Raw genomic sequence first — 57471 nt, 5'->3', positions numbered from 1 at the left:
GGCGCGCTCGAGAATCATCGGATCGAGAAAGTCCGGGCCGCATTTGAACACCCGCACCTTGCGCCCCTGATTGCGATGCAAACGGGCCAGCGCGGCAGTGACGGTGGTCTTGCCCTGACCGGAAGCCGGCGCGGCAATCAATACCGCCGGGCAATAACGACTGCTATTCATATAAAGAGGCTCACAGCTCAACGCCTTTTTGCGCTTTGATCCCGGCCTGGAAGGCATGCTTGATCATGCCCATTTCGGTGACCGTGTCGGCCAGCTCGATCATCTCCGGCTTGGCCCCGCGACCGGTAACTACCACGTGCTGCATCGGCGGACGGGCCTGCAAGTCGCTGAGCACCTGGTCGAGGTCCAGATAGCCATGTTTGAGCGCGATGTTCAGCTCATCGAGCACTACCAGACCAACGCCTGAGTCACGCAGCAATTCACGGGAGACTTCCCACGCGGCCTCGGCGGCGGCGATATCGCGCTGGCGATCCTGGGTTTCCCAGGTGAAACCTTCGCCCATCACATGGAAGCGCACTTGCTCCGGAAAGCGACGGAAGAACAGTTCCTCGCCGGTACTGCTGCGCCCTTTGATGAACTGCACCACGCCGCACTGCATGCCATGGCCCATTGCCCGGGCGAGCATGCCGAACGCAGAACTGCTTTTGCCCTTGCCGTTGCCGGACAGAACCAGCAGCAAGCCGCATTCGTTCGGCGAGTTGGCGATACGCTCATCAATCACGGCTTTCTTGCGCAGCATGCGCGCCAGATGGCGTTCGTCACGATCGGGGGAATCAGTCATGGGGGAGCTCTCCGTTGAGGCTGGATAACGGCGGGCAGGCATAGAAATAGACGGCAAGAAGCCTGGCATCGCCCACCGTGATGCCGCTGGATGAATCAGGCCGGTCTCCGGGCTCATGAGCGGCTTGCGCCTGACTGCGCGCCTTCCCATATCGATCTACGACACAGTGGCTCAAAGCACAGTTTTTACTCATTTACCGTTGCGGGGGCAGCGCCGGGATCGTCGCCCGTTCTGTCAAAGAACGCGCCCTCACCGGCTTCCCTGTTTCACTCGGTCGACCACTGGGTCACAGAGCACCTGAAACAAGTCGCGAAGGTTAGAGGGTTGGGGGTGGAGCGTCAATTAAAGCCGGGGGCTCATCAAAAGCAGATCGACCGCCGGAGCTGCGATCGTTGCCATCAGCCCATTATTTTTTGCGGCACAGCGTCAAACCATCACCCAAAGGCAACAACGACAGATCGACACGCGAGTCATCCTTCAAGGCACGATTAAGTGCCTGGATGGCTCGGGTGTCTTCGCTCGCGGGATTTTCTTCCAGTACTCGTCCACTCCAGAGCGTGTTGTCGAACACCGCCAGACCACCGCTTCGCAACAGGCGCAAGGCGCTTTCCAGATAGGCCGGATAGTTGGCCTTGTCGGCATCGATGAACATCAGATCGAAGCAACCACCCAGCCCTTGCTGCTCAAGTTGGGCCAGCGTTTGCAGCGCAGGGGCCAAACGCAAATCGATGCGCCCAGCGAGGCCTGCCTCCTGCCAGTAACGGCGCGCCGTGGCGTTGTACTCTCCGGGAATGTCGCAGCAGATCAACGCGCCGTCATCCGGCAAGGCGGCCGCCATGCACAAGGCGCTGTAGCCGGTAAAGGTGCCGACTTCAAGCAAGCGTCTGGCACCCGTAAGCTTGACCAGCAACGCGAGAAACTGCCCCTGCTCGGGCGCCACCTGCCAGCGCGCCATGGGCAGCGCCTGGGTTTCGTCACGCAAGCGGCGCAACAGCGGTGTTTCGCGCAGGGATACGTCGAGCAGGTAGTTGTAGAGGGATTCGTCGAGATTGAGTGTGCGAGCGGTCATGACAACCTCTGCGAACTAGAAATTGTGCGCCAGATGTTCGGGCTCAATAACACGCTTGGCGCTCAGGTAGGCTCTCTGCCAATAGGCCTTGGACAAACTGTCCAGCTTCACCGTACCCCCCGTGGCGGGTGCATGCACGAAGCGACCTTCACCAACGTAGATCCCGGCATGGCTGACTTGCGAGCCGCCATTGGTGGCGAAGAAGATCAGATCACCGGTCTGCAGTGCCTCTTGGCCGACACTCGGCGCTTGCATGCCGATCATCTCGCGAGTTGAACGCGGCAGGGAAATACCCGCCGCATCGCGGTAGACGTAGCCGATCAGGCCGCTGCAATCGAAACCCGAATCCGGCGTATTGCCGCCCCAACGATAAGGCGTACCGACCAGACCCAGTGCCCGAATCAGCACGTCTTCAGCGGCAGGCGAGAAAGATTGAACGGGAGCAAAAACCGGGGCGCGAACGACTTTAACAGGCGGCGGAGTACGACTGGCACAGGCGCTGAGCAGCGCTGCGAAGAAGATAAGTACAAGGCGGGCCGACATCGTCATATACAGAACATCCTGATCTGGCTGCGGCTTTCTCTGCCGAGAGACTGAAAACAAAACCGCGTAAGCAGGGCTTACGCGGTTAGTTAGTCAACAATAGATCAGGATTCTAGCGGCTACGCGCCAAACTTCAAGTAAGACTTTAAGTTAGCCTTACAAAAAGTCCGCTTACTTGCTTGCCGTGACCGTCGTTGGTGCCATGGCGAGCGCTCGCTTGGCCTCAATGAAAGTCTTGCTCCAGTAGCTGTCGCCCAGGTTATCGACCCGGACACCACCGCTGCGGCGGCTGCTGGAATGGATGAACTGGTCATCACCCAGGTAAATCCCGGCGTGACTGACGCGACCGCGACGACCATTGGTGGCGAAGAACAACAAGTCGCCAGGCTTCAGGTTGTTGCGGGAGACCAATGGGGCATTCACGTTGATCATTTCGCGAGTGGAGCGCGGCAGGTTCATGCCAGCCTCTTCACGAAACAGATAACCGATGAAACCGCTGCAATCGAAACCGGCTTCAGAGGTACCGCCCATACGGTAACGGGTACCGACCAGGGACAAACCACGTTCGAGAATGCTGTCGGCCAGAACCGGAAGCTGGTAAGGCTTGCTGCTGGCAAAATCGGCCAGCTCTTTTTCGGTCGCCAACTCTTCCTGATAAATAACGGAAGACTGGGCAGTCGCTGAATTTTTAATCTGCTGATCGTTTTGTTGCGAGACCGGGGAATGAACCGCGCAACCAAAAAGCAGGGTGACAAGTGCGAGAGGCACGAGGGGTGCGAAGCGATTTAGCATGGGCACGACCGTGGCTGAAGTTGTAAAGAAGGCGAGACTATGCCTTCTATCGTCCTCATTTGCAAATTCAATCGACCCAAATGTGACTTATCAGTTTCTCGCCAACATCTAAGCGCTTAAGCCCATTTTAAATCTGCACGCGCCGCGAAAGCCCTTCCGGAAGCGGTTTTTTTGACGCCTGGAAGAAGCCGAAACGCGCTACAGGCCGCAGTTTTACCAGCCCAGGGTTTCTTTGAGAAAGGGGATTGTCAGCTTGCGCTGAGCCTGCAGGGAAGCCTGATCGAGGCGTTCGAGGAGCTCGAACAACGCGCTCATGCTACGAGTACCGCGAGTCAAAATAAAATGCCCGACTTCGTCGGTCAGGTGCAGACCGCGACGCGACGCACGCAATTGCAGCGCACGCAACTTGTCTTCATCGGACAGCGGCCGCATCTGAAAAATCAATGCCAGGGTCAAGCGGGATTTGAGGTCAGCCAGTTTTACCGGCAACTCGCGTGGCGAGGTTGAGGCGGCGATCAGCAGGCGCCGACCGCTGTCACGCAGGCGATTGAACAGATGGAATAACGCCTCTTCCCAATCAGCCCGCCCTGCGACTGCCTGCAAGTCATCCAGGCAGACCAGTTCGTACTGCTCAAGGTTGTCGAGGATTTCGATACCGCGATCCAGCAACTCGGCCAACGGCAAGTACACCGCCGGCTCCCCCAACTGCTCGAAGCGCAAGCACGCGGCTTGCAGCAAGTGCGTACGCCCTACGCCGTCCTTGCCCCAGAGATAGATCAGGCTTTCGGTCCAACCGGCGTCGGCTTCGCACAGCCGCTCGACATAGCCGAGTGCAGCGGCATTGGCGCCGGGGTAGTAGTTGATAAAGGTAGCGTCATCACGCAGACGCACACCTAGGGGCAGCTGAATCGGTTTCATGCTGACTGAACAGTTCCAAACGAACCGTTAGTGGCCTCTGTGTAAAGTTTGCAAAGTTTATACCCGTGACGCCAGCCGCACAATGCAGCAGACCATAAGCAAAATCAAAGGTTTGCGTTAACTTGCAGGTATCGCCTGGGTTTGTTTGACGGCGTATGTAACAGCCGGGAGAGTTTTACAGGCCTGCCCGGCAATGCGCCGGGCGACCTTGAGCGCTTAATCGACAGCCCCGATCAATCCGAATCCTCCACGCCACTGTACATACCAGAATCCTTATATAAATCATGCACATGGCGCACCAGCACCATGATGACCGCCGCCACTGGCAACGCCAGCAGGATCCCGGTGAAACCGAACAGCTCTCCACCCGCAAGAATCGCAAAGATCACCGCCACCGGGTGCAGACCAATCCGGTCCCCCACCAACAACGGCGTCAGCACCATGCCCTCGAGCGCCTGACCGACCATGAACACCGCGACAATCCCGATCATCGGATACAGGTCGCCACCAAACTGAAACAACCCGGCAATCAACGCCGCGCCGATCCCGATCACAAAGCCCATGTACGGCACGATCGCTGCCAGACCGGCAATCAGACCGATCAACAGCCCCAGTTCCAGTCCGACCAGCATCAGACCCGCCGCGTAGATCACACCCAACGCCAGCATCACCAGCAACTGCCCACGAACAAATGCGCCAAGCACCTCGTGACACTCGTTCGCCAGCGATACCACACGCTCTTCACGATCACGCGGCAACAGACTGCGGATCTTCGCCATCATCAGATCCCAGTCGCGCAACAGGTAAAAACTCACCACCGGGATCAACACCAGATTAGCCAGCCAACCGATCAACGCCAAACCCGATGCTGTGGCCTGGCTCAGCACGATACCGACGATGTCAGTGGTCTGCCCCATGTGCTCGCTGATCGCGGCCTTGACCTTGTCGAACTTCCAGAACCCATCCGCCAACCCGAGTTTTGACTGCGCCCAGGGCATCGCCGTGTGCTGCAACCAATCGAGCATCTGGGGTGCCAGCTCATACAAGCGGAACAGCTGTTTGGCCAGCATGGGCACCAATACCAGCAGCAGCGTCATGACGACCAAGGTGAACAGCGCGAACACCGCGACCACACCCCAGGTCCGCGACAGACCGAATGTCTCCAGGCGATCCACCAACGGGTCGAACAGATAGGCCAGCAACAGCGCCACCAGGAACGGCGTGAGGATCGGATGCAATAAGTACACAAATGCGCACAGCAGGGCTACCCCACCCAGCCATACCCAACGCCGCGTATCGGCCATGAATCACTCCAGCTTCTATATAAGGAAAGAAAAATCTACCAACGGAAACTCAACTGCGCTTTGGGCGCGGGTGCCGGGGCAACTGCAGGTGCCCCACCGCCAACCGAAGGCAGAACCGATGCAGGCGCAACACCCGCCGACACCTCTTGCAACTTCGCCAGACTCAACTGCGCTCGCAGTTGATCGGCACTGCCATTGACTCGATACACGATCCGGTCGCCCTCGACACTTTGCAGGTGTGCACCAAATGGTTCCAGCAAGCGCCCCAGCACCGCGTAGCGCTCCAGATTCATGCCTTGCACCTCAAGCAACTGCTCGGCGGACGTTCCCGGCCTGGCGACAAAACGAGACGCCAGGCGCTGACTCACCGCCAGCAACACCGCATCGGCAATCGCCGCACTATCGGCCCCCTGCACACTGCCTTGCTCGCGCTGATCACCCAGCCATAAATGCCACTTGGCCTGCCACTGACCGCCCTCTTCCCGCGCATGCACGGCCAACAGAGCGTCCGCGCCGTAACGTTCAGAGATGCCATGCAGCGGCGCCGGATCGTTGCCTTCAAGATGCGGCGCGGTGGCGACGATCTGCTCATTCAGGTCACCCATCGGCAGGCGCAACGGCAGCCCCCGATGCTGGGCGGCACGCCGCAACGGCGCAGCACTGGCCTGACCGTCGCCCACCAGGCTTGAGCCTTCGGTCGAATCGTTCAGCCACCAACCGAGAATCGACGGCCGATTGGCGCTCCACAAGGCCAGGCCCGCCTGACGCAGCGCCCGATCGGTACTGGCCGGATCGAAATCGACTTGCAGGCTTTCCGGCGGCCCGGCATCGTAGCCATATCGGCTGATGATCTGCTGCGGGTCCTTGCGAATCGCCGCCAGCCCCGGGTTCTGTGCAGCCTTGGCGTCACCGGTCAGACGCAGCACCAGGGTTTCCAGCGCACGCTGGGTGGCCTGATCGCGCTCCTCCGGGGTCTGGCTGCTGACCGGCTCGCGCACTTGATAGAGACCGTTAACGGTTTGGGCATGACTCGCCAGGCTGACCAGTGACAAACAGCCCACAAAAAGTAATTTACACAAACGCATGGAGGATTCCCGACGACAAAAAGCGGCTGGAACAGACCGCATGAACAGACATGAGCAAGGCTGTGACCACGCGCCCAAGCAAAACATTCACGCAATCGATGGAAGTTTTCACTCTGTCATAACGATAGCCGGTTAACGGCTATACCTTATACAGCCACGAGCGACGTCACCAGCACCGGCATTTTCGGTTTTTTTAACGCGATATGCCTCTGCCCGTCGGCCCGAGGATGGCCGCTGCCCCTCAAGCCTGATAAAATCGCGCGCCTTCGTAGACCGGCAACGGCTGGGTACTCTGAAATGCTTGCGCGGCAATCGCGCCACACGTATTTCAGCGCACTCGCCGAACTCGGTCGTTACCCCTGAATCCCCCCTAAAGGCCTGGATCATGAGCAAGCAACCCTCCCTGAGCTACAAGGACGCCGGTGTAGACATCGACGCCGGTGAAGCATTGGTCGAACGCATCAAGAGCGTCGCCAAGCGCACTGCGCGCCCGGAAGTCATGGGCGGCCTGGGCGGTTTCGGCGCCCTCTGCGAAATCCCGGCTGGCTACAAGCAGCCCGTGCTGGTATCCGGCACCGACGGCGTCGGCACCAAGCTGCGTCTGGCGCTGAACCTGAACAAGCACGACAGCATCGGCATCGACCTGGTTGCCATGTGCGTCAACGATCTGGTGGTCTGCGGTGCCGAGCCGCTGTTCTTCCTCGACTACTACGCCACCGGCAAACTGAACGTCGACACCGCTGCTCAAGTCGTCACCGGCATCGGTGCTGGCTGCGAACTGTCCGGCTGCTCGCTGGTTGGCGGCGAAACCGCTGAAATGCCAGGCATGTACGAAGGCGAAGACTACGACCTGGCCGGCTTCTGCGTGGGCGTGGTCGAGAAGTCGGAAATCATCGACGGTTCGAAAGTCGCGGCTGGCGATGCCCTGCTCGCCCTGCCGTCTTCCGGTCCTCACTCCAACGGCTACTCGCTGATCCGCAAGATCATCGAAGTGTCCGGTGCAGACATCGAAAACATCCAGCTCGACGGCAAGCCGCTGACCGACCTGCTGATGGCGCCAACCCGTATCTACGTCAAGCCGCTGCTCAAGCTGATCAAAGACACTGGCGCTGTCAAAGCCATGGCCCACATCACCGGTGGCGGCCTGCTCGACAACATCCCTCGCGTTCTGCCAAAAGGCGCTCAGGCCGTGGTTGACGTAGCGAGCTGGACCCGTCCGGCGGTGTTCGACTGGCTGCAAGAGAAAGGCAACGTTGACGAAACCGAAATGCACCGCGTGCTGAACTGCGGCGTTGGCATGGTGATCTGCGTTGCCCAGGAACACGTTGAAACCGCGCTGAACGTGCTGCGTGAAGCCGGTGAGCAGCCTTGGGTCATCGGCCAGATCGCTACCGCTGCCGAAGGCGCGGCCTCGGTCGAGCTGAAGAACCTCAAGGCACACTGATGTACGAGCGGATGCAAGAGCAGATGCCCGTCACCTGTGATGTGGTGGTGCTGTTGTCCGGCACCGGCAGTAACTTGCAGGCCTTGATCGACGACGCGCAGAACGCGGACAACCCTGTGCGCATTCGCGCGGTGATCTCGAACCGCGCTGATGCCTACGGCCTTCAGCGCGCCAGAGACGCGGGTATCGACACCCGCACCCTGGATCATAAGGCTTTCGAAGGTCGCGAGGCCTTCGATGCCGCCTTGATCGAACTGATCGACGCCTTCCAACCCAAGCTTGTGGTACTGGCCGGCTTCATGCGCATTCTCAGCGCTGATTTCGTCCGTCACTATCAGGGTCGCCTGCTTAATATCCATCCTTCGCTGCTACCCAAATACAAAGGGTTACACACTCATCAGCGAGCGCTGGAAGCCGGCGACACCGAACATGGCTGCAGCGTGCACTTCGTCACCGAGGAACTCGATGGCGGACCACTGGTCGTACAGGCAGTAATACCGGTAGAGTTGCACGATTCGCCGCAAAGTCTGGCGCAACGGGTTCATACCTGCGAACACCAGATTTACCCGATGGCCGTACGCTGGTTTGCCGAGGGCCGACTGAGCCTTGGCGAACAGGGTGCTTTACTGGATGGTCAGTTACTCGCGACCAGCGGTCACTTGATTCGAAACTAGGAGATTTTATGCGTCGCGCCCTGCTCTTCGCTTGTGCTCTGTTCGCTCTGCCCCTTGCGCAGGCGGCAGACCTTCAACCGTTCTCCGCCAGCTACACCGCCGACTGGAAGCAGCTTCCGATGAGCGGCTCGGCCGAACGCAGCCTGTCGAAAAATGACAACGGCTCCTGGACCTTGAATTTCAAGGCTTCCATGCTGGTCGCCAGTCTGACCGAGGAAAGCACCCTGAAGCTGGACAAGGACGCCTTGCTGCCTCAGTCATATCGCTTCGAACGCGGCGGTCTGGGCAAAGCCAAGAAGGTCAATCTGGACTTCGACTGGACCACCAAGATGGTCACCGGTACTGATCGCGGCGATCCGGTCAAGGTACCGCTCAACACCGGCATGCTGGACAAGTCCACTTACCAACTGGCCCTGCAGCGCGATGTAGCAGCCGGCAAAAAAAGCATGAGCTACCAAGTGGTCGAAGGTGAAGACACAGACACCTACGACTTCCGCGTGATTGGCCAGGAGAAAGTCCAGACCAAGGCCGGTTCGGTTGATGCGATCAAGGTTGAACGTGTTCGCGACCCGACACAGAACAAGCGCATCACCGAAATGTGGTTCGCCAAGGACTGGGGCTACATTCTGGTAGCCCTGCGTCAGGTCGAGACCGACGGCAAGGAGTACAACATCATGCTCCTGGACGGTACGGTCGACGGCAAGGCTGTCAAAGGCAGCTGAGTTGGATCGAAGTGAAGAAGCCTCGCAATTGCGAGGCTTTTTTTCGCCTTCAAATTGAAAAGATCGCAGCCTTCGGCAGCTCCTACAGCAAACATCGATCCGCGTAGGAGCTGCCGCAGGCTGCGATCTTTTGATCTCAATACATGAAACCTTTGTCATGAAACTCAACGCCCTGCGACCGAATGTCACGGCCTGTAAGGGCTGCGGGATTTTTCCAATTCCTGCAAAAGACCATTACCGAACGAAGGCATTTACTTAGCAAGCTAACAAAACATATAACAAAGGCCTGCACACGCCTTGCTGCAGATCAATTGAGATTGGAGCCAGCAGATGACTGTAAAAGTAACTGAACGCGACGATTCACATAAATCCCACGAAGGCGTAGCCGCCGGTATCCGGATTTGGGACGTACATCAACAAGACATGCTGGTGGGAATGTTCCACTCCGAGAGTGATGCCCACAGCTATAAGGCCGAACTGGAAAATCTAGAGCAGAAGCGCGAAGCCTGAACGCTGAAATTACAGACTTGGAAAACCACAAACCCCGCTCATGCGGGGTTTGTCGTTGTGGCAGCCTTTAAAGGCTTACCACATCAGATCGTCAGGGATCTGATAGGCCGCGTACGGATCGTCTGCATCGACTTCTTCGGTCTGGGTGTTCAGTTGCACGATGCGCTGTGGATCGCGCTCCTGGATCTTCAGGGCCGCTTCACGGGGGATCACTTCGTAGCCGCCCGCGTGATGCACGATCGCCAGGGAGCCGCTGCTGAGCTTGTTGCGCATCAGGGTGTTGACAGAGATGCGCTTGACCTTCTTGTCGTCAACGAAATTGTAGTAGTCCTCGGTGGTCAGCTTCGGCAGGCGCGAGACTTCGATCAATTGCTTGACCTGAGCGGCGCGGGCCTTCTGTTCGGCCTTCTCCTGCTGCTGGCGATTGAGTTCCTGATCGCGCTTGACCTTCTCGGCCATGGCCTCCTGGGCCGCACGCTGCTGGGAGTCATCGAGTTCGATCTGACCTTTATGGGCCAGACGTTGCTGCTTCTGCTTGTCTTTGCCGACCTGTTTGGCCTGCTTTTGGTTGACCAGCCCTGCTTTGAGCAACTGGTCGCGAAGGGAAAGGCTCATGGTGCTTACTCACTTAGGCAACAGCTCAGCCGCAGCTGGGCAAATTCTTTTCCTGACGTTTGGCTTCGCCCCACAAGGCGTCCAACTCTTCGAGGGTGCAATCTTCCATGGGACGGCGGGTGTCGCGCAATGCCTGTTCGATAAATCGGAAGCGTCTTTCAAACTTGCTGTTGGCACCGCGCAATGCGGTTTCTGGATCAACCTTGAGGTGACGCGCCAGGTTGACCACGGAAAACAGCAGATCGCCGACCTCGTCACTGATGGCCGCCGAGTCGTTATCCGCCATGGCTTCGAGCACTTCATCAAGCTCTTCGCGGACTTTATCGAGCACCGGCAACGCGTCCGGCCAGTCGAAACCCACCTGCCCCGCACGCTTTTGCAGCTTGGCAGAACGGGACAGCGCCGGCAGCGCCGCTGGAACATCGTCAAGCAAGGACAACTGCTCAGGGGCCTGGGACTTCTCGGCCCGCTCCTCGGCCTTGATCTCTTCCCAACGCTGTTTGACCTGCTCTTCACTGAGCCGCGGGATATCCTGCGGCGCGTAAAGATCGCTGGTCGGGAATACGTGAGGATGACGACGAATCAACTTGCGGGTAATGCTGTCGACCACGCCATCGAACTCGAAACGCCCCTCTTCCCGCGCCAGTTGGCTGTAATACACCACCTGGAACAGCAGATCACCCAACTCACCCTGCAAATGATCGAAGTCGCCGCGCTCGATGGCATCGGCCACCTCGTACGCTTCTTCCAGGGTATGCGGGACGATGGTCTGCCAGGTTTGCTTGATATCCCACGGGCAGCCGAACTGCGGATCCCGCAGCCGGTTCATCAAATGAAGCAAGTCTTGAAGGCTGTACATCAATAAATCTCGCTCAAACGCGGCTCTGCGCAGGCGCTGCCGAAGGCTGCGATCTTTTGATTTTCAAGAGCAAGATCAAAGGATCGCAGCCTGCGGCAGCTCCTACGAGGGTTCGGGTCACGGGGTACGGTTACGCCGGGTTTCAATGATGTTCGGCAATTGGGAAATACGCCCCAACAACCGCCCCAATGCGTCCAGCCCCGGAATCTCGATGGTCAGGGACATCAACGCGGTGTTGTCCTCTTTGTTCGAACGGGTATTGACCGCCAGCACGTTGATCCGCTCATTGAGCAGCACTTGCGACACGTCACGCAGCAGACCGGAACGGTCGTAGGCACGAATGATGATGTCCACCGGATAGGTCAACACCGGCACCGGGCCCCAGCTGACCTGAATGATCCGCTCTGGCTCGCGCCCGGCCAGTTGCAGCACCGACGCGCAGTCCTGACGGTGAATGCTGACGCCACGGCCCTGGGTGATGTAACCGACGATCGCATCGCCCGGCAATGGCTGGCAGCAGCCGGCCATCTGGGTCATCAGGTTACCGACGCCCTGGATCTGAATGTCGCCGCGCTTGCCGGGCTTGTAGCCGGTGGCTTTGCGCGGGATCAGTTCCAGCTGTTCGTTGCCGCGTTCCGGCTCGACCAGTTGCTGCGCCAGGTTGACCAGTTGCGCCAGACGCAAATCGCCGGCACCCAACGCGGCAAACATGTCCTCGGCGGTTTTCATGTTGGCCTTGTCGGCCAGCTTTTCGAAATCCACCTGCGGCAGACCGAGGCGATTGAGTTCGCGTTCGAGCAGGGTTTTACCCGCCGCGACGTTCTGGTCGCGCGCCTGCAATTTGAACCAGTGAACGATTTTCGCCCGTGCCCGCGAGGTGGTGATGTAGCCCAGGTTCGGGTTCAGCCAGTCGCGGCTCGGCGTGCCGTGTTTGCTGGTGATGATCTCGACCTGCTCACCGGTCTGCAGGCTGTAGTTGAGCGGGACGATTCGTCCGTTGATCTTCGCACCACGGCAGTTGTGACCGATTTCGGTGTGCACGCGGTAAGCGAAATCCAGCGGTGTGGCGCCTTTTGGCAAGTCGATCGCGTGACCGTCGGGGGTGAAGATGTATACCCGGTCCGGTTCGATGTCGACCCGCAACTGTTCCGCCAGACCACCGATATCGCCCAGCTCTTCGTGCCACTCGAGCACCTGACGCAGCCAGGAGATTTTCTCTTCATAGTGATTGGAACCGGATTTGACGTCGGTGCCTTTGTAGCGCCAGTGCGCGCAGACGCCCAGCTCGGCCTCTTCGTGCATCGCGTGGGTGCGGATCTGCACTTCCAGCACCTTGCCTTCAGGGCCGATAACCGCAGTGTGCAACGAACGGTAGCCGTTCTCTTTCGGGTTGGCGATGTAGTCGTCGAACTCTTTCGGGATGTGCCGCCACAAGGTGTGGACGATGCCCAGCGCGGTGTAGCAGTCGCGCATTTCCGGCACCAGCACGCGCACCGCACGCACGTCGTAGATCTGGCTGAACTCCAGCCCCTTGCGCTGCATTTTGCGCCAGATCGAATAGATGTGTTTGGCCCGGCCGCTGATGTCGGCATCGACGCCGGTGGCCTGCAATTCGCTCTGCAACTGGTTCATCACATCACTGATGAACCGCTCGCGATCAAGACGTCGCTCGTGCAGCAACTTGGCGATCTGCTTGTATTGGTCAGGCTCAAGGTAACGGAAAGACAAGTCCTCCAGTTCCCATTTGATATGACCGATGCCAAGTCGGTGAGCCAGCGGTGCATAAATGTCGAAGACTTCCCGGGCGACCCGGTTGCGCTTTTCGTCATCGGCGGTTTTCACCGCACGGATCGCGCAGGTGCGCTCGGCCAGTTTGATCAGCGCGACGCGGACGTCGTCGACCATGGCCACAAGCATCTTGCGCAGGTTTTCCACCTGGCCCTGAGAGCCCAGCACCAACGACTGGCGCGGGCTCAGACTGGCACTGATCGCCGCCATGCGCTGCACGCCATCGATCAGTTTGGAGACCACCGGACCAAAGCGCTGGCTGACGGCTGGCAGTTGGATCTGACCTTCGCGTACGCCACGGTAAAGGATCGCCGCGACCAGCGAATCCTGATCGAGTTTGAGGTCGGCGAGAATCTCTGCGATCTCAAGGCCCGTACGAAAACTCGACGTACCTTCGGACCAGAGATTCTTCGCTGCGTTGTCCTGCTGTTCGGCCTGACGAGCGAACTCGCAGGCTTCTTTCAAGGCTTCACGATCCAGTGCCGGATCGACACTGACCGCATGATCGAGCCAAGCCTCGAGATTGATACTGCCGTCGGTATTGATCGGCTGGTGTGCTCTCACCTGTACCATCTTGCTTACCTTCCCTACGACGCAGATTCAATGCGTCAAATCGCTGACCTTCGTTGCTCATGCGCCCTCGCTGGGCTGACGCGGCTGATGCATGAGCGGTCTGGTCGGACCCGACGAGCCATCCTAGCTCGCTTCAAATAACGCCATGGCCTCGACATGTGCCGTCTGAGGAAACATATCGAGGATCCCGGCACGTTTTAACCGGTAGCCCTGCTTGATCAATTCGACCGTGTCGCGGGCCAGAGTTGCCGGGTTGCACGACACATAAACCAAGCGCTTGGCACCCAGCGATGCGAGCGTGCGCACCACCTCGAAAGCACCGTCGCGCGGTGGGTCCAAGAGTACCGCAGAAAAGCCCTCGCTGGCCCATTTGGCATCAGCCAAAGGCTGGGATAAATCGGCCTGAAAAAACTTCGCGTTATGCAGATTGTTGCTAGCGGCATTCGCGCAAGCACGCTCGACCATGGTCTGCACGCCTTCCACCGCCACCACTTCACGGACTTTCTGCGCCAGCGGCAAGGCAAAGTTACCCAGGCCGCAGAACAGATCGAGCACGCGCTCGTCAGCGGCAGGCTTCAGCCATTCCAGCGCCTGGGCGATCATCGCTTCGTTGACCCCGGCGTTCACCTGAATGAAGTCACCCGGGCGATACGCCAGCTCAAGATTCCATTGTTCAAGTCGGTAACCCAGCGCCTGATCGGCATCGACCGGTTGCGGCTCGCCTTCGCCATGCAGCCACAATTGAGCATCATGGAATGCGCAGAATTCCTTGAGGATGGCCAGGTCGTTTTCAGACAGTGGCGCCATGTGGCGCAACAGCAAGGCCAGGGATGAACCGGCGAACAATTCCACATGACCCAACGCCTGAGGCTTGCTCAAACGCCGGAGCATTTCCGGCAAGCAGCTCATGATCGGCTGCAAGGGCTGTACCAGCACCGGGCAATCATTGATGCCGACGATGTCCTGACTGCCGGCGGCGCGAAAACCGACTTCGAGTTTTTTCGCCTTCACGTCCCAGCGAACCGCCACCCGGGCGCGACGTCGATAGGCGAATTCAGGACCGCTCAAGGGCGCTGCCCACTGCTCGGGTTCGACACCCGCCACCCGCGACAACTGCTCGGCGAGCATGCGCTGTTTCAGGGCGAGCTGTTCGTTGTGGGGCAAATGCTGCACGCTGCAACCACCGCAGCGCCCGGCATGGGCACACGGCGCCGGGCGACGCAATTCACTGGCGACGAAGACGCGCTCGGTGCGCGCCTCGACAACTTTGCCATGGGCACCCAGGACTCGCGCCTCGACTTCTTCACCCGCCAAAGCGCCAATGACGAACCAGGTACGACCTTCGAAAAACGCGATACCGCGACCGTCATTGGCCAGGCGCTCAATGGTCAGTCGCTGCTTTTTGCCGGTCGGGACTTGCGGGGCCTTGCTGCCGCCAGTGGGTTGGAAGCGCAGGCCTCTCTCTTGCTTGGCCATCAGTTGGGCGCGTCGAAAATGCCGGTCGACAAGTAACGGTCGCCACGGTCACAAATGATCGCGACCATCACCGCATTTTCAACTTCTTTGGACAAGCGCAGCATCGCTGCCACGGCCCCGCCCGAGGACACACCACAGAAGATGCCTTCTTCGCGCGCCAGACGACGGGTCACGTCTTCGGCTTCGCTTTGGGCCATGTCGACGATCCGGTCAACCCGATCGGCTTGATAGATCTTCGGCAGGTACTCCTGCGGCCAGCGACGGATACCCGGAATCGCCGAGCCTTCCATCGGTTGCAGACCGATGATCTGCACCGCGGTGTTCTGCTCCTTGAGGTAACGCGAAACCCCCATGATGGTGCCCGTGGTCCCCATGGAACTGATGAAATGAGTGATGGTGCCCTCGGTCTGGCGCCAGATTTCCGGGCCGGTGGTGGTGTAATGCGCCTGCGGGTTGTCGCCGTTGGCGAACTGGTCGAGCACCTTGCCACGGCCGTCAGCCTGCATCCGCTCGGCGAGGTCGCGAGCACCTTCCATGCCCTCTTCCTGGCTGACCAGAATCAGCTCGGCGCCATAAGCGGTCATCGCAGCCTTGCGTTCGGCGCTGGAGTTGTCAGGCATGATCAGGATCATCTTGTAACCCTTGATCGCCGCGGCCATGGCCAGGGCAATCCCGGTGTTACCGGAGGTCGCCTCGATCAATGTATCGCCGGCATGGATCTGCCCACGCAGCTCGGCACGGGTAATCATCGACAGCGCCGGACGGTCCTTGACCGAACCCGCCGGGTTATTACCCTCGAGCTTGAGCAGCAGGGTATTGCTGGTGGCGCCGGGCAGGCGCTGCAAACGAACCAGCGGAGTGTTGCCGACGCAATCGGCGATGGTTGGGTACTGCAAGGTCATGGCGTATTCGCAATCCAGACTGCGGGGGCGCCCATCATACCGGCAAACGTGCGCAGGCCATATCACGCAAAGTATGGGGCTTATGCATTAAGGGAATAAGCAGACTCAGATCGCTCCCACGCTCTGCGTGGGAACGATCAACCCTAAAGATCTGCCAGCAACCGCATATTCAGCCGTAACCCGTGCCCTGCATTCTCCGCCCACAAGCATCCGCCCTGACGCTGCACCGCGTTGCGCGCGATGCTCAGGCCCAGACCAAAGCCGCCATTGCCCTGCCGCGCGCCGTCGAGTCGGGTGAACGGATCGAAAATACGCTCCAGGTCGTGTTTGGCGACACCGCCGCCCTGGTCTTCGAGCCACAGCTGCCAATAATCGCCGTCGCGCTGTCCGTCGAGACGCACGCTGCCACCGCTCGGAGAATGGCGGATAGCGTTGCGCAGAATGTTTTCCAGCGCCTGGGCCAGGGTGTTCAGATTGCCGCGAACCCAGCACGAAGCATCCACCGCGCAGTGCAGTTGCTCAGCAGGCCAACCGCTTTCGTAGCAGGCGTTTTCCGTGAGCATTTCCCAGAGGGCCTGAATCTGGATCGCCTCATCCGGTAATGGCGAGCATTCGGTGTCGAACCAGGCCAGTTGCAGGGTGTCTTCTACCAGCCGCTGCATGCCATCGACTTCGCGACCGATGCGCTCGCGCAGTTGCAGCAGGTCCTCTTCGCTTTCGCTGGCCACCCGCAGACGGCTCAACGGTGTGCGCAGTTCGTGAGACAAGTTGCGTAGCAGTTGCTGCTGCACAGCCAAGTTGCTTTGCAGGCGTTCGGACATTTGATCGAAAGCGCGGGCCTGTTCATCCAGGTTGTTCAAAGGCACCACCCGATCAAACCACTTCATCAAGAGCACTCAATACATAGCCCTTGCCCCAGACCGTGCGCACTTCGCACTCGATGTAGCCGATGGCCTTGAGTTTGCGGCGGATCTGGCTGATGTGCATGTCCAGGCTGCGGTCGTGGGGTGCGTAGCCGCGCTGCAACACCTGCTGATAAAGGAAGGCCTTGCTGAGCACTTCATCGCCATTGCGGTTCAGGGTTTCCAGCAGCCGGTATTCGCTGCGGGTCAGCCCGGCCCACTGCTCAGCATAATGAACATCACACCGTTCATCGTCGAAACGCAGGCGGTGAACGTCGCCGTTGAACGAGGGCGGCACAGGCCGACGCTCCAGGTCCACCCGTCGCAGGATGGCTTCGATACGCACCCGCAATTCGGCCATGCTGAAAGGCTTGGGCAGGTAGTCGTCGGCGCCCAGACGAAAACCGCTGATGCGATCCGCTTCGGCGCCCAGTGCCGACATCAGCAGCACCGGGGTGGAATCGCGGGTCCGCAGATCGGTCAATACCGCCAAGCCATCCATACCTGGCAGCACAATATCCATCAGCACGACATCGAAGGTGTGCTCACGAGCAATCGCCAACCCTTCCTCGCCGTTCTGGCACCAGGTCACCTGAAAGCCACAGCGCCCCAGATGTTCATGAACATAAGCCCCCAATACAAGGTCGTCTTCAATCGCCAGGATACGAGGGGAGCCAACAGATACGGGATTCATTAGCTTCTGCAAGTCATTCTCAATCACTGATTATTCAAGATTGCCCGGCAGTGAGCAACCCACGAGTTTCGTCGCAGCCCCCGAGACCTTTAAACCGTCACAAATCGCTGGGTAATTTGCCGAGATTGCCCGCATGCAAATCGCTACACTGCGCAGGTGCTGCGTGCCGGATGCACGCATAGGCCATCTATAAACAGCGTGATAGCAGGAGAGTGACGTGCTGAAAAAACTGGGGATCAAAGGTCGCGTCATGTTGTTGACCTTGTTGCCGACCAGCCTGATGGCCTTGGTTCTGGGCGGCTATTTCACCTGGATGCAGCAGTCCGACCTGCAAACCCAACTTCTGCAACGCGGCGAAATGATCGCCGAACAACTGGCACCCCTGGTCGCCCCGGCCATGGGCCATCAGAATGACGACCTGCTGGAACGCATCGCGACCCAGTCACTGGAGCAACCGGACGTGCGTGCTGTGTCGTTCCTGGCGCCGGACCGCACGCAACTGGCGCACGCCGGGCCGCTGATGCTCAACCAGCCGCCCACCGGCGACAGCACGCATATGCTGCAACGCACTGGCAACGACGCCACCCGTTACCTGCTGCCGGTGTTTGGCAGGCATCGCAACCTGGCCGGCGATCTGATCCCCGATGAGTCCGATCGCTTGCTGGGCTGGGTCGAGCTGGAACTCTCCCACAACGGCATGTTGCTGCGCGGTTACCGCAGCCTGTTCGCCAGCGTGCTGTTGATCGCCGCAGGTCTGGTCGGCACCGCGCTGCTGGCATTGCGTATGGGGCGCACCATCAATACACCGCTCAACCTGATCAAGCAGGCCGTGGCGCAACTCAAGGACGGTCATCTCGAAACCCGCCTGCCACCGCTCGGCAGCCAGGAGCTGGACGAGTTGGCCTCGGGCATCAACCGCATGGCCAGCACCCTGCAAAATGCTCAGGAAGAATTGCAGCACAGCATCGATCAGGCCACCGAAGACGTCCGGCAGAACCTGGAAACCATCGAGATCCAGAACATCGAGCTGGACCTGGCGCGCAAGGAAGCCCTGGAAGCGAGCCGGATCAAGTCCGAGTTCCTCGCCAACATGAGCCACGAGATTCGCACGCCGCTCAACGGCATCCTCGGTTTCACCCACTTGCTGCAAAAAAGCGAACTGACGCCGCGTCAGCTCGACTACCTGGGCACCATCGAAAAATCCGCCGACAGCCTGCTGGGGATCATCAACGAGATTCTCGACTTCTCGAAAATCGAGGCCGGCAAACTGGTGCTCGACAGCATTCCGTTCAACCTGCGCGATCTGCTCCAGGACACGCTGACCATCCTCGCCCCGGCCGCCCACGCCAAACAGCTCGAACTGGTCAGCCTGGTTTACCGCGACACCCCGCTGTCGCTGGTCGGTGACCCGCTGCGACTCAAACAGATCCTGACCAACCTTGTGAGTAACGCGATCAAGTTCACCCGCGAAGGCACCATCGTCGCCCGCGCCATGCTTGAAGAAGAACACGAAGACAGCGTGCAACTGCGCATCAGCATTCAGGACACCGGCATCGGCCTGTCGAATCAGGACGTACGCGCATTGTTTCAGGCCTTCAGTCAGGCCGACAACTCGTTGTCCCGACAACCCGGTGGCACGGGCCTGGGACTGGTGATTTCCAAGCGGTTGATCGAGCAGATGGGTGGCGAGATTGGCGTCGACAGCACGCCGGGGGAAGGCTCGGAGTTCTGGATCAGCCTGAGCTTGCCGAAAACCCGCGACGATGCCGAAGACTTGCCAGCACCACCGTTGCTCGGACGGCGCGTTGCGGTGCTGGAGAACCACGAACTGGCACGCCAGGCCTTACAGCATCAACTGGAAGACTGTGGTCTTGAAGTGACACCGTTCAACACCTTGGAAAGCCTGACCAACGGCGTCACCGGCGCCCATCAGACCGAGCAGGCGATTGACCTCGCGGTGCTGGGCATCACTTCCAACGACATGCCACCGGAGCGGCTCAATCAGCATATCTGGGACCTCGAACACCTGGGCTGCAAAGTGCTGGTGCTGTGCCCGACCACCGAACAGACGCTGTTCCATCTCTCGGTGCCCAACCCCCACAGCCAATTGCAGGCCAAGCCGGCCTGCACCCGCAAGTTGCGTCGGGCGCTGTCGGATCTGGTCAACCCGCGCCAGTTGCGCAACGAACCGGGCGAACCGGTTTCCAGCCGCGCGCCCAAAGTACTCTGCGTCGATGACAACCCGGCCAACCTGCTGCTGGTGCAGACGCTGCTTGAAGACATGGGCGCCAAGGTGCTGGCAGTCGAAAGCGGTTATGCGGCGATCAAGGCCGTGCAGACCGAAGCCTTCGACCTGGTGCTGATGGACGTGCAGATGCCGGGCATGGACGGGCGTCAGAGCACCGAAGCGATTCGCCAATGGGAAAGCGAACGGCATTGCACGCCGCTGCCGATTGTCGCCCTCACCGCACACGCCATGGCCAACGAAAAACGCGCCTTGCTGCAAAGTGGCATGGACGATTACCTGACCAAACCGATCAGCGAACGCCAACTGGCGCAGGTGGTGTTGAAGTGGACCGGGCTGGCCCTGCGCAATCACGGTCCGGAGCGAGCCGACGCCTATGGCAACACCAGCGACCTGCTGGTGCTCGACCCCGATGAAGGCCTACGCCTCGCGGCTGGCAAAGCCGATCTGGCGGCCGACATGCTGGCGATGTTGCTGGCTTCGCTGGAAGCCGACCGCGAGGCGATTCGCGTCGCCCGCGAAAGCAATGACCAGAATGCCCTGATCGAACGGGTCCACCGCCTGCACGGCGCGACGCGCTATTGCGGCGTTCCGCAGTTGCGCGCGGCCTGTCAGCGCAGTGAAACCCTGCTCAAGCAACAAGACCCCAAAGCCCTGGTGGCGCTGGAGGAACTTGAACGGGCAATCAACCGACTGGCCTCGCAAGCGCGTATTGGCGCTTGAGCCCGCTCAATGGCGCGGCGGTCGTTGAGGGTTAAACTCCGTAGCAGCAACTGTCTTCATCGTTCCCACGCTCTGCGTGGGAACGATGAATGACGTGAGATTTCCAGGAGGACACGATGCGCACGATTCTCTTCAGCAGTCAGACGTACGACCGCGACAGCTTTCTTGCAGCCAGGTTGCCCGCCGGTATCGAGTTGCACTTCCAGTCTGCGCGCCTGAGCCTGGACACGGCGGCGCTGATCGACGCACTGAAAAACGGTCAACTACCAGACCCTCCTGACCCACGAAGCGTTGGCCGCAATCGCCACGACCACCTTGCAGAACATCACCGACTGGGCCGCTGGCACACCACACAATCAGGTCGAAGGCTGACTGGGTCTGATCGAAGGTTGCATCCATGGGCCATGCCTGATTCTTTCGCGTGCTAGCATATCGCGCATATTTGGAGGACCCATGGTCGAACACGATTTCCGCTACAGCCTGATGAACCCGCAACACACACTGACCGAATGCCGCGCGCTGACGCCGGGGCGTTATCAAGTCACCGGCAACGGCGGCTCGATCCGCGCCGATGACGTGTTATTGGTAACCCTCAAGGGCAGCAAGGACTTGTCCATGCGCCTGACCGTTGAAAACGTTCGCCACCTGCTCAAGCCCATGGGCCAGTGGGTTGCCGTGGCCAGTGGTCCGGTGTTCGGCGAATTGGCGATTCACAACTGGCAAGTGAACTGCGATAGCTGCACCAAAGAGCTGAGATTCGAGTTCGCGGTCGACGCCAAGCTGGGCAACAAGGCAGAAAAACCGGCCGCCACCGCACGGATTGCCGAGCTGGGCTGGACCACATCCGGCGAGAAGCACCTGTGCCCGAAATGCCAGGAGCCTGCGTAATGAAACACCTCGTTCTGGCCGCGATGGTGGGTGTCAGCCTGCTGGGCTGCGCCGCTGAGCCGGTGCAATTGCAGCAGGATCGCAGCTATGTCCTGGAGTGGATCGGCGAACGCCCACTGATTGACTCCAGTCACCTGACCATCACCCTGGGTGAAGACGGTCGAGCTTATGGCAATGGTGGCTGCAACCACTGGTTCGCGCCCTACACGCTGGACGGCGACAAGCTGAGCTTCGGCAAAGTCGGCAGCACCCGTAAAATGTGTGCACCGGCGTTGATGGAACAGGAAAAACGCTTCCTGCAAGCGCTGGAAACCGTGCAGCGCTGGGACATTTCACCGATCGAGCAAATGCGCTTCTGGCCCGCTGAAGGCAAGCCGCTGCGCTGGTGGCTTGAAGAGGGTTAACCCTCCCTCTTCCAGCCAAAAAAGATCGTCCGAACGCGGCCCGAACCTTCGGCAGCTCCTACAGACATCGATCCATGTAGGAGCTGCCGAAGGTTCGGGCCGCGTTCGGACGATCTTTTCAGTAGCGCCTCAATTCATTGCCTGCAACGCCTTGAGCTTCGCCATCACCCCCGCGGCCGTCTGCTCACCCATCAACTGCTCGCGCACCTTGCCCTTGTCATCGACGATGTAGGTCACCGGCAGCGCCTCGCTGCGCGGCAATTCGAAGCGGTCGGCCGGGTCCTGGGCCAGCACGGTGAACTTGATCCCGAGCTTTTCACTGGCGCTCTTGAGCTCTTCGCCCTGCACATTGTCGAAATTGACCCCTAACACACCAATCTTCTGACCTTTGAGCTGTTCAGCCAACGCGTTCAATTCTGGAATCTCGGTACGGCACGGGCCACACCACTCGGCCCAGTAATTAAGTACAAACCATTGGCCATCCAACCGCTCGGACGCCACTTTCTGTCCCAACTGATCGGTGCCGTAGTCATAGCCACAGCCGCCAAGCAGCAAGGTTGTGAAGAGGGCCAATGCTGCTGTCAGTCGCCTTGTCATGGGATCATCCTTACTCAAAAAAATAAGTTCTGCTGCGACCCATCGCCTCTCAAGGTTCAGGACTGCTCGCCGCACAGGTAGAATAGCCGCCACCTTACGCAAGATGCGAACCGCACATGACCGATCTGACGCTTTATCACAACCCGCGCTGCTCGAAATCCCGCGGTGCGCTGGAACTGCTGGAAGCCCGTGGCCTGACGCCAACCGTGGTCCGCTACCTGGAAACCCCGCTGAACGCCGCGCAGCTGCAAGGCCTGCTGGGCAAACTCGGTATCAGCGCCCGCCAATTGCTGCGCACCGGCGAAGACGAATACAAAACCCTGAACCTGGCCGACAGCAGCCTGAGCGAAGCACAATTGATCGCCGCCATCGCCGAACATCCGAAACTCATGGAGCGACCGATTCTCGAAGTCGGTGACACAGCCATCATCGGCCGTCCGCCAGAGAGCGTGCTGGAGATTCTGCCGTGAGTGCGCCGTACATTCTGGTTTTGTATTACAGCCGCAGCGGCTCGACCAATGAAATGGCCCGGCAAATTGCCCGTGGCGTTGAGCAGGCCGGGATGGAAGCACGCCTGCGCACGGTGCCGGCGATCTCCACCGAATGCGAGGCGGTGTCGTCGGACATTCCTGACGAAGGCGCGCTGTATGCCAGCCTCGACGACCTGAAAAATTGCGCGGGCCTGGCCCTCGGTAGCCCGACCCGTTTCGGCAACATGGCGGCGCCGCTGAAGTACTTCCTCGACGGCACCAGCAACCTGTGGCTGACCGGCGCACTGGTGGGCAAGCCCGCCGGAGTCTTCACCTCAACGGCCAGCCTGCACGGCGGCCAGGAAACCACCTTGCTGTCGATGATGCTGCCATTGCTGCACCACGGCATGCTGATCACCGGCCTGCCCTACAGTGAATCGGCATTGCTCGAAACCCGCGGTGGCGGCACGCCTTACGGCGCCAGCCATCATGCCGGTGCTGACGGCAAAAGCGGCTTGAACGAGCATGAAGTCGCACTGTGCCGGGCCTTGGGTCTGCGTTTGGCGAAAACCGCCCAGAAACTGGAGCGCTAACGTGGCCAGGAAACCGAAGATTCTGCCCTCCATCGAGTGGCTCGAACCGCGAGTTCGGGCGATGCGCATCATCAGCCTGCTGTGCTACTTCGGTCTGGCGGGCTTGCTCTGCGCCTATTACCTGATGATCGCCGACCTGCATGGTGCGCGACCGTGGGTCATCCTGCTGATTGAACTGGTGCCCTTGTTGTTACTGGCACCGGGCATGATCAGCGGCAGCGCACGCGGGCATTCATGGATGTGCTTTGTGGTGAACCTGTACTTCATCAAGGGCGCGACTGCCGCGTTCGACCCGAATCGACAGGTCTTTGGTCTGCTGGAAATGGCCGCGAGCCTGGCGGTGTTCTGTTCAGCGCTGCTGTATGTGCGCTGGCGGTTTCAGCTCAATCGCAAGTTGGCGGGTGAAGGCGAGATATCAGTCGCCTAAGTGAAAAAGATCGCAGCCTGCGGCAGCTCCTACGCACGCTATCTCTGTAGGAGCTGCCGCAGGCTGCGATCTTTTGGGATCACCTCGGTTTCAATGATTCACGGTGTAAGCCAGCATCATCGAAATCTGACACATCGGCCGGCCACTCTCGGCGTGCCATTGGTTGAAGGCGTTCTGCACCGTCGCCAGATCGCGCAGGCTGGTCGGTACCTTGTCGATAATCTCTTGCGCATTCAATGCCGCCACCACGTCATAACTGGGCACGAAGGTGTCCTTGCCGATCATCCGCAGAAACCGCGGTGCCGACAACCCGCCCAACTGATGCCCGTGTTTGGCCAGGTACTTCCACAGGCCAACGATATCGGTCACCGGCCACTCGGCGATCAACTCGCCGAAGCTGCCCTGCTCTTTCGCTACGTCCAGTATGAACTGCGCATTGCGCGGCACGCTCTTGAGCTTGCCCAGGTGGCGGATGATCCGCGCGTCCTGCATCAGTCGCTCAAGGTGTTCGGCGCCCATCAGCACGACCTTTTCCGGATCGAACTTGAAGAACACTTCTTCGAATGCCGGCCATTTGGCGTCCACCAGACTGTGCTTGAGGCCTGCGCGAAACACCCGCAACGCCAAGGTCGACAGGTAGCGGTCATCGCTGATCTTGCGCAGTTGTGCCGGGGTCTTGGGCACGGGCAGATGGGCTTCCAGTTCGGCTGCCGAACCAAAACGGTTCAAACAGTATTCGTGCAGCCACTTGTAATCGCGCATGCCCTCTCCTGAGCCATGAAATAAAAACGGCGCCCGCAAGCGCCGTCGATCAGAACGGTTTAAGCACTCAGAGGTTCACCACATTCACGAAACGCGACGCAGCCGTTTCGTCGATACGCAGGGTGGTGAAATCGAACAGGTTACGGTCCGCCAGCTGCGACGGAATGACATTCTGCAAACCACGGAAAATGCTTTCGGTGCGGCCCGGCGTCTTGCGTTCCCATTCCTGAAGCATTTCCTTGACCACCTGACGTTGCAGGTTTTCCTGGGAACCGCAGAGGTTGCACGGAATGATCGGAAATTGCTTGAAGTCCGAGTAAGCCTGAATGTCTTTCTCGTTGCAGTAGGCCAGCGGGCGAATCACTACGTTACGGCCGTCGTCGGCGCGCAACTTCGGCGGCATGGCCTTGAGCGAACCGTTGTAGAACATATTCAGAAAGAACGTCTCGACGATGTCGTCGCGGTGATGACCGAGGGCCATTTTGGTCGCACCGATTTCGTCGGCGAAGGTGTAGAGCGTACCGCGACGCAGGCGTGAGCACAGCGAGCAGGCGGTCTTGCCTTCCGGCACCAGCTCCTTGACCACCGAGTAAGTGTCCTTTTCGACGATGTGGTATTCCACGCCCAGCTCTTTCAAATAGGCCGGCAGCACATGCTCAGGGAAACCTGGCTGTTTCTGGTCCATGTTCACCGCGACGATCTCAAACTTGATTGGCGCCACCTTCTGCAGGTGCATCAGCACGTCGAGCAGGGTGTAGCTGTCCTTGCCACCGGACAGGCAGACCATGACCTTGTCGCCGTCTTCGATCATGTTGTAATCGGCAACGGCTTCACCGGCCTGCCGGCGTAGACGTTTCTGCAGCTTGTTCTGGTTGACCGTAAGAGTGCCCATGGCGCTTGAAATCCGCGAGGTGTGACGAAAGGCCGACATTTTACGCAAAAACGCTGGCCGGGCGAAGAGCCGAACAGATCGCAGCCTGCGGCAGCTCCTACAGAACCGGTGTAGGAGCTGCCGCAGGCTGCGATCTTTTGATTTTGCTATCCAACTGCGATTAACCGCAGGGTTTACAGCGCGATTTGCTCTAAAGCCCCCCACCTGTGACAGCAAGTCCTTTCTATACTGCGACATAAGGTCGCATGCATTTCAGACCTCTACTTACTTGGCCGCTGGCCTGTAGGCGCTCCGCTGGGGGGCGATAGCAATCACGAAGGAGTGACTGACTATGATCCATCACGTCGTGGGGCTTTTCACCCACCCTGATCAAGAATGGAAAGAAATCCGTGGCGACCAAGAAGAAAGTATCAGCCACATGTACCTCACCCACACGCTGATTCTGGCGGCAATACCGGCTATTTCGGCGTTTATCGGCACCACCAAGGTCGGTTGGGTCATCGGTAGCCGCGCGCCGGTCATGCTGACCCAGGAAAGCGCACTCTGGATGACCATCATGTCGTACCTGGCGATGCTCGGCGGGGTCGCAGTGATGGGGGCGTTCATTCACTGGATGGCTCGCACTTATGACGCCAGCCCGAGCCTGGCGCGCTGTGTCGCGTTTGCCACCTACACCGCCACGCCACTGTTCATCGGCGGTCTGGCGGCGCTGTATCCGCACATGTGGCTGGGCATGGTCATCGGCACCGCGGCCATCTGCTACACCGTGTACCTGCTGTATGTAGGGCTACCGACTTTCATGAACATTCCGTCTGACGAGGGGTTTCTGTTCTCAAGTTCAGTGCTCGCCGTAGGGCTGGTGGTGCTGGTTGCGATCATGGCATTCACCGTCATTGTCTGGGGCCTGGGCGTGGGCCCGGTCTATACCAATTAGAACGGGCAAATGAAGCGAGCAAAGGACGCCGCCAACAAAACAAACAAGGATCTGCCAACACAGGCCGCCGCAAGGCGGCCTTCTAAATTGTGCAACGACCATTCGGCGCCTGAGCGATTCGCAATGTTCACGGTTTGCAGCATACTCGACGCCTCTGGAGATCCGCCAAGCATGCCCGAGCAACTCAATACCCGCGTCGAAGACTGTTTCCAACAAGCCGAATCCTTTTTCAAACGACCTTTCAAACGCCCGGTCGTCAGTCTCAAGTTGCGCGGCCAGAAAGCCGGCGTGGCGCACTTGCATGAAAACCTGCTGCGCTTCAATCCGCAGCTGTACCGGGAAAACGCCGAAGACTTTCTCAAACAGACCGTCGCTCACGAAGTCGCGCACCTGATCGCCCATCAGCTGTTCGGCGATCGCATTGCACCGCATGGCGAAGAATGGCAATTGATCATGCGCGGGGTGTACGAGCTGCCGCCCAACCGTTGCCACACCTACGCAATCAAACGCCGCAGCGTGACCCGCTACATCTACCGCTGCCCCTGCGCCAACAGCGATTTCCCGTTCTCGGCCCAGCGCCATAGCCTGGTGCGTCAAGGGCGACGGTATTTGTGTCGGCGTTGCCGCAACACCCTGGTGTTTACCGGCGAGTCACGGGTCGAGTGACCCAAAGATCGCAGCCTTCGGCAGCTCCTACGATGGTATGGCGTACACTTGTAGGAGCTGCCGAAGGCTGCGATCTTTTACATTCACCCCACCACCTTTGCCGTGCGTAATGCTTCTATTCGCTCAGCGCTATACCCCAACTCAGCCAACACCTGATCGGTATGTTCGCCCAGTGCCGCGCCAATATGTCGGGGCTCGGGCAGGCCCTCCGAAAACTTCAACGGACAGGCCATCTGCGCCTGAATGGTGCCGTCGCTGCGTGGCACCTGAGTAACCAGTTCCCGAGCCTTCAACTGTGGATGCTCGACCGCCTCGGCCAGGCTCAGCACCGGCTCAACACAGGCATCGAGCCCGGCAAACAGCTGGCAGAGCTCAGCAAAGTCATGCTTTTCGAACTCGATCTGAAGCGCCAGCTTGAGTGCCTTTTGCTGCTCGGGGATGGGCGACAAACCCAGTACCGCCAGCTCAGGCAGACCCAGCGCCGTGCACAGCGGCTGCATGAAGTCCGGCTCCAGGCTGCCGACTGACATCCAGCGACCATCGCGAGTGCGGTAATAGTCGTAAAAGCTACCGCCATTGAGCATTTGATCTTCGCGCCCCGACGTCACACCACAGGCCAGATAACCCGCGCCGGCCATGGCGTTCAGGCTGAATGCGCAATCGGTCATGCTCACGTCCAGGTGTTGGCCCTGACCACTGTGCTGACGGGCAATCACCGCCGCCAACAGGCCGATCACCCCATGCAGCGAACCGCCGGCAATGTCCGCGACCTGAATGCCCAACGGCAACGGCCCGCTGTCCTCGCGCCCGGTGTAGCTGGCCACGCCTGCCAACGCCAGGTAATTGATGTCGTGACCGGCGCGGTCCTTGTAGGGGCCCGTCTGACCGTAACCGGTGATCGAGACGTAAATCAGCCGTGGATTGATCGCCTTCAACACCTCGTAACCCAGCCCCAGACGCTCCATCACCCCCGGGCGAAACTGCTCGAGGAGGATGTCGTGGTCTTGCAGCAGTTGCTTGACCACCTCCAGCGCTGCGGGCTGCTTGAGGTCCAGCACCAGGCTGCGCTTGTTGCGATTGAGGTAGGCGTGGCTGGCAGAAGTGCCCTGATCAAAGGGCGGCAAAATTCGCAGCAGGTCCATGCGGGCTGGCGATTCGATGCACAGCACCTCGGCGCCCATGTCCGCCAGCAACAGAGAGGCGAACGGCCCCGGTAACAGCGTCGAAAAATCCAGAACCTTGAGTGATGCCAATGGGCCGAGCATAAGCGTTCTCCTTCAGCGATGCCTCAAGCCTAGGTAGCCGATGGCCTGGCGGCAATCACCTTAACCATCAGCCGGACTGACCTTTGCGCTCAAACCACAGGCAATAAAAAACCCGCCGAAGCGGGTTTTTCATCAACTCGATGAATTACTTCACCGATGTCGGGGCTGGGCTTTCAGCCTCATGCACATCGTCTTCTCCATGCGTGGTGGTGATTGCACGACCGCCGGAAGCCAGTTCCGCGTGCATCTGGTCGACGTCCAGCTCCTTGACCCACTTGGCCACGACCAGGGTGGCAACCGCGTTACCCACCAGGTTGGTGAGGGCGCGGGCTTCGGACATGAAGCGGTCGATACCCAGAATCAGCGCCAGACCGGCAACCGGCAAATGACCGACCGCCGACAGGGTGGCGGCCAGCACGATGAAGCCGCTACCGGTCACACCGGCGGCGCCTTTGGAAGACAGCAGCAGCACGACCAGCAAGGTGATCTGGTGGGTGATGTCCATGTGGGTGTCAGTCGCCTGAGCAATGAACACCGCAGCCATGGTCAGGTAGATGGCAGTACCGTCCAGGTTGAACGAGTAACCGGTCGGGATCACCAGACCTACAACGGATTTCTTCGCGCCCAGACGCTCCATTTTGATCAGCATGCGTGGCAGTACCGATTCCGAAGAGGAAGTACCCAACACGATCAGCAACTCTTCACGGATGTAGCGAATCACCTTCAGCACGCTGAAACCGTGAGCGCGCGCGATGCTGCCCAGCACAATCAGAATGAACAGGATGCAAGTGATGTAGAAGCACGCCATCAACTGACCCAGTTGCACCAGCGAGCCAACGCCGTAGGCACCGATGGTGAAGGCCATGGCGCCCAGGGCACCGATTGGCGCGAGCTTCATGATCATGTTGATGATGTTGAACATCACGTGGGCGAAGCGATCGATGAAGTCCAGGATCGGCTTGCCATAGGAGCCCAGGCGATGCAGGGCGAAACCGAAGATCACCGAGAACATCAGCACTTGCAGGATATCGCCGTTGGCAAACGCACCGACGATGGTGGTCGGGATGATGTTCAGAATGAAGCCAACGACGCTTTGATCAGCACCGGCCGCTACATAGGCAGCAACCTTGGAGGCATCCAGGGTGCTGGCATCGATGTGCATGCCGTTACCGGGTTGCACGATGTTGACCACCACCAGCCCCACCAGCAATGCGATGGTCGAAACGATTTCGAAGTACAGCAGCGCGTAACCGCCGGTCTTGCCGACCGATTTCATGTTCTGCATGCCAGCAATACCGCTGACGACGGTGCAGAAGATGATCGGTGCGATGACCATTTTGATCAGTTTGATGAACCCGTCACCCAGCGGCTTGAGCGCCACACCGGTCTGCGGGTAGAAGTGACCGAGCAGGATGCCGATAGCGATGGCAACGATCACCTGAAAATACAGGGATTTGTACAGTGGCTGACGAGTCGTCATTGCAAAGTTCCTCAAGAGCACCGCGCTGCAATCATCCATCTGACGCAGGCGACACCTAAAGTGCGAACCCTCCTGCACCGGAGGGATTTGTTTTGTCGAGCTGCGCGCTGGCAGACCTATCGCCCTTATCGCAAAGCCCGTGCCACCTTTGCCAAATCGCCCAAAAGCCTTTTGCCATAAGGGCTTGCGGGGTCCCTTCATGCCTTGATCACCCGACCGAGATGGCGGATTCCCGCCCACCGACCGGCTCTCGTCCTGCAATTTGGCGGATATCCGCCTTGTCCCGCCACGAGGCGGTGGCTAAGATCCGCCACTCAATGGACGGACCAGACCCCAATGCGCGAACGTACCATCGCCAGTCATTTTGCTCGTGCGGCCCTCGGTGGCGCACGCCGACGCGGCTATGACTATTTGGTTCTGTTGCAGCAGTTGGGGATCAGCGCCGAATGGCTCGACGAACCTCGCGCAAGGATCGCACCTGAACAGTTCACCGGCCTGCTGCAAGGGCTCTGGCAAGCGCTGGATGATGAATACCTGGGCTTTGCCCACGGCCCAAGCAAACGCGGCACTTTTGCCATGATGTGCCATGCCTTGATTCACTGCCGCACCCTCGAGAAAGCACTCAGTCGCGGCTTATTATTTTATAGCCTATTCCCCGACACTCCGCGCCTGACCCTGACCCGCGAAGGTGAAATGGTTCGTTTGAGCCTGGATGATTCTCAGCTGTGGGACCCGGATCACTTTTTCAGCGAATGTCAGCTGGTGATCTGGCATCGACTGGGCAGTTGGCTGATCGGTCAACGCATTCGCCTTGAGCAGGCCTGTTTCAGCTACCCAAAACCCGGGCACAGTGCCGAGTACGACCTGTTGTTCCCCTGTCCGCTGGTGTTCTCGGCCGGGCACAGCAGTCTGTTGTTTCACAGCCGTTACCTGCACATGCCGTTGTTGCAGGACGAACGAACCCTCAAGCATTTCCTCGATCGCTCGCCCGCCGATCTGCTGTCGCGTCCGGATGACGGCGACAGCCTCAGCAGCCAGTTACGACGCCTGCTCAGCCGCGACAGTGCGCGCTGGCCAGACCTTGAAGCGGTTGCCGCCCACCTGCACATCAGTCCGCAGACCTTGCGTCGACACTTGCGTGAAGAGGGCTCGAGCTTTCAGGAATTGAAGGACCAGTTGCGCCGTGACATCGCGATATATCACCTGAGCCGTGCCGATCTGTCGTTGCAACAGATCGCCGAACAGCTGGGCTTTTCCGAACCGTCGGCGTTTCACCGGGCGTTCAAGAAGTGGACGGGATTGACGCCCGGCGCCTATCGCGCACAGGAGAATTAAGATCAAACGATCGCAGGCTGCGATCTTTTCGAGCCCCTATCTCACACCGTCGGGAAATGAATCCGGAATACCGCACCACCCAAGGCTGAGTCCCCCAGGGTCAACTGTGCACCGTAGCTCTCGATAATGTCCTTGACCACCGCAAGGCCGATGCCCTGTCCCGGGTGCTGGCGGTCCAGCCGTTCGCCGCGCTGAAGAATCCGCGCACGTTGATCCGGCGGCACACCCGGGCCGTCATCTTCGATACACAGCTCAACACCACTCATGGTTTGCCGCAGGCTGATTCGCACTTCGCCCAAGCACAGGCGATAGGCGTTCTCCAGCAGGTTGCCAAGCATTTCCAGCAAGGCGCCCTGCTCGATCGGCACGTAGCACGGGTTCGGCAGGTCGAATGAGGTCCGTACCTGCTTGTCGCGATAGACCTTATCCAGCGTATCGCAAAGGCTTTGCAGCACCGGCCGCAACCGCACCTGGTGGCGCACCAGACCGCTTTTACGCAAGCTCGCGCGCTGCAACTGATAGCTGATCTGTTGGCTCATGCGCTCGATCTGCGATTGCAGCACCCACGCCTGCTCCCGATCTTCCGGTCGCTGGGCCATGTCTTCACTGACCCCTTGCAATACCGCCAACGGGGTTTTCAGGCTGTGGGCCAGATCATCCAGAGAGTCGCGGTAGCGACTGCGCTGTTCACGCTCGCTGCGCAGCAAACGGTTGAGGGAGCCGGTCAGGCGCAACAGTTCGCTAGGGTGTTCTTCACTGAGGCTTTCAAGAGCGCCGTTCTCGATCTGGTCCAGTTCCTGGCTCAAGCGTTTTAATGCCTGCAAACCCCAGGTCAGGCCGATCCACAGCAGCGACAGCAACACCACCAACGCGGCGCCAAACCCCAGATAGAGATTTTCCCGCAGGCCGTCGAGTGTCTGCTCATACTCACGCACCGGCTGCAGCGCGACAATACTGAAGGCTGCGCTTTTGCCGCCGAGCAGCTTGACCTCAACGTCATAGACGAAGAATTCCTGACCGTTGGTCTCACGAATCCGGGCGAATTGATCGCCGTGTCCGTCGTAACGCGGCCGGTAACTGATGTCTTCTTCATGAGTCGCCCGCGAGCGCCAGACCAGATGACCTTCGCGATCATAGATGTAGCCCAGCAGGCGACTGTCGGTGAGGTTCAAGAGCTCGTCCGGCAACTGCGTGGGCATCAGCAATCGGTTGTTTTCAACCCGCGCAGCAGAAATCAGCGTGGTGACATCCGAGGCCAGGCGCTGCTTGATCGAATCTTGCAGCGCCAGGCTGAACGCGCCCTGCATCGCTGGCAACAACGCCAGCATGAACAGCACCGCCAGCGTCGTGGCAGCGAGCATCAGGCGCAGACGAAGCGATCGAATCACCGGCAGCGCTCATTGAACAGGTAGCCCAGACCACGCACGGTATCGATCGGCTTGAAGCCGGTCGGCCCTTCAAGCTTGCGCCGCAGGCGGCCGACCAGCACTTCGATCACGTTTGGATCACGCTCGTCGTCGTCCGGATAGAGCTGTTCCATCAAACGGTCCTTGGCGACCACCTGCTGGTGATGACGCATCAGGTATTCGAGGATCCGGTACTCATAAGCGGTCAATGCCAGCGGCTGCTCGTCAAGGGTCGCCTGCTTGCGATTGAGGTCCAGTACTAACGGCCCGGCAATGATGGTTGACTGGGTAAAACCGCTGGAGCGGCGCAGCAAGGCGTTCAGGCGCGCGTCCAGCTCTTCGAACTGGAACGGCTTGACCACATAATCATCGGCACCGGCGGCCAGGCCTTCGACCTTGTCCTGCCAGTTGCCGCGCGCGGTCAGGATCAGGATCGGAAAGGTCTTGCCTTGCGCACGCAGTTGACGAATCAGGTCCAGCCCCCCCATGCCCGGCAGACCGAGGTCGATCACCGCCAGGTCATGGTTGAATTGCCCGGTCTGGTACAAGGCCTCTTCGGCGTTGGCCACGGACTCGACCACGTGGCCATTGTCGGTCAGGCGGGTTTGCAGGTGATGACGCAGCAGCGCTTCGTCTTCGACGACCAGCAGTTTCATAACGCTCTCCCAGGCAAAATCAACGTCTCCACAGGCACCTCGCACCTCGATTGCAAATACGCCAGTAACGGTAACCCGGTTCAACCAAGGTGTTTGGCGAAACCTGCTGCATCATCCCGGACAACACTGACGAAGTAACCGATACCACAGTTGTGACTGTAGGTTAACCACAACCCGCTGAACTCGGACTGAACAGGATCGACTAGGCTGTCTGAACGTGTTTTAAAGGAGCATCAACCATGCGCGTAGTGATCGCACTCGTTTTACTTGCCCTGAGCGGCCTCGGCCAAGCGGCAATCAAGACTCAGGAGATCCCTTACAAGAGTGCCGACGGGACTGAAATGATCGGCTATTACGCCTATGACGACAGCATTCAGGGGGCTCGCCCGGGCGTCGTGGTGGTCCATGAATTCTGGGGACTCAACAACTACGCCAAGCGCCGGGCTCGTGACCTCGCCGGGCTGGGTTACAGCGCACTGGCAATCGATATGTATGGCGATGGAAAAAACACCGAACACCCGAACGATGCCATGGCGTTCATGGAGCAAGCGTTAAAAAACAGTGCCACGGCCAGTGCTCGCTTCAATGCCGGGCTTGATTTGCTCAAGAAGCAACCGCAGACCGACCCGAACAAACTCGCAGCCATCGGCTACTGCTTCGGCGGCAAGATCGTTCTCGATGCGGCACGCCAAGGGGCACCGCTGGCGGGTGTGGTGAGTTTTCACGGCGCATTGGCGACCAGCACTCCGGCGACGCCCGGCAGCGTCAAGGCCAAGCTACTGGTAGAACACGGCGCGCTGGACAGCATGGTCACCGCGGATCAGGTGGCAGCGTTCAAAACCGAAATGGACAAGGCTGGCGTCGACTATAAGTTCGTCAGCCTGGAAGGGGCCAAGCATGGTTTCAGCAATCCGGACGCTGATCGCCTGAGCCACGGCGACCACGGCGGCCCGGACATCGGCTACAACAAAGTCGCCGATGAAAGCTCGTGGGCGGATATGCGGGTGTTCTTCAAAAAAATCTTTGGTTGATCAACTATCTACAACTGGCCTGCCCCATGTAGGAGCTGGCGAAGCCTGCGATCTTTTGATCTTTGCAGCGTCCCAAGACTCCATCGTCTGCTGAAAAGATCGCAGCCTGCGGCAGCTCCTACGATGTACAGGTTTAACCGAGGCTATCCAGCTCTTGGGCAACCCGGCAAAATGCCGGTATGAATCCACCCCCCGCTCTTCCCGCCTGCTGCACGCCGCTCGACGCCCACTGGCCGTTGCCTGATGTGCTACCCGACACGGTGCTGCTCAGCACTCATTTCGATCCGTCATTGCTGGCGTTCGATGACTTCCTGCGCAGCACGATCGAACCGCCTCCCAGTATCCAACGCTCGGTCGCCAAACGTCAGGCCGAGTTTCTCGCCGGACGGGTATGCGCCCGGGCCGCCTTGCAGCAACTGGAGGGCCTGGACTGCATTCCAGCGATTGGCGAGGACCGTGCACCCGTGTGGCCCGCGCATATCTGTGGCTCGATCACCCACAGCACCGGCCGCGCCGCAGCCATCGTTGCGCGCAAGACGCATTGGCGCGGCCTGGGCATGGACCTGGAAAACCTGCTTAACGCCGAACGTGCCGAGCGTCTGGCCGCAGAGATCCTGACCCCGCCCGAGCTCGAACGCATGGCCGCTGGCCGTCAAGATCAACTGGCGCTCTGGGTGACCCTGACCTTCTCGGTCAAGGAAAGTCTGTTCAAGGCGCTCTACCCCATCGTGCAAAAACGCTTCTATTTCGAACATGCCGAGGTGCTGGAATGGACCGACAACGGGCATGTGCGCCTGCGTTTGTTGACCGACCTCTCCAACGAATGGCACTACGGCACGGAACTGGATGCGCAATTTGGCGTGCACGATGGACACCTGTTGAGCCTGGTCAGCATCAAGGCCTGAAGCGCTTCAGGGCTTTTCCTGATGACGTGGCCAGCTCAGACTGAAACACGCCCCGCCAAGGCTTTTACTCTTGCTGATCAACGCCCGGCCGCCATGCCAGTGAACGATCCGACGCACGATAGACAGCCCCAGGCCGTGCCCCCCGGATGCCCGGGTGCGGCTGTCATCCAGACGCAAAAATGGCGTGAAGATCTTTTCCCAGGCATTTTCCGGCACGCCCGGCCCATCGTCTTCAACATCGACGCGGCAACGCTGCTGCCCCACCTGGTAACTGATCGACACCTGGGACTGGGCATGACGCATAGCGTTGCTCACCAGATTCTGCAACGCCCGATGCAGGTAGCGCGGCTCAGCCTCGACCCAGGCGCCATCGCAATCGGCAGCCGACAGACACAGGCCGCGATGAACCGTCACATTCGCGCGTAATGGTGCCAGTTCGCCGATCACCTGATTGACCAAGGCATCAAGGTCGATGCGCTGGAAGTTCAGCGCCGGCGATCCCTGCTCCAGCCGCGCATACGTGAGCATCTCGTCCACCAGGCCATCGAGGTCCTGAATATCGTGATCCATACCCTCCAGGTACTTCTCCCGCGCTTGTGGCGTGCTCGCCGTGCTGATCATCTCCAGTCCAAAACGCAACCGCGCAACAGGCGTGCGCAGCTCATGGGACACCGCGCGTACCAGCTCCCGTTGAATCGCCAGCAGTTGCTGCAAGTGCTCGGCCATGCCGTTGAACGCCGCCGCCAATCGCCCCACCGAATCCGCACCACGTGCCGGCACGCGGGTTTCCAGGCTGCCTTTGGCGATCCGCGTGGCGGCCGACTCCAGACCTCGCAAGCGGCGCTCCAACTGGCGCACCAGCAAATAAACGATCAACCCGATCAGGCTCAGACCCAGCGCAGCGATCAAGACCAGCCACTCCGGTGGGTACGGGTTCATCTGATACAAGGGGCCGATTTCCAGCACCCAGGGCGTACCGACCATCCCCGCAAACACCCGGATCGAATCGCCGCCCTTGCCCAGCGCCATCACCGTGTCGCCTTCAGAGACCCGACGGCTCTGGTCCTCGTCCATGTCCGCCTGATCGACCGTAATCAGTTGCAGCTCGAAGCCGAAGCCCTTGTCCTTCTTCAACGCCTCAAGACGCTTGGGCTGCTCGGCCACCGGATAACGCACCAACTCATCGGCCAACAGATAAATGGTCGCCCGCGCCAGTTGCTCACTGATCTGCTGAACTTCCCCCGTAAGAACAAGCTGTTCTTTCTCGCTGACCAACCGGTAGACCTTCGCTGCGTGCGGGCCGGTCTGTTCCACCAACGCCTGGCCGTGCAGTATCCGCGTACGCTGGCTCAGGTCGAGGTCGGTCTGGGCGAAGGTCTGCAAGCTCAAGGGAATGCCCAGCAAACGCTCCCACACCACCAACGCTCGATGACGTTCGGTCTCGTTCATCGGTTGCAGATTGTCGGCCATCAAGGAAAACGTACCGTGGGCCAGGCGCTCGCGGTATTGCTCGCTGCGCACCTGATTGAGCAGGTGCAAGGCCAGTACGCCGAGCACCGCCACCAAAATCAGCGCGGCGCACATGCCGCCATAAATGCGCAGAAAGATCGAGTTCACAGGGGCTGGTCTACGCAGGCTTCAGGAACGAACAGGTAACCCTTGCTGCGAATGGTCTTGATCAATCGCGGATGGATCGGGTCATCACCGATCTTCGGCCGGATCCGCGAGATGCGCACATCGATCGAGCGGTCCTGGCCGTCATAACCGATGCCGCGCAGTGCCGTGAAAATCTCCTCGCGGGACAGAATCCGCCCGGCATTGGCCACCAGCAGCCAGAGCAGATCAAACTCGGCACTGGTCAACTCGATGCCATTGTCATGCAGCCACGCCTCGCGCAGCGCGCTGTCGACCACCAGCGGACCAAACTGCAAACGACGGAGTTTTTCCGGTGCCGCAGGCTCTGGTGCCTCGCTACGCCGCAGCAAGGCCTGGACCCGCGCCAGCAGCAAACGCGGACGCACCGGCTTGCACACGTAATCGTCGGCGCCCATGTCCAGCCCCTGGATCTGGTCCATGTCGTCAGTGCGCGCAGTGAGCATCAGGATCGGCCCGTCGTAGCGATCACGAACCTTGCGGCAAATCGTCAGGCCGTCTTCGCCGGGGAGCATCAGGTCAAGGATCACCAGGTCCGGTTGCTCGGTGATAATCCGCGCCGCCGCCAGCGCTCCATTGCCTTCGATGGTGACCCGCAGACCGTGGCTTTCGAGGTACTCACGGGTCAACTCGGCCAGGCGCTGGTCATCCTCGACAATCAATACCTGCCAGGCTTCTTGCTCCACGGGTGACCTCTTTGCCGAACACTATTAAGGAAGCCTCCACTCGTCTTTTTGTAATGATTGGAGTGGATAAGACTGCGCATGCAGGGACCGATTGTAGCAACGCCTTGCCTTGAGAACACAAGCGGGCAAATGCGCTCGGTAACTGCGTTTTTTTGTGATAGGGTTCGCGCCCGCAAAAATCCGCCCCAGGCTATTTTTCAGGGCAAAACTCCATGACAAACGGTCCACCCCAGCAGGGTTGCGGCCTACACGCTGATTGACAGTTTCATACACATTTTACGCACAGCTTTATCCACAGGTAGTACGTTGCAATCACCCCCCAAAACGCATTATCTTGTAGCTAGCGCTCAAAAAAACCCTACATGTAGGGTTTTACGCAAAAAACCAAACACAAATCAGACACCAAATTCAAGCGCTTTTATTGCCTCTGTCTGGTTGAACCAAACACATTTTCAGAAGCCCAAACCGCACCCGCGGATGGCTACTGTTTTTCAGCCGCCAACGGCAAAAACGGTACGGGTGTTGCAGTCAATCACTGTCACCCAAACGGAATTCGGTTTTCGGCCCCAGGCTGGACCAAAGACTTCGGCAAGGAAGCGGTGCTCGACAGCCCCCCTTCCTGACTGTCCCGAAGTTGTTATACCCGGCGCTTGCTGGTTGTAGTGCTTCAGGACGGAACGGTGGGCACCTTCATGGTGCCCAAACAAACATAGAGAACGTGGAGACACCCATGCAAACCGACACAACTCGCGAGAACCCGCAGGGCACCGCGCCGATGGCCGCTGATTCGAATCCGGATCTGTCCGCCACCGCGCCAGGCCAACTGCGCGTGATCAAGCGTAACGGCACTGTCGTTCCTTACACCGATGACAAAATCACCGTCGCCATCACCAAAGCGTTCCTCGCAGTTGAAGGCGGCACTGCTGCTGCCTCGTCGCGAATCCACGACACCGTTGCCCGCCTGACCGAACAAGTCACCGCGACCTTCAAGCGTCGCATGCCATCGGGCGGCACCATCCACATCGAAGAAATCCAGGACCAGGTCGAACTGGCCCTGATGCGTGCCGGCGAGCAGAAAGTGGCTCGCGACTACGTGATCTACCGTGACGGCCGCTCCAAGGAGCGCGCCACTCGCGCACCTGCCGAGGAAGCGGTACAGGCTCACCCGTCGATCCGCATCACCCGCGCCGACGGCACTTTTGCACCACTGGACATGGGCCGTCTGAACACCATCGTCACCGAGGCCTGCGAAGGTCTGGAAGAAGTCGACGGCGACCTGATCCAGCGCGAAACCCTGAAGAACCTGTACGACGGCGTGGCCCTGACCGACGTCAACACCGCACTGGTAATGACTGCCCGTACGCTGGTTGAGCGTGAGCCGAACTACTCGTTTGTCACCGCACGCCTGCTGATGGACACCCTGCGTGCCGAAGGCCTGAGCTTCCTGGAAGTCGCTGAAAGCGCCACTCACCACGAAATGGTCGACCTGTACGCCAAGGCGCTACCTGCCTATATCGCGAAAGGTATCGAATTCGAATTGCTGAACCCGGTTCTGGCGTCCTTCGACCTGGAAAAACTCGGCAAGGCGATCAACCACGAGCGCGACCAGCAGTTCACTTACCTGGGCCTGCAAACCCTGTACGACCGTTACTTCATCCACAAGGATGGCGTGCGTTTCGAACTGCCACAGATTTTCTTCATGCGCGTAGCCATGGGTCTTGCGATCGAAGAGAAGAACAAAGAAGACCGTGCGATCGAGTTCTACAACCTGTTGTCGTCCTTCGACTACATGTCCTCGACCCCGACCCTGTTCAACGCCGGCACCCTGCGTCCACAGCTGTCGAGCTGCTACCTGACCACCGTGCCGGATGACCTGTCGGGCATCTACCACGCGATCCACGACAACGCCATGTTGTCGAAATTCGCTGGCGGCCTGGGCAACGACTGGACGCCGGTTCGCGCATTGGGCTCGTACATCAAGGGCACCAACGGCAAATCCCAGGGCGTCGTACCGTTCCTGAAAGTAGTGAACGACACCGCTGTCGCCGTTAACCAGGGTGGCAAGCGCAAAGGCGCTGTCTGCGCTTACCTGGAAACCTGGCACATGGACATCGAGGAGTTCATCGAACTCCGCAAGAACACCGGTGACGACCGTCGTCGTACCCACGACATGAACACTGCCAACTGGATTCCCGACCTGTTCATGAAGCGCGTCTTCGATGACGGCAAGTGGACCCTGTTCTCGCCGTCCGAAGTTCCGGACCTGCACGACCTGACCGGCAAAGCCTTCGAAGAGCGTTACGAGTACTACGAAGCCCTGACCGAGTACCCGGGCAAGGTCAAGCTGTTCAAGACCATCCAGGCCAAAGACCTGTGGCGCAAAATGCTTTCCATGCTGTTTGAAACCGGCCACCCATGGCTGACGTTCAAAGACCCATGCAACCTGCGTAGCCCACAGCAGCACGTTGGCGTGGTTCACAGCTCGAACCTGTGCACCGAAATCACCTTGAACACCAACAAGGACGAGATCGCCGTTTGCAACCTGGGCTCGATCAACCTGCCGAACCACATCGTCAACGGCAAGCTGGACACCGTGAAGCTTGCACGCACCGTGAACACCGCCGTTCGCATGCTCGATAACGTGATCGACATCAACTACTACTCGGTGCCACAAGCGAAGAACTCCAACTTCAAGCACCGTCCAGTCGGCCTGGGCATCATGGGCTTCCAGGACGCTTTGTACCTGCAGCACATCCCTTACGGTTCCGACGCTGCTGTCGAGTTCGCCGACAAATCGATGGAAGCGGTCAGCTACTACGCGATCCAGGCGTCCTGCGACCTGGCTGACGAGCGTGGCGCTTACGAGACGTTCCAGGGTTCGCTGTGGTCCAAAGGCATCCTGCCGCTGGATTCGCAACAAATCCTGATCGAAGCCCGTGGCCAGAAGTACATCGATGTTGACCTGAACGAAACCCTGGACTGGGCACCGGTTCGTGCTCGCGTACAGAAAGGTATTCGTAACTCCAACATCATGGCCATCGCACCCACCGCGACCATCGCCAACATCACGGGCGTATCGCAGTCGATCGAACCGACCTACCAGAACCTCTATGTGAAATCGAACCTGTCGGGCGAATTCACCGTGATCAACCCGTACCTGGTTCGCGACCTCAAGGCTCGCGATCTGTGGGACTCGGTCATGATCAACGACCTGAAGTACTATGACGGTTCCGTGCAGCAGATCGAACGCATCCCACAAGAGCTCAAAGAGCTCTACGCGACGGCCTTCGAAGTCGACACCAAGTGGATCGTTGACGCGGCCAGCCGTCGTCAGAAGTGGATCGACCAGGCTCAGTCACTGAACCTGTACATCGCCGGCGCATCGGGCAAGAAGCTCGACGTGACCTATCGCATGGCTTGGTACCGCGGCCTGAAAACCACTTACTACCTCCGTGCCCTGGCCGCAACCAGCACCGAGAAGTCGACCATCAACACCGGCAAGCTGAACGCTGTTTCCAGCGGCGGCAACCACGGTGACGACTCGGTCCTGGCGGCTCCAGCCGGCCCTGCTCCAGTGCCGAAGGCGTGCGCCATCGACGAGCCGGATTGCGAAGCCTGCCAATAAGCTGAACCAGTAAGCGCCGCAAGGCGCTTACCTGAAACCCCCGATCAGTCTTCTGGACTGGTCGGGGGTTTTCTTTTGCCTCCAGGAAGATCAAAAGATCGCAGCCTGCGGCAGCTCCTACGGGTGTACGCCATCCCAATGTAGGAGCTGCCGCAGGCTGCGATCTTTTGATCCTTGCTCCCCACCAACGCCCACCCACAAAAAAGCCCCTCTTTCGAGGGGCTCCTTGTGTAGCGTTACGCGCCCACCGGCATCAGGTCATCTGAATGATGGTCTGCATGATGGTGCTTTGAGTCGAGATGGTCTTGGCGTTGGCCTGGTAGTTACCTTGCGCCTTGATCAAGTTGACCAACTCATTGGTCAGGTTGACGTTGGATTCTTCCAGCGAGTTGGAAGCGATAGCCCCCAGAGTGCCCGTGGTCGGCGCGTCGTAACCCGGGATACCCGAGGCGAACGTTTCTTTCCAACTGGTGCCGCCGACCGCTTGCAGACCTTGTTCATTGGTGAAGCTGGCCAAGGCAACCTGGCCGATCGCCTTGTTCTGGTTGTTGCTGAAGTTGGCGAACAGGGTGCCGGTGCCGTCGATGGTCAGGTTAGTGATTTCGCCAGTGGCGTAACCATCCTGAGCCGGAATCGAGCGGGCGGAGTCGGCATTGAACTGTGTGGTGTTGGTCATCGAAATGGTCATGCCCGCGGCGCTGGCAGTTGCACCGTTAGCGGCCCATACACCGTTGGTCACCTTGCCGGGCACCCAGCCAGCCAATGTCATGCTGTTACCGACGTTAGGCGCTGCCGGTGTGGCAGGCGGCGTGGCCACCGAGACCAGTTTGCCGGACGAATCGAACGTGATGGTCGTAGCGATCGGGGCGGTGACTTTCGGGTCGCTGCCGGTGGCATCCGGGTTGCGACCGTCTACCAGGGTGTAGGTCTTCCAGGTGTTGGCACCGGTCTTCACCATGTACTGATCCATGACGTGCGAGTTGCCCTGACTGTCATAGATCGGCGTACTGAATGACTTGGTGTAGGTGGCGGTGTTGGTCGGGTCGAATGTGTTGGCGGGAATCGTGTCGTCAATCACCGCAGCGGTCGAGTTCAGGTTGATCGTCGAGGACACGGTCGACGTCGGCTTTGGTGCCAGGTTCGAAGTGTCGATTTTCAGGTCGGTCAACACACCATTGATGATCTTGCCATTGGCGTCCGCCGCGTAGCCCTGCAAACGAGAGGTGTAGTCGGTGTTGGTAACGTAGCCGCTTTTGTCGACCTTGAACGTACCGGCACGGGTGTAGGACGTCGAGCCGTTGTTGCTCAGAGTGAAGAAGCCCGAACCGTTGATGGCCATGTCCAGCACGTTACCGGTGTTGCTGATATCACCTTGGGTAAACTGCTGGGAAACGTTGGCCAGGCGTACGCCACTGCCGACGACTTTACTGCCGTTACCCAGCTTGGTCGCCGAGTAGACATCCGAGAATTCTGCGCGGGAGGACTTGAAACCAGAGGTCGCGACGTTGGCGATGTTGTTACCGGTCACATCCAGTTGCTTGTTGGCTGCATAGAGACCGCTAAGGCCGATATTGAAAGACATATTCCACTCCTTTGTGCCGCGTTAGCTGGCTCTATATACCAATGGTTTGAACTTTGGACAGGGCGATGGCGCCCAGACCTGCAAGATTGAGCATCAACTCGCCACCGGTTTGACTGATGGTCACGCTGTTGACTGTTGCGGGCAGGTAGGTGGCCAGATCGGTCGCCGTGCCGTTGACCGGAGCATTGGCCTTGAAGGTGTACGTGCCCGCCGGAACCAAAGCGCCGCTACTGTCCTTGCCGTCCCAACTGAAGCTGGCACTGCCCGCAGGCTGGCTGCCCAAATTAAGGGTTCTCACGACATTTCCGCTTGAGTCGCTAATTTTCACCGTACCGTCGGAGATCGACGATGTCAGGTTGACCGTACCGGTCAGGCCCTTGCTCGCGTCGCTGATCTTGGCGGTGCCGGTTTGCGCAATCACCGAACGCCCCACCAGAGAAGAAGCCTGCAAGGCTTGGGAAGAACTGAAATTACTGGCCAGGGAACTCACGGTCGTATTGAGGGAGGTAATCCCTTCAAGGCTGCTGAACTGCGCCAGTTGAGCCACGAACGCGCCGTTGTCCTGCGGCGAAAGCGGGTTCTGGTTCTTCAACTGCGTCACCAGCAATTGCAGGAACGCATCCTTGCCCAACGACTTGCTGCCGGTCGCACTTTGCGTGGCTGCGGCAAGGCCATTCGCAGCCGTACTGGTGCTCTTGACCGAAGAGTTCGCCAGGAGGTCGGTCATGCTCAGGCTGCTGGTGGTATCGGTAACACTCATCGAAGTCGCCCCTTATCACTGACCGAGGGTCAGGACCTTCTGCATCATGGTTTTGGCGGTGTTCATCATTTCCGCGTTGGTCTGGAACGAACGACTGGCAGAAATCATGTCAGCCATTTCCTCTACCACGTTGACGTTGGGGTAATAAACGTAACCCTTGGCGTCAGCCGCCGGATGGTTCGGCTCGTAGCGTGCTTCGAGGTTGCTTTGATCTTCGACTACGCCGAGTACCTGCACGCCCTGGCCGGCAGCATCCTGATTCTGGAACAGCGAATCGCTGCCACCGGACTGACCGCCCTGGAACATGGTGGCGAACACCGGGTGACGAGCACGGTAGGTCTGATCGATGCTCGAAGAGACGGTCTCGGCGTTGGCGATGTTACTGGCGACGGTGTTCAAGCGAGTGGTTTGAGCACTCATGCCGCTACCGGCAATGTTGAAAACACTGGACAGAGACATGAATTACTCCCCGCGCAGGGCTGAGACCAGCCCTTTGAATTTGCTGTTGAGCAGCGTGAAGCTGGCCTGGAAGTTGACCGCGTTTTCCGCGTAGTTCGACTGTTCCAGCTGGGCGTCCACGGTATTTTGGTCAATCGACGGTTGCATCGGCGTGCGATACAGCAACGACTCGTCACCACTGCTCAGACCTTGGGCTTCGATATGACGGCTATTGGTCATGTTCAAAGCAAAGGTGCCGTTCTTGTTCTTGTCGCTCTGGGCAGCCAGCACCGACGAGAAGTCCAGATCCCGAGCCTTGTAGTTCGGGGTATCGGCGTTGGCAATGTTGTTGGCCAGGACTTCGGCACGCTGAGCGCGGAAGCCCAGGGCTTGTTCGTGGATACCGAGCGCTTTATCGAAGCTGATGCTCATGTCGGAAACCTTTGGGTGACCTGATTTTTCGTAACAGGGGTGTAGCAAGCCTCGTGCCAGCTTATAAAACCCCGTAAACCGGGGCTTTGCGGGCAGCGGCAAAGCGGCAATGCCAGAAAAGCGGCAACTGATTTCCGTCGCCTGCCGCTTTTCTGCCGCCTCCCGCAGTAGATTTGGCAGGCAAAAAAAAACGGGAGCCCTTGAGGACTCCCGTTTTTTTTATGCAGTACCGACTACCGACCAATCACTTCGCCTGGTAGATGATCCCCGGGCTGCACTGGACCATTTGGTAATGATCCGGCAACCCGTTCAATGCTTCGGAAGCCCCCAGGAACAGATAACCGCCCGGCTTCAGCGTGCTGTGAATCCGCATCAGGATGTCTTTCTTCACTTCGGCAGAGAAGTAGATCAACACGTTACGGCAGAACACGATGTCGAACTTGCCGAGACTGGCGTAGCTGTCCAGCAGGTTGAACGAGCGGAACTCTACCCGACTCTTGATCGGTGCCTTGATTGCCCATCGCCCCGGCCCTTTCGGATCGAAGTAACGTTGCAGCCGCTCCGGCGAAAGACCGCGACCAATCGCCAGGCTGTCGTACTCGCCAGTCTTGCAGTTGGTCAACATGGTTCCGGACAGGTCGGTGGCAACGATCTGCACCCCCATCTTCAACTGCCCCATATTGACCCGCTCGAACTCGTCGATCGACATCGAGAGCGAATACGGTTCCTGCCCGGACGAGCACGCGGCCGACCAGATCCGCAGACGCTGCCCGGGACTGGCCTTGATGGACTCAGGCAGCACTTTGTTCTTCAAGACTTCAAACGGATAGGTGTCACGAAACCAGAGGGTTTCGTTCGTCGTCATCGCGTCCACCACCATCTCGCGCAAACCACTGCGCGGCTGGGTCTGCATGCGCTGCACCAACTCCCCCAAGGACTTGATGCCTTGCTGTTCCATCAGTTTGTTGAGACGGCTCGACACCAGATACTGCTTGTTCTCACCGAGCAAAATGCCACAGGCCTTTTCCAGGAAGACCCGGAACTGTTCGAAATCCAAATTACCCGTAGACAATGATGCTGCCTCTTAAATCGTGTTGACCGCCAGGAGCGAAGGCCACTAGCTGTTGTCTGCTGCTTTGATCCGGTCGACTACCCGGGATGCCAGGTCATCAGGACGGAATTTGGCAAGGAAGTCATCGGCACCGACTTTCTTCACCATCGCCTGATTGAACACACCTGACAACGAAGTATGCAGGATGATATGAAGCTTTTGCATGCGAGGGTCGCTGCGGATCTCGCTTGTAAGGGTGTAACCGTCCATTTCGGGCATTTCGATGTCAGAAATCATCATCAAAAATTCCTCTTCCGGCTTCTTGCCTTCGTCGACCAGTTTGCGCAGATAGTCCAGCGCTTGCCGACCGTCGTTCAACGAAACAACTTCAACCCCCACCGTCTGCAGACAACGCGTGATCTGTTTGCGCGCCACCGACGAGTCATCGACCGTCAGCACGCGCAAGGAAATCGCCTTGTGCTGGGTTTCGACATCCACCACACCGAAGGAAATGTTCTCCGAGGTTGGCGCAACTTCCGCCAGGACCTTTTCCACGTCGATGATTTCGACTAACTGATTGTCGACTCGAGTCACAGCGGTCAGGTAATGATCGCGACCCGTGCCCTTGGGCGGCGGATGGATCTCTTCCCAGTTCATGTTGACGATCCGCTCGACCGACCTCACCAGAAACCCCTGGGTCTTGGTGTTGTACTCCGTAATGATCACGAAAGGATTGCTTTGATCCCGCAACCCGCCTGAGCCGGTCGCCATTGCCAGATCCAGAATCGGAATGGTTGCCCCCCGAATATTCGCCACGCCGCACACGACAGGACTGGACTTGGGCATCACGGTCAGTTTGGGGCATTGCAGCACCTCCCGAACCTTGAACACGTTGATCCCGTAAAGCTGCTGGCCGTCGAGACGGAACAACAACAGCTCCAGGCGATTCTGCCCTACCAGTTGCGTGCGCTGGTTAACCGAATCCATTACACCAGCCATGCCCAGACTCCTACATCAACGCTAAGTGTGTTGCGACGCACATTCATCACTAAACGGCACGGCGCTTGCTTTTTAACTGCTATGAACGCAAAAACGACATTTTCCCGACGCCTGACATCAATGTGCCGCAAATTCCTCGGCGCTATGTCAGCCGTATGCCTGTTGAACGCTGGCAGCCCTGCCTTTGCTGACCCGGTTACCTTGCCTGATCTACTTATCGGCGTCACTCAGGGCTTTCTTGAATTCACCGTAGAAGACTATCTGGCCACCAGTCAAACCGAAGGGCGCTACGAAATCGAGGTCAACAAGCTCGACCCGCGCATGTACATGCCGGCGTGCGACAAGGAATTGACAGCGACACTGGAGAGCCCGGCCATACCTTTAGGCCGGGTTACGGTGAAGGTCCGTTGCGACGGGGCCGCCCCCTGGACCGTCTTCGTACCCGCTCAAGTCCGCCTGTTTCGTGAAGTCGTCACGACCACCCGCCCCCTCAGACGGGCCGGGATCATCGAGCCCTCAGACGTGATGCTGCGTGAGCGCGATATCAGCCTGATCAATCAGGGATATCTGACAAACGTCGATCAAGCCATCGGACAAAAACTTGTCCGACCAATGGTCAGCGACCAGGTCATTACACTCGTCCATCTGGAGCAGGCAGAAGTCGTGCGCAAGGGCGATCAGGTGGTCATCACCGCCCGCAGCGGCACGCTCAGTGTGCGGATGCCGGGTGAGGCGCTCTCCAATGGCGGCCTGAGCGAGCAGATCAGAGTCAAAAACCTCAACTCTCAACGGGTCATCAAGGCGCAAGTCATGGCCCCGGGGCAGGTGGAAGTTTCCATGTAGATAACTGGCGCGCAACCGTCCTGTTCCCTAAACTGTGCCTCACGCAGGGCAAATACCGACGCGCCCGAGCTCATCAATATTGAGCCTAAAGTTTTTCCGGGTATGGCCGAAAACATGGCAAGCGTCCAAATCCCCAGAGGTTTTTTTATCATGGTCATCGATTTCAGCCGTTTAAACAGCTCCCCCACGCTCGCAAGCAGCACGCGGACCAGCGCCAACAAGGAAACCGGTGATGCCGGCAAATCCGCGCCGCTGAGTACCTCGACCGAACAGGTCAGTGCCACCAAAAGCGGGGAATCGGTACACCTCAGCAATGAGGCTCAACAGTTGCAGAAGATCACTGACAAGCTGCGCGATCAGCCTGCCGTCGACAACGCCCGCGTGGCCGAGTTGAAAGCAGCGATTGCCGATGGCAGCTATAAGGTCGACAGCAACCGTGTAGCCAGCAAACTGCTCAACTTCGAAGCCCAGCGCTAGCCAAAGGCCTGCGCCAGGCTTTTGGACGCTTAAAACCCAAGGCCAGCCATGCACGACACTAATTTACTGCAACTGATCACCGATGACTTTGCTCCAGCTCAACAGTTGCTGGAGCTGCTGAAGACCGAATCCCTCGCCCTGCACGGCCGCGACATGCCGCAGCTCGAAGATATTCTGGCGCAGAAACAGGCACTGATCATTCTGCTGGAACAGCATGGCCGCAAACGCAGCGAAATTCTCGCAAGCCTGAACCTTCCTGCCAGCCGCGCAGGTCTGGAGCAGTTCGCCGCTCACTCAAGTATCGGCGATCAGCTGCTGACCCAAAGCGACGCTCTGACCCAACTGCTTGCAGACTGCCAAGCCGCCAACGAGCTCAATGGCCGCTCGATCCAGGTGCAACAAGCCACCACCGCCAATCAGCTGAAAATCCTTAACGGTGGCGAGCCTCCAGCACTTTATGACGCCCGTGGATCAACCTCCATGCTTGCGAAGCCCCGCGCACTCAGTCAGGCTTGAACTCATAAATAAGCGCGCTCTATCAAGGCACGAAACATGCTGGCAGAATGCTGGCTCTTGCGTGTGATCGTATTCTGTCTGGAGATTGATAAACCGTGTTCAACGCCTCAAGCGCGGAAGATGCTCCGCAGCCACCCAAGGTGCTCCGCACCCCGCTGGAAATCACCGGCAACCTGCGGATGCTGCAAGAGAGCCATGATCCCCTGATCATCACGTTCCATGAACGCAGCCAGCGCTTTCAGAGCTATCTGGTCGATGTCGATCGTGACAGCAACATGATTGCACTGGACGAAATGATCCCTCGCGATGGCGAACGCTTCCTGCTTGCCGGTGAAGCTTTTCGGATTGAAGGCTTTCATGAGGGCGTACGCATTGCCTGGGAAAGCAACGGCGCACTGACCATCGACGAGTCCAACGGCGGCCGCTGCTACCGTGGCACGCTGCCCGATGAAGTGGTTTATCACCAGCGTCGCAACGCGTTTCGCGCAGCCTTGAAACTGGCACAACTGGTGAACATTGAACTCGGTGGCGAAAAGCTCAAGACGCCCGTCAGAGGCAAACTGCTGGACATCTCGGCGACGGGTTGCAAGCTGCGCTTTGATGGCGACATTACCAGCGGGCTTCAACTGGGTCAGGTTTATGAACGCTTCATCGCCGCCCTGCCCTTCGGCAGCATGACCGCACCGGTCGAGCTGCGTTATCTGCATCACGAAGAGAAAATCGACACCACCTTCGCCGGCGTACGCTTCCACAACATGAGCGGGCTGGTGCAGCGTCAGGTCGAGCGCTTCGTCTATCAGTTACAACGCGAAGCACGCCGCTTCGACAAAGACGACATCTGATCCAGACGCTTGAAAAAACGGGCAGCCCCTTTCGGTGACTGCCTGTTTTTTTGCCTCTAAGGTCTGGCCTCGGTAAAGCTTTTCGGGTGCTCTGGCCCAGGATCATCAGACTTTTCGTCAGAGCCGCCGACGTCCTCCGCGTCGGACTTTGCGTCCCGCTCAGGATCCGGATCAGGGCTCGCGCCATTTTGCATCTGGTCATGCACGACCTGCTCATCGACCCGCGGATCGAGAGCCGCCACCAGTGGCGAACTCGACATGCTGTCTGGCATGGCCACATGATGCAGCGGCGCGTCTTCCACCTGATGCAGATTGGTCACCGCTTTCGGCCGGATGCGCCATACCAGCACCAATGCGAAGAAACTGAAGAACGCATACAGCATCTGACTGCCGAACACCTTCATCAGCACACCCGCCACCAACGGCCCGATGCTCGCCCCCACACCGTAAGTCACCAGCAACATGGCGGTCAGCGATACCCGCCGATCGCCCTCGACGTGGTCGTTGGAAAACGCCACCGCCAACGGGTAAAGACAGAACTGCACCAGTGAGCAGGCGAAGCCAGCGATGAACAGTACCTCAAGCGGCACCTGCGGCATGATCGCCAACGGCAACGCCGCCAACGCCAGGCAGAAGGCGAAACTGCGAATCAGCAGCGCCCGATCATAACGATCCGACAACCAGCCCAACGGCCACTGCACCAGCAACCCTGCAAAGATGCAGCTCCCCATGAACAGACCGACCTGCTCAGTGGAAAGCCCTTGCTGAGACGCGTACAACGGCGCCAGACCATAGAACGAACCGACGATCAGGCCAGCGCCGAGCACCGTACTGAGTGACTGCGGAACCCGCTTCATGAAAAAGCGCGGCTCCATCGGTGCCGGGTGCAAGGGGGCCGGGTGAATCCGCCGCGTCAGCGCGACCGGCACCAGGCACAGCGCAAAACACAACGCCACCAGCATCAGCAACTCCAGACCCAAGGACGGGTGCATGACCAGAATCAACTGACCCAGCACCAGCCCCAGGTACGAAGCGATCATGTAGCCGCTGAACACCAGCCCACGCTGCTTGGCATCGGCCTGCTCGTTCAGCCAACTCTCGATGACCATGTATTGGCACATCATGCCCAGGCCGACGATCATCCGTAGCACCAGCCAGGCCGGCAACCAGTCGATCAGCCCGTGCCCCAGCACCGCTGCACCAACGATCCCGGCACAGGCCGAGTAGGCCCGAATATGACCGACCCGGGCGATCAACCGGTGGCCGATTTTCCCGCCCAGCACCAGGCCGAAATAGTTGGCCGCCATCAGCGCGCCGACCCACAGACTGTCGACATGGTCCGCTGCCAGGCGCAAGCCCAGGTAAGTACTGAGGAGGCCCGAGCCGATCAACATCATCAGCGAGGCGAAATAAAGCGCTCGAAAGGATTTCCAGATTTGGCGCATCGGCGTTCCGAGCGGCTCCTTGCAGTGAGTACCGGGCTACCGTCAACGATAGCCCGACAGCGACGAAACGGTTAGGCCTGGGCCGCTAAAACGCGCCGCTCCCAGGGAGTTATTTCATCATGAAAACTGCCCAACTCCATGGTCTTCGAAGCGATGTAGCCTTCGATGAACTCCTTGCCGAACAATTCCTTCGCCAATTGGCTACGTTTCAGACGCTCAAGAGCGGCATGCAAGGTACACGGCAACGACAAACTTTCCGGCACTTCAAACTCGCCCTGAATGGCCGGCGTCGGCGCAAGCTCGTTTTCAATGCCGTACAACCCGGCCGCCAGACTTGCGGCGATCGCCAGATACGGGTTGGCATCGGCGCCCGGTAGACGGTTCTCGACCCGACGCGCCTCTGGCGAGCTGGCGGGAATCCGCAAACCCGCTGCCCGGTTGTCGTAAGACCAGCAGGCGTTATTCGGTGATGCGTAAGGATGGCACAGACGCTGGTAAGAGTTCACGTTCGGCGCAAACAACGCCGTGAAATCCGCCATGCCGGCCTGCTGGCCACCGATGAAATGACGGAAGATTGCGGTTGGCTGCCCAGCGTCATCGCTGAACACATTTCGGTCCGTGCCCATCTCGACGATGCTCTGGTGAATGTGCATCGAGCTGCCCGGCGTATGCGCCAGTGGCTTGGCCATGCACACCACCGTCAGATGGTGCTTGAGCGCGACTTCCTTGAGCAGGTGCTTGAACAGGAATGTCTGGTCGGCCAGCAGTAACGGATCACCGTGCAGCAGATTGATCTCGAACTGGCTGACGCCCATCTCGTGCATGAAGGTATCGCGCGGCAAGCCCAGGGCCGCCATGCATTCGTAGACTTCATTGAAGAACGGGCGCAAACCGTTGTTGGAGCTGACGCTGAATGCCGAATGACCTTCCTCGCGACGTCCGTCCATTCCAACTGGCGGCTGGAATGGCTGGGTCGGGTCGGTGTTCGGTGCAAAAACAAAGAACTCCATCTCGGTCGCCACAACGGGCACCAAACCGCGAGCCGCATAACGGGCGATCACCGCTTTCAACTGCCCGCGAGTCGAGAGACGCGAGCTTTCCCCGGTCAACTCATCGGCATCGCAAATGGCTAACGCGCGAGGCTGCTTGCTCCAGGGCAGACGGTGAATCTGTTTCGGATCGGCATTGAGCGCCAGGTCGCCGTCGTCACTGCCATAAAAACGTGCCGACGGATAACCGCCCATGATGCATTGCAGCAGCACGCCACGCGCCATCTGCAAACGCCGCCCCTCAAGGAATCCTTCTGCGGTCATTACCTTGCCACGCGGCACGCCATTGAGATCCGGAGTGACACATTCAATCTCATCAATGCCCGTCAATCGCTGCGCGAGTGAACGCTGGCCATCGGTCGTCATGACTCTATCCTTGTAGTACGCAAGCCGCGAACGGCGACGTGTACAAAATAGGCACCAGCCGTTCGGAATATCAAGCACTGGCACACAAAAATGTGAGCTGCCGAAGGCTGCGATCTTTTGATTTTTGCGTACTTGATGACAACGGAAGATCAAAGGATCGCAGCCTCCGGCAGCTCCTACAAAAAGCAGCGCTCGGTGCGGCCGATTTCAGGGCAGGTAGAGATTGAACAACCCGCCGCCCAGCGGACCGCCATTGCGAATCTCGGTGCGCCCATGCTCGCCGTTGCGCTGGTGCAACTGCGCAATGCGCGCGGCGAAGTACAGACCAAGGCCGGTGCTGCCACTGGCCGGGTTAATGCCCTGCACGTAATCCGTCTGGCGCTCGATCATCTGGGCCGGAAACCCTTCGCCGTCGTCATTGATCGCCATCACCAACTGCCCGGTCTCTTCACCCACGCTGATCAGCAGCGAATGCCGGGCATGACGAATGGCGTTGTTGATCGCGTTGGCCAGCACCGTTCCAATCAGTTCCCGATCGAAGAACCCGAGAGGGCTCAAGGGATCGACCTCATAAGTCACCAGAATGCCGCGACTCTTGAACACGTCCTGATGAGCCGCCAACTGTGCTTCGATGAAATCGTCCAGTTCGTGATAGTCCGGGCGCAACGGCAACTGGTTGACGCCGAGCTTGTAGAGCCCCAGCAACTGCACCAGCATGCCGTTGAGGTGAGCGAACTCGTAGTCGATCACGCCCTGTTCGGCGGTTTGCTGCTGAGCAGCAGGCAAGCGTGCAAGCCACTGTCCGTGGGCCTGCATCAGCAAAGCCAGGGAGTTCTTCATGTCGTGTACGGTGGAGGCAATCACCGTGGAAAAGTCGAGCCCCTCATCAACATCATTCATTCGCCAAACGCCTTGCTTCGCAGCTTCTGATAACGCGGATAACGCGCATCGCTCTCGGGCATCATGCCCACCATTTTCAGGCATGTACGGCACTCTTCCAGCAGCGCTGAATCGAGGCTGGCATCGGTCCCGTGCAACAGCGATTGCGCCATGTTGAGAGCAATACTGATGTTCTTCGGCTGCAACAACAGTGCACCGCGAAAAAGCTCCCGCGCCTCAGGCAGCGCGCCCGCCTTGTAACTGCGCACACCCTGGCGGTTGAGATCTGCCGCCGCGTTACCGGCGTTGAGAATCGTCGGGTCGTCGGTCTGCTGGGCGATGCCTTGCATCACCACCGGGTCATCACCGTAAATCTCTGCGCAGTTTTTCAACATCGAATTACCGGCATCAGTCTGCCCCAGCATCTTCAACTGCTTGGCAACCAGCAACGCCGCTTCAGCGCTCATGAACTGCTCCATGCCATCCAGATGGGTCAGTGCCTGCTCCGTCAGTTTCTCAGCGGTTTCGGCATCGTTGAGCAGCAGGCTGGTGGCTTTCATCAATCGCGCCCGGACCTGCAACCCCGGATCATTGATGTTTTCCTTGGCGACAGCGCTCAGGGTCTGGTTGATCTCCAGTCGCGTGCGGGTATCCAGACCTTTTTCGCTGCCTTTACTGATGAGTGCATGCGCCAGCCCCAGATTGCTTTCCGGGTCCTTGAAACGTGACTGCGCCCCTTGGGAAACCGCTTGACGATAGGCTTTCGCCGCACCTTCGAAGTCTTCGTTAGTCAGCGCCAACTTGCCCAACAGCGATTGCCTGCGCACCGCCAATGGCGACAGGCGAACGGCCTCTTCCAGCACATTCTGCGCAGCCTTGGTGTCACCTTCAGCCACCAGCACTTCGGCCAGGCCGTCATACAGCGCCGGCATCATCGGGAAAGCCTTCAGCGCCTTTTCGTAGACGGTTTTTGCCTGAGCGATCTGGCCACGTTTGAACATTAATCGCCCCAGACCGACATAGGCCCAAGGTAACGGGCGATCCGCCAGAATGCTGTTGTACAAGCGCTCCAGCGCCTCATTCTGATTCATGTCGCGCAACGCATCGGCACGGTAGCGCAGGCACAGCGGCGAATAGCGCGAGTCTTGCTTGCACAGCTCAATGCAGGCATTCAGAACTTCAACAGGCTTGCCCCGATCCAGCGCCTGCAGGATCGGCTTGAGCAACGTCTTGCGCTGCTCCAGTCGCTCCAAACGCTGGGCCAGGCCAGCGCGGTTGAAAGGCTTGGTCAGATAAGCATCCGGCTCATGCTCGAGAGCACCGAGCACCATCGCCTGACTGGTCTCGGCGGTGACCATCAGAAACACGCTTTCATGGCTGATCAGCTTCTCGACCATCAGGTCTTCGAGCACCTGCTGACCGTTCTTCTTGCCATCGCCAAGGTGATAATCCTGCAGGACGAAGTCGTAGCGCTTCTGCGCACACATGCGCAGCGCCACCTCGCCCGTATCAGCAGTGTCGACATCCTTGACACCCAACTCACGCAACATCGATCTGACTGAACTACGGAAATCCGAGAAATCATCGACGATCAAAAAGCTCTTTTGGTGGTACGCCAGCATCGAAGATTCCAGGCAATTAAGAAGATGAACCCAAAGACAAATGCAGGGACCAGCTCAACTTCGCCGCCCATTGAGGCGTCGTGCAGGACAACGGCCCATCGGGTTATCGGCCAGTTGTGGCGTTCCCTTATAGGTGTCAGCACAAATTGTGGGTTTACGTGGGCGCACTGCAAAAACACCTCAAAAAAAACCCGCCAGGTAATCCTGAACGGGGCTTTTTCGATGTTGTTTTCGACTACGTTGCGGTCGCGATGATGTTATAGACGTCGGAGCGCGTGCAGAAACATCGTGTGTTAGTGGTGTCCCTGCAGTGGTCAACTAATCCCGGACACGACGTTAAGTTTTTTTGAAGGCTAACAGCTTGGTTGCCAGTATGACGAGCTGCACCATACCAAAAACTGTGCGGGCACTTTAGGGGTAATGCCCTAAGTGGTTGTCCTTGACGGCCAAAACGACGGTCGGACGTTGGTGCAGCCAAAGGGCACTTTCTCGCAGGCAAAACAAAACCCCTACCTGCATACGCAGATAGGGGTTTCGGAATTTAATCTTGACGATGACCTACTCTCACATGGGGAAACCCCACACTACCATCGGCGATGCATCGTTTCACTGCTGAGTTCGGGATGGGATCAGGTGGTTCCAATGCTCTATGGTCGTCAAGAAATTCGGTAGCCAGGTCGTCACTCGCGCAACGCTCCAGCAAATGGGTATGTGATAGCTCGGTGCTTTGTGAATCGCAAACTTTCGGTTTACTTCGTCTTCACACACCGCAATCTGGCGCCCTTTCGAGTCACTAAATTGCTTGGGTGTTATATGGTCAAGCCTCACGGGCAATTAGTATTGGTTAGCTCAACGCCTCACAGCGCTTACACACCCAACCTATCAACGTCGTAGTCTTCGACGGCCCTTCAGGGAACTCAAGGTTCCAGTGAGATCTCATCTTGAGGCTAGTTTCCCGCTTAGATGCTTTCAGCGGTTATCTATTCCGAACATAGCTACCCGGCAATGCCACTGGCGTGACAACCGGAACACCAGAGGTTCGTCCACTCCGGTCCTCTCGTACTAGGAGCAGCCCCTCTCAAATCTCAAACGTCCACGGCAGATAGGGACCGAACTGTCTCACGACGTTCTAAACCCAGCTCGCGTACCACTTTAAATGGCGAACAGCCATACCCTTGGGACCGGCTTCAGCCCCAGGATGTGATGAGCCGACATCGAGGTGCCAAACACCGCCGTCGATATGAACTCTTGGGCGGTATCAGCCTGTTATCCCCGGAGTACCTTTTATCCGTTGAGCGATGGCCCTTCCATACAGAACCACCGGATCACTAAGACCTACTTTCGTACCTGCTCGACGTGTCTGTCTCGCAGTCAAGCGCGCTTTTGCCTTTATACTCTACGACCGATTTCCGACCGGTCTGAGCGCACCTTCGTACTCCTCCGTTACTCTTTAGGAGGAGACCGCCCCAGTCAAACTACCCACCATACACTGTCCTCGATCCGGATAACGGACCTGAGTTAGAACCTCAAAGTTGCCAGGGTGGTATTTCAAGGTTGGCTCCACGCGAACTGGCGTCCACGCTTCAAAGCCTCCCACCTATCCTACACAAGCAAATTCAAAGTCCAGTGCAAAGCTATAGTAAAGGTTCACGGGGTCTTTCCGTCTAGCCGCGGATACACTGCATCTTCACAGCGATTTCAATTTCACTGAGTCTCGGGTGGAGACAGCGCCGCCATCGTTACGCCATTCGTGCAGGTCGGAACTTACCCGACAAGGAATTTCGCTACCTTAGGACCGTTATAGTTACGGCCGCCGTTTACCGGGGCTTCGATCAAGAGCTTCGCGTTAGCTAACCCCATCAATTAACCTTCCGGCACCGGGCAGGCGTCACACCCTATACGTCCACTTTCGTGTTTGCAGAGTGCTGTGTTTTTAATAAACAGTCGCAGCGGCCTGGTATCTTCGACCGGCATGGGCTTACGGAGCAAGTCCTTCACCCTCACCGGCGCACCTTCTCCCGAAGTTACGGTGCCATTTTGCCTAGTTCCTTCACCCGAGTTCTCTCAAGCGCCTTGGTATTCTCTACCCAACCACCTGTGTCGGTTTGGGGTACGGTTCCTGGTTACCTGAAGCTTAGAAGCTTTTCTTGGAAGCATGGCATCAACCACTTCGTGTTCTAAAAGAACACTCGTCATCAGCTCTCGGCCTTAGACCCCCGGATTTACCTAAGAGTCCAGCCTACCACCTTAAACTTGGACAACCAACGCCAAGCTGGCCTAGCCTTCTCCGTCCCTCCATCGCAATAACCAGAAGTACAGGAATATTAACCTGTTTTCCATCGACTACGCTTTTCAGCCTCGCCTTAGGGACCGACTAACCCTGCGTCGATTAACGTTGCGCAGGAAACCTTGGTCTTTCGGCGTGGGTGTTTTTCACACCCATTGTCGTTACTCATGTCAGCATTCGCACTTCTGATACCTCCAGCAAGCTTCTCAACTCACCTTCACAGGCTTACAGAACGCTCCTCTACCGCATCACCTAAGTGATACCCGTAGCTTCGGTGTATGGTTTGAGCCCCGTTACATCTTCCGCGCAGGCCGACTCGACTAGTGAGCTATTACGCTTTCTTTAAAGGGTGGCTGCTTCTAAGCCAACCTCCTAGCTGTCTAAGCCTTCCCACATCGTTTCCCACTTAACCATAACTTTGGGACCTTAGCTGACGGTCTGGGTTGTTTCCCTTTTCACGACGGACGTTAGCACCCGCCGTGTGTCTCCCATGCTCGGCACTTGTAGGTATTCGGAGTTTGCATCGGTTTGGTAAGTCGGGATGACCCCCTAGCCGAAACAGTGCTCTACCCCCTAC

53 protein-coding genes, 2 rRNA genes, 2 pseudogenes and 1 riboswitch (2 of these 58 running past the window's edge) are annotated in these 57471 nt (G+C 58.7%); of the genes and pseudogenes, 21 read left to right on the top strand and 36 right to left on the bottom strand.

All coding sequences use genetic code 11. From position 1 onward, the window contains the following. The 8 genes from BLL42_RS21280 to BLL42_RS21245 form a co-directional block, all read right to left on the bottom strand. Positions 1-171: the start of a cobyrinic acid a,c-diamide synthase CobB gene (locus BLL42_RS21280; RefSeq protein ID WP_071553904.1), read on the bottom strand. It extends 1167 nt beyond the left edge of the window; only the first 171 of its 1338 coding nucleotides appear in the window; it begins with the start codon at positions 169-171; its stop codon lies off the left edge, out of view. A gap of 10 nt (positions 172-181) precedes the next feature. Continuing rightward, positions 182-793: a cob(I)yrinic acid a,c-diamide adenosyltransferase gene (gene cobO / locus BLL42_RS21275; protein WP_071553902.1), complete on the bottom strand. Its 612-nt coding sequence runs from the start codon at positions 791-793 to the stop codon at positions 182-184. Between the two features lie 81 nt (positions 794-874). Continuing rightward, a riboswitch (cobalamin riboswitch) is annotated at positions 875-1109 on the bottom strand. 90 nt (positions 1110-1199) lie between these two features. Continuing rightward, positions 1200-1862 (bottom strand): class I SAM-dependent methyltransferase, encoded by a 663-nt coding sequence (locus tag BLL42_RS21270; RefSeq protein ID WP_071553900.1) that lies wholly within the window; start codon positions 1860-1862, stop codon positions 1200-1202. Positions 1863-1877: 15 nt separating this feature from the next. Continuing rightward, entirely contained in the window at positions 1878-2411 is a 534-nt protein-coding gene (locus BLL42_RS21265; protein ID WP_071553898.1) for a C40 family peptidase, read from the bottom strand. Between the two features lie 165 nt (positions 2412-2576). Continuing rightward, positions 2577-3197 (bottom strand): C40 family peptidase, encoded by a 621-nt coding sequence (locus BLL42_RS21260; protein WP_071553897.1) that lies wholly within the window; start codon positions 3195-3197, stop codon positions 2577-2579. A 213-nt stretch (positions 3198-3410) separates the two neighbouring features. Further along, entirely contained in the window at positions 3411-4115 is a 705-nt protein-coding gene (gene hda / locus BLL42_RS21255; RefSeq protein ID WP_008033543.1) for a DnaA regulatory inactivator Hda, read from the bottom strand. 233 nt (positions 4116-4348) lie between these two features. Beyond that, the gene (locus BLL42_RS21250; protein ID WP_071553895.1) at positions 4349-5419 is read right to left on the bottom strand and encodes an AI-2E family transporter; all 1071 of its coding nucleotides are present in this window, start codon (positions 5417-5419) and stop codon (positions 4349-4351) included. A gap of 35 nt (positions 5420-5454) precedes the next feature. Next, a complete protein-coding gene (locus BLL42_RS21245; RefSeq protein WP_174553336.1) occupies positions 5455-6504 on the bottom strand; it encodes a DUF2066 domain-containing protein in 1050 nt (349 codons plus the stop codon). Positions 6505-6889: 385 nt separating this feature from the next. Here BLL42_RS21245 and purM point away from each other — a divergent pair, with 385 nt between their 5' ends. The 4 genes from purM (at position 6890) to BLL42_RS21225 (ending at position 9854) form a co-directional block, all read left to right on the top strand. After that, on the top strand, positions 6890-7948 hold the full coding sequence (gene purM, locus BLL42_RS21240) for a phosphoribosylformylglycinamidine cyclo-ligase (RefSeq protein WP_071553891.1): 1059 nt from the start codon (positions 6890-6892) through the stop codon (positions 7946-7948). Positions 7949-7971: 23 nt separating this feature from the next. Further along, positions 7972-8622 carry a phosphoribosylglycinamide formyltransferase gene (gene purN / locus BLL42_RS21235; RefSeq protein WP_071555813.1) on the top strand — a complete coding sequence of 217 codons (651 nt, stop codon included), beginning with the start codon at positions 7972-7974 and terminating at the stop codon, positions 8620-8622. A gap of 8 nt (positions 8623-8630) precedes the next feature. After that, the gene (locus tag BLL42_RS21230) at positions 8631-9344 is read left to right on the top strand and encodes a DUF3108 domain-containing protein (protein ID WP_071553889.1); all 714 of its coding nucleotides are present in this window, start codon (positions 8631-8633) and stop codon (positions 9342-9344) included. Positions 9345-9674: 330 nt separating this feature from the next. Continuing rightward, on the top strand, positions 9675-9854 hold the full coding sequence (locus BLL42_RS21225; RefSeq protein WP_071553887.1) for a hypothetical protein: 180 nt from the start codon (positions 9675-9677) through the stop codon (positions 9852-9854). A 75-nt stretch (positions 9855-9929) separates the two neighbouring features. On the opposite strand, the gene BLL42_RS21220 is transcribed toward BLL42_RS21225, so the two are convergent. The 7 genes and pseudogenes from BLL42_RS21220 to BLL42_RS21190 all read right to left on the bottom strand — a co-directional run bounded on the left by BLL42_RS21220 (position 9930) and on the right by BLL42_RS21190 (position 17663). Next, positions 9930-10469, bottom strand: coding sequence for a DUF2058 domain-containing protein (locus BLL42_RS21220; RefSeq protein WP_071553885.1), 540 nt, complete (start codon positions 10467-10469; stop codon positions 9930-9932). Between the two features lie 25 nt (positions 10470-10494). Then, complete coding sequence (gene mazG, locus BLL42_RS21215) at positions 10495-11328, bottom strand: nucleoside triphosphate pyrophosphohydrolase (protein ID WP_071553883.1); 834 nt, start codon at positions 11326-11328, stop codon at positions 10495-10497. Between the two features lie 117 nt (positions 11329-11445). Next, complete coding sequence (gene relA, locus BLL42_RS21210) at positions 11446-13689, bottom strand: GTP diphosphokinase (RefSeq protein ID WP_071553881.1); 2244 nt, start codon at positions 13687-13689, stop codon at positions 11446-11448. 123 nt (positions 13690-13812) lie between these two features. After that, positions 13813-15165 (bottom strand): 23S rRNA (uracil(1939)-C(5))-methyltransferase RlmD, encoded by a 1353-nt coding sequence (gene rlmD / locus BLL42_RS21205; protein ID WP_071553879.1) that lies wholly within the window; start codon positions 15163-15165, stop codon positions 13813-13815. After that, positions 15165-16067, bottom strand: coding sequence for a cysteine synthase CysM (cysM, locus tag BLL42_RS21200; protein WP_071553877.1), 903 nt, complete (start codon positions 16065-16067; stop codon positions 15165-15167). The genes rlmD and cysM overlap by 1 nt, the downstream gene beginning before the upstream one ends. 143 nt (positions 16068-16210) lie before the next feature. After that, positions 16211-16924 (bottom strand): annotated as a pseudogene (locus tag BLL42_RS21195) (sensor histidine kinase); the annotation flags it as partial. Positions 16925-16940: 16 nt separating this feature from the next. Next, positions 16941-17663 (bottom strand): response regulator transcription factor, encoded by a 723-nt coding sequence (locus BLL42_RS21190; RefSeq protein ID WP_071553875.1) that lies wholly within the window; start codon positions 17661-17663, stop codon positions 16941-16943. Positions 17664-17880: 217 nt separating this feature from the next. Between BLL42_RS21190 and BLL42_RS21185 the strand changes: the two genes are divergently transcribed. The 4 genes and pseudogenes from BLL42_RS21185 (at position 17881) to BLL42_RS21170 (ending at position 21923) form a co-directional block, all read left to right on the top strand. Next, positions 17881-20631 (top strand): response regulator, encoded by a 2751-nt coding sequence (locus tag BLL42_RS21185; protein WP_071553873.1) that lies wholly within the window; start codon positions 17881-17883, stop codon positions 20629-20631. Positions 20632-20747: 116 nt separating this feature from the next. Then, positions 20748-20876 (top strand): annotated as a pseudogene (locus tag BLL42_RS29780) (2-hydroxyacid dehydrogenase); the annotation flags it as partial. A gap of 208 nt (positions 20877-21084) precedes the next feature. Beyond that, positions 21085-21519: a hypothetical protein gene (locus BLL42_RS21175; RefSeq protein ID WP_071553869.1), complete on the top strand. Its 435-nt coding sequence runs from the start codon at positions 21085-21087 to the stop codon at positions 21517-21519. After that, entirely contained in the window at positions 21519-21923 is a 405-nt protein-coding gene (locus BLL42_RS21170; protein WP_071553867.1) for an META domain-containing protein, read from the top strand. Before BLL42_RS21175 ends, BLL42_RS21170 begins: the two co-directional genes overlap by 1 nt. Before the next feature lie 129 nt (positions 21924-22052). On the opposite strand, the gene BLL42_RS21165 is transcribed toward BLL42_RS21170, so the two are convergent. Then, on the bottom strand, positions 22053-22520 hold the full coding sequence (locus BLL42_RS21165) for a TlpA disulfide reductase family protein (protein ID WP_071553865.1): 468 nt from the start codon (positions 22518-22520) through the stop codon (positions 22053-22055). Between the two features lie 116 nt (positions 22521-22636). On the opposite strand from BLL42_RS21165, the gene arsC reads away from it, so the two are divergent. Genes arsC through BLL42_RS21150 form a run of 3 tightly spaced genes read left to right on the top strand, consistent with a single transcriptional unit; the run spans position 22637 to position 24010 of the window. After that, entirely contained in the window at positions 22637-22990 is a 354-nt protein-coding gene (gene arsC, locus BLL42_RS21160) for an arsenate reductase (glutaredoxin) (RefSeq protein WP_071553864.1), read from the top strand. Then, positions 22987-23583 carry an NAD(P)H:quinone oxidoreductase gene (gene wrbA / locus BLL42_RS21155; RefSeq protein WP_071553862.1) on the top strand — a complete coding sequence of 199 codons (597 nt, stop codon included), beginning with the start codon at positions 22987-22989 and terminating at the stop codon, positions 23581-23583. The genes arsC and wrbA overlap by 4 nt, the downstream gene beginning before the upstream one ends. Before the next feature lies 1 nt (position 23584). After that, complete coding sequence (locus tag BLL42_RS21150) at positions 23585-24010, top strand: DUF2069 domain-containing protein (RefSeq protein WP_071553860.1); 426 nt, start codon at positions 23585-23587, stop codon at positions 24008-24010. Between the two features lie 90 nt (positions 24011-24100). Here BLL42_RS21150 and BLL42_RS21145 read toward each other — a convergent pair whose 3' ends face one another. Both BLL42_RS21145 and ttcA read right to left on the bottom strand, forming a co-directional pair. After that, positions 24101-24772: a DNA-3-methyladenine glycosylase I gene (locus BLL42_RS21145; RefSeq protein ID WP_071553858.1), complete on the bottom strand. Its 672-nt coding sequence runs from the start codon at positions 24770-24772 to the stop codon at positions 24101-24103. Between the two features lie 67 nt (positions 24773-24839). Beyond that, complete coding sequence (ttcA, locus tag BLL42_RS21140) at positions 24840-25664, bottom strand: tRNA 2-thiocytidine(32) synthetase TtcA (protein WP_071553856.1); 825 nt, start codon at positions 25662-25664, stop codon at positions 24840-24842. A 331-nt stretch (positions 25665-25995) separates the two neighbouring features. Between ttcA and BLL42_RS21135 the strand changes: the two genes are divergently transcribed. Further along, positions 25996-26598, top strand: coding sequence for a Yip1 family protein (locus tag BLL42_RS21135; RefSeq protein ID WP_071553854.1), 603 nt, complete (start codon positions 25996-25998; stop codon positions 26596-26598). A gap of 171 nt (positions 26599-26769) precedes the next feature. Then, a complete protein-coding gene (locus BLL42_RS21130) occupies positions 26770-27264 on the top strand; it encodes a SprT family zinc-dependent metalloprotease (RefSeq protein ID WP_071553852.1) in 495 nt (164 codons plus the stop codon). Positions 27265-27347: 83 nt separating this feature from the next. On the opposite strand, the gene BLL42_RS21125 is transcribed toward BLL42_RS21130, so the two are convergent. Together BLL42_RS21125 and BLL42_RS21120 are read right to left on the bottom strand one after the other, a co-directional pair. Next, positions 27348-28529: a CaiB/BaiF CoA transferase family protein gene (locus tag BLL42_RS21125; protein WP_071553850.1), complete on the bottom strand. Its 1182-nt coding sequence runs from the start codon at positions 28527-28529 to the stop codon at positions 27348-27350. A 145-nt stretch (positions 28530-28674) separates the two neighbouring features. Further along, positions 28675-30009: a dicarboxylate/amino acid:cation symporter gene (locus tag BLL42_RS21120; protein WP_071553848.1), complete on the bottom strand. Its 1335-nt coding sequence runs from the start codon at positions 30007-30009 to the stop codon at positions 28675-28677. A 336-nt stretch (positions 30010-30345) separates the two neighbouring features. On the opposite strand from BLL42_RS21120, the gene BLL42_RS21115 reads away from it, so the two are divergent. Continuing rightward, the gene (locus BLL42_RS21115; RefSeq protein ID WP_071553846.1) at positions 30346-31344 is read left to right on the top strand and encodes an AraC family transcriptional regulator; all 999 of its coding nucleotides are present in this window, start codon (positions 30346-30348) and stop codon (positions 31342-31344) included. A gap of 41 nt (positions 31345-31385) precedes the next feature. Here the strand turns inward: BLL42_RS21115 and BLL42_RS21110 are convergent, their stop codons facing one another. Together BLL42_RS21110 and BLL42_RS21105 are read right to left on the bottom strand one after the other, a co-directional pair. Beyond that, entirely contained in the window at positions 31386-32732 is a 1347-nt protein-coding gene (locus tag BLL42_RS21110; RefSeq protein WP_071553844.1) for an ATP-binding protein, read from the bottom strand. Beyond that, positions 32729-33406, bottom strand: coding sequence for a response regulator transcription factor (locus BLL42_RS21105; RefSeq protein ID WP_054593588.1), 678 nt, complete (start codon positions 33404-33406; stop codon positions 32729-32731). The genes BLL42_RS21110 and BLL42_RS21105 overlap by 4 nt, the downstream gene beginning before the upstream one ends. Positions 33407-33645: 239 nt before the next feature. Here BLL42_RS21105 and BLL42_RS21100 point away from each other — a divergent pair, with 239 nt between their 5' ends. Together BLL42_RS21100 and BLL42_RS21095 are read left to right on the top strand one after the other, a co-directional pair. Next, the gene (locus BLL42_RS21100) at positions 33646-34437 is read left to right on the top strand and encodes a dienelactone hydrolase family protein (RefSeq protein WP_071553842.1); all 792 of its coding nucleotides are present in this window, start codon (positions 33646-33648) and stop codon (positions 34435-34437) included. A 179-nt stretch (positions 34438-34616) separates the two neighbouring features. Further along, positions 34617-35342, top strand: a complete 726-nt coding sequence (locus tag BLL42_RS21095) for a 4'-phosphopantetheinyl transferase family protein (RefSeq protein ID WP_071553840.1) — start codon at positions 34617-34619, stop codon at positions 35340-35342. A 6-nt stretch (positions 35343-35348) separates the two neighbouring features. Here the strand turns inward: BLL42_RS21095 and BLL42_RS21090 are convergent, their stop codons facing one another. Both BLL42_RS21090 and BLL42_RS21085 read right to left on the bottom strand, forming a co-directional pair. Beyond that, positions 35349-36959, bottom strand: a complete 1611-nt coding sequence (locus tag BLL42_RS21090) for an ATP-binding protein (RefSeq protein ID WP_071553838.1) — start codon at positions 36957-36959, stop codon at positions 35349-35351. Then, positions 36956-37681, bottom strand: coding sequence for a response regulator (locus tag BLL42_RS21085; protein WP_071553836.1), 726 nt, complete (start codon positions 37679-37681; stop codon positions 36956-36958). The genes BLL42_RS21090 and BLL42_RS21085 overlap by 4 nt, the downstream gene beginning before the upstream one ends. A gap of 730 nt (positions 37682-38411) precedes the next feature. Between BLL42_RS21085 and BLL42_RS21080 the strand changes: the two genes are divergently transcribed. Then, positions 38412-41306, top strand: a complete 2895-nt coding sequence (locus BLL42_RS21080; RefSeq protein WP_071553835.1) for a ribonucleoside-diphosphate reductase subunit alpha — start codon at positions 38412-38414, stop codon at positions 41304-41306. A 253-nt stretch (positions 41307-41559) separates the two neighbouring features. Here BLL42_RS21080 and flgE read toward each other — a convergent pair whose 3' ends face one another. From flgE to BLL42_RS21050, 6 genes are all read right to left on the bottom strand, one after another. Continuing rightward, positions 41560-42888: a flagellar hook protein FlgE gene (gene flgE, locus BLL42_RS21075; RefSeq protein ID WP_071553833.1), complete on the bottom strand. Its 1329-nt coding sequence runs from the start codon at positions 42886-42888 to the stop codon at positions 41560-41562. A 31-nt stretch (positions 42889-42919) separates the two neighbouring features. Then, on the bottom strand, positions 42920-43648 hold the full coding sequence (gene flgD, locus BLL42_RS21070; RefSeq protein WP_071553831.1) for a flagellar hook assembly protein FlgD: 729 nt from the start codon (positions 43646-43648) through the stop codon (positions 42920-42922). A 15-nt stretch (positions 43649-43663) separates the two neighbouring features. After that, entirely contained in the window at positions 43664-44107 is a 444-nt protein-coding gene (gene flgC, locus BLL42_RS21065; RefSeq protein ID WP_007937507.1) for a flagellar basal body rod protein FlgC, read from the bottom strand. 3 nt (positions 44108-44110) lie between these two features. After that, positions 44111-44518, bottom strand: a complete 408-nt coding sequence (flgB, locus tag BLL42_RS21060; protein WP_071553829.1) for a flagellar basal body rod protein FlgB — start codon at positions 44516-44518, stop codon at positions 44111-44113. A gap of 244 nt (positions 44519-44762) precedes the next feature. Beyond that, complete coding sequence (gene cheR, locus BLL42_RS21055; RefSeq protein WP_071553827.1) at positions 44763-45590, bottom strand: protein-glutamate O-methyltransferase CheR; 828 nt, start codon at positions 45588-45590, stop codon at positions 44763-44765. 45 nt (positions 45591-45635) lie between these two features. After that, positions 45636-46568 carry a chemotaxis protein CheV gene (locus BLL42_RS21050; RefSeq protein ID WP_071553824.1) on the bottom strand — a complete coding sequence of 311 codons (933 nt, stop codon included), beginning with the start codon at positions 46566-46568 and terminating at the stop codon, positions 45636-45638. Between the two features lie 81 nt (positions 46569-46649). Between BLL42_RS21050 and flgA the strand changes: the two genes are divergently transcribed. The 4 genes from flgA (at position 46650) to BLL42_RS21030 (ending at position 49246) form a co-directional block, all read left to right on the top strand. Beyond that, on the top strand, positions 46650-47411 hold the full coding sequence (gene flgA, locus BLL42_RS21045) for a flagellar basal body P-ring formation chaperone FlgA (protein ID WP_071553822.1): 762 nt from the start codon (positions 46650-46652) through the stop codon (positions 47409-47411). A 150-nt stretch (positions 47412-47561) separates the two neighbouring features. Next, complete coding sequence (gene flgM, locus BLL42_RS21040) at positions 47562-47888, top strand: flagellar biosynthesis anti-sigma factor FlgM (protein ID WP_071555812.1); 327 nt, start codon at positions 47562-47564, stop codon at positions 47886-47888. A 48-nt stretch (positions 47889-47936) separates the two neighbouring features. After that, a complete protein-coding gene (locus BLL42_RS21035; RefSeq protein WP_071553820.1) occupies positions 47937-48404 on the top strand; it encodes a flagella synthesis protein FlgN in 468 nt (155 codons plus the stop codon). A gap of 95 nt (positions 48405-48499) precedes the next feature. Next, positions 48500-49246 carry a flagellar brake protein gene (locus tag BLL42_RS21030; protein WP_071553818.1) on the top strand — a complete coding sequence of 249 codons (747 nt, stop codon included), beginning with the start codon at positions 48500-48502 and terminating at the stop codon, positions 49244-49246. A gap of 56 nt (positions 49247-49302) precedes the next feature. Here the strand turns inward: BLL42_RS21030 and BLL42_RS21025 are convergent, their stop codons facing one another. The 6 genes from BLL42_RS21025 to BLL42_RS21000 all read right to left on the bottom strand — a co-directional run. Next, on the bottom strand, positions 49303-50691 hold the full coding sequence (locus tag BLL42_RS21025) for an MFS transporter (protein WP_071553816.1): 1389 nt from the start codon (positions 50689-50691) through the stop codon (positions 49303-49305). A 71-nt stretch (positions 50692-50762) separates the two neighbouring features. Then, entirely contained in the window at positions 50763-52004 is a 1242-nt protein-coding gene (locus tag BLL42_RS21020; protein ID WP_174553371.1) for a glutamine synthetase family protein, read from the bottom strand. A gap of 309 nt (positions 52005-52313) precedes the next feature. Next, positions 52314-53006 carry a sensor histidine kinase gene (locus tag BLL42_RS21015; RefSeq protein ID WP_071553812.1) on the bottom strand — a complete coding sequence of 231 codons (693 nt, stop codon included), beginning with the start codon at positions 53004-53006 and terminating at the stop codon, positions 52314-52316. After that, on the bottom strand, positions 53003-54607 hold the full coding sequence (locus BLL42_RS21010) for a tetratricopeptide repeat-containing response regulator (RefSeq protein WP_071553810.1): 1605 nt from the start codon (positions 54605-54607) through the stop codon (positions 53003-53005). The genes BLL42_RS21015 and BLL42_RS21010 overlap by 4 nt, the downstream gene beginning before the upstream one ends. Before the next feature lie 545 nt (positions 54608-55152). Beyond that, positions 55153-55268 (bottom strand): 5S ribosomal RNA (rrf, locus tag BLL42_RS21005). 152 nt (positions 55269-55420) lie between these two features. Next, positions 55421-57471: ribosomal RNA gene (locus tag BLL42_RS21000) — 23S ribosomal RNA — on the bottom strand (it continues 841 nt past the right edge of the window).

It is taken from the genome of Pseudomonas frederiksbergensis, assembly GCF_001874645.1.
GTDB classification, from domain to species: domain Bacteria; phylum Pseudomonadota; class Gammaproteobacteria; order Pseudomonadales; family Pseudomonadaceae; genus Aquipseudomonas; species Aquipseudomonas frederiksbergensis_B.
Note: the sequence above shows the minus strand (reverse complement) of the source record. Positions and strands in the feature narration are given on the sequence as shown.

Excerpts from the sequence above, each read along its gene's own strand:
- flgA (WP_071553822.1), top strand. The coding sequence starts at position 46,650 with ATGAACGCAAAAACGACATTTTCCCGACGCCTGACATCAATGTGCCGC.
- BLL42_RS21050 (WP_071553824.1), bottom strand. The coding sequence starts at position 46,568 with ATGGCTGGTGTAATGGATTCGGTTAACCAGCGCACGCAACTGGTAGGG.
- ttcA (WP_071553856.1), bottom strand. The coding sequence starts at position 25,664 with ATGGGCACTCTTACGGTCAACCAGAACAAGCTGCAGAAACGTCTACGC.
- relA (WP_071553881.1), bottom strand. The coding sequence starts at position 13,689 with ATGGTACAGGTGAGAGCACACCAGCCGATCAATACCGACGGCAGTATC.
- BLL42_RS21020 (WP_174553371.1), bottom strand. The coding sequence starts at position 52,004 with ATGACCGCAGAAGGATTCCTTGAGGGGCGGCGTTTGCAGATGGCGCGT.
- BLL42_RS21080 (WP_071553835.1), top strand. The coding sequence starts at position 38,412 with ATGCAAACCGACACAACTCGCGAGAACCCGCAGGGCACCGCGCCGATG.
- BLL42_RS21265 (WP_071553898.1), bottom strand. The coding sequence starts at position 2,411 with ATGACGATGTCGGCCCGCCTTGTACTTATCTTCTTCGCAGCGCTGCTC.
- cysM (WP_071553877.1), bottom strand. The coding sequence starts at position 16,067 with ATGACCTTGCAGTACCCAACCATCGCCGATTGCGTCGGCAACACTCCG.
- BLL42_RS21100 (WP_071553842.1), top strand. The coding sequence starts at position 33,646 with ATGCGCGTAGTGATCGCACTCGTTTTACTTGCCCTGAGCGGCCTCGGC.
- BLL42_RS21190 (WP_071553875.1), bottom strand. The coding sequence starts at position 17,663 with ATGAATCCCGTATCTGTTGGCTCCCCTCGTATCCTGGCGATTGAAGAC.
- BLL42_RS21145 (WP_071553858.1), bottom strand. The coding sequence starts at position 24,772 with ATGCGCGATTACAAGTGGCTGCACGAATACTGTTTGAACCGTTTTGGT.
- BLL42_RS21225 (WP_071553887.1), top strand. The coding sequence starts at position 9,675 with ATGACTGTAAAAGTAACTGAACGCGACGATTCACATAAATCCCACGAA.
- hda (WP_008033543.1), bottom strand. The coding sequence starts at position 4,115 with ATGAAACCGATTCAGCTGCCCCTAGGTGTGCGTCTGCGTGATGACGCT.
- BLL42_RS21250 (WP_071553895.1), bottom strand. The coding sequence starts at position 5,419 with ATGGCCGATACGCGGCGTTGGGTATGGCTGGGTGGGGTAGCCCTGCTG.
- mazG (WP_071553883.1), bottom strand. The coding sequence starts at position 11,328 with ATGTACAGCCTTCAAGACTTGCTTCATTTGATGAACCGGCTGCGGGAT.
- rlmD (WP_071553879.1), bottom strand. The coding sequence starts at position 15,165 with ATGGCCAAGCAAGAGAGAGGCCTGCGCTTCCAACCCACTGGCGGCAGC.
- BLL42_RS21010 (WP_071553810.1), bottom strand. The coding sequence starts at position 54,607 with ATGCTGGCGTACCACCAAAAGAGCTTTTTGATCGTCGATGATTTCTCG.
- BLL42_RS21170 (WP_071553867.1), top strand. The coding sequence starts at position 21,519 with ATGAAACACCTCGTTCTGGCCGCGATGGTGGGTGTCAGCCTGCTGGGC.
- BLL42_RS21245 (WP_174553336.1), bottom strand. The coding sequence starts at position 6,504 with ATGCGTTTGTGTAAATTACTTTTTGTGGGCTGTTTGTCACTGGTCAGC.
- BLL42_RS21220 (WP_071553885.1), bottom strand. The coding sequence starts at position 10,469 with ATGAGCCTTTCCCTTCGCGACCAGTTGCTCAAAGCAGGGCTGGTCAAC.
- purM (WP_071553891.1), top strand. The coding sequence starts at position 6,890 with ATGAGCAAGCAACCCTCCCTGAGCTACAAGGACGCCGGTGTAGACATC.
- BLL42_RS21095 (WP_071553840.1), top strand. The coding sequence starts at position 34,617 with ATGAATCCACCCCCCGCTCTTCCCGCCTGCTGCACGCCGCTCGACGCC.
- BLL42_RS21025 (WP_071553816.1), bottom strand. The coding sequence starts at position 50,691 with ATGCGCCAAATCTGGAAATCCTTTCGAGCGCTTTATTTCGCCTCGCTG.
- flgC (WP_007937507.1), bottom strand. The coding sequence starts at position 44,107 with ATGTCTCTGTCCAGTGTTTTCAACATTGCCGGTAGCGGCATGAGTGCT.
- purN (WP_071555813.1), top strand. The coding sequence starts at position 7,972 with ATGCCCGTCACCTGTGATGTGGTGGTGCTGTTGTCCGGCACCGGCAGT.
- BLL42_RS21120 (WP_071553848.1), bottom strand. The coding sequence starts at position 30,009 with ATGACGACTCGTCAGCCACTGTACAAATCCCTGTATTTTCAGGTGATC.
- flgD (WP_071553831.1), bottom strand. The coding sequence starts at position 43,648 with ATGAGTGTTACCGATACCACCAGCAGCCTGAGCATGACCGACCTCCTG.
- BLL42_RS21130 (WP_071553852.1), top strand. The coding sequence starts at position 26,770 with ATGCCCGAGCAACTCAATACCCGCGTCGAAGACTGTTTCCAACAAGCC.
- BLL42_RS21135 (WP_071553854.1), top strand. The coding sequence starts at position 25,996 with ATGATCCATCACGTCGTGGGGCTTTTCACCCACCCTGATCAAGAATGG.
- cobO (WP_071553902.1), bottom strand. The coding sequence starts at position 793 with ATGACTGATTCCCCCGATCGTGACGAACGCCATCTGGCGCGCATGCTG.
- flgM (WP_071555812.1), top strand. The coding sequence starts at position 47,562 with ATGGTCATCGATTTCAGCCGTTTAAACAGCTCCCCCACGCTCGCAAGC.
- flgB (WP_071553829.1), bottom strand. The coding sequence starts at position 44,518 with ATGAGCATCAGCTTCGATAAAGCGCTCGGTATCCACGAACAAGCCCTG.
- BLL42_RS21165 (WP_071553865.1), bottom strand. The coding sequence starts at position 22,520 with ATGACAAGGCGACTGACAGCAGCATTGGCCCTCTTCACAACCTTGCTG.
- BLL42_RS21015 (WP_071553812.1), bottom strand. The coding sequence starts at position 53,006 with ATGAATGATGTTGATGAGGGGCTCGACTTTTCCACGGTGATTGCCTCC.
- flgE (WP_071553833.1), bottom strand. The coding sequence starts at position 42,888 with ATGTCTTTCAATATCGGCCTTAGCGGTCTCTATGCAGCCAACAAGCAA.
- BLL42_RS21115 (WP_071553846.1), top strand. The coding sequence starts at position 30,346 with ATGCGCGAACGTACCATCGCCAGTCATTTTGCTCGTGCGGCCCTCGGT.
- BLL42_RS21105 (WP_054593588.1), bottom strand. The coding sequence starts at position 33,406 with ATGAAACTGCTGGTCGTCGAAGACGAAGCGCTGCTGCGTCATCACCTG.
- BLL42_RS21125 (WP_071553850.1), bottom strand. The coding sequence starts at position 28,529 with ATGCTCGGCCCATTGGCATCACTCAAGGTTCTGGATTTTTCGACGCTG.
- BLL42_RS21260 (WP_071553897.1), bottom strand. The coding sequence starts at position 3,197 with ATGCTAAATCGCTTCGCACCCCTCGTGCCTCTCGCACTTGTCACCCTG.
- BLL42_RS21230 (WP_071553889.1), top strand. The coding sequence starts at position 8,631 with ATGCGTCGCGCCCTGCTCTTCGCTTGTGCTCTGTTCGCTCTGCCCCTT.
- BLL42_RS21270 (WP_071553900.1), bottom strand. The coding sequence starts at position 1,862 with ATGACCGCTCGCACACTCAATCTCGACGAATCCCTCTACAACTACCTG.
- BLL42_RS21175 (WP_071553869.1), top strand. The coding sequence starts at position 21,085 with ATGGTCGAACACGATTTCCGCTACAGCCTGATGAACCCGCAACACACA.
- arsC (WP_071553864.1), top strand. The coding sequence starts at position 22,637 with ATGACCGATCTGACGCTTTATCACAACCCGCGCTGCTCGAAATCCCGC.
- BLL42_RS21035 (WP_071553820.1), top strand. The coding sequence starts at position 47,937 with ATGCACGACACTAATTTACTGCAACTGATCACCGATGACTTTGCTCCA.